Below are 57039 nucleotides of genomic sequence, written 5' to 3' on the forward strand. Positions count from 1 at the left end.
CGAGGCCACGACCAGCGCCGGCCCGCGCGCCCGGCGGACGCCCTCGAGCACCTCGAGGGTCCCCGTGGCGTTGGCGACGTGGGTCGCCAACGGGTCGTCGATGGACCGGGGCACCGAAGGGCGCGCCGCCAGGTGCACCACCGCGTCGGCACCGGCGAACGCGGCGTCGAGGACCGCCGGGTCGAGGATGGTGCCGGCGACCAGCTCCACCCGGGGGAGCCCGGCCAGGTTCGACGCGTCGCCGGTCGACAGGTCGTCGACGGCGACGACCTGGTCGACGTCGTCGCGGTCGCTCAGCACTCGGCAGAGGTTGGCGCCGATGAACCCGGCGCCGCCCGTCACCGCGACGCGCACGGGGCCGGCACGGCGGACCGGAGGGTGCCCACCACGGGCGGCGCCGGAGGGAAGGGGCGACCGGTCACGCCGGTCGCCGGGGCCGGACGCCGGCGCGTTTAGCGACGCTCACCGCCTCGAGGGTGGAGTGGACGCCCAGCTTCTCCCGCACCCGGCGGGCGTGGGTACGGACGGTGCTGGTCGAGAGGACGAGCTGGCGGGCGATCGCTGCCGGCGCCTGCCCGGCGACCATCGCCTGGAGGATGTCCCGCTCGCGGGCGGTCAGGGCCCCGAGCCGGCGCTCGACGTCGGTGGGCTCGGGCATCGGGCCCAGCAGGTGGGCGACGGCGCCCGTCAGCAGTCGCGGCGACACGAAGGTCTCGTTCCGAAGGCTCCCCCGTACGGCCGCCATCAGCTCGGCGATCGTCGCCTCCTTGGCGAGGACCGCCGAGGCACCGATCCGGAGCGCAGCGACGACGACGGCGGGGTCCTCGACCGCGCTCAGCACCACGATGCGCAGGCGGGGGTGGGCCCGCCGCAGCCGGGCGAGAGACCCGAGGTCCGGTCCGTCGATCCTGAGGTCGGTCACCAGCACGTCGGCCGGCGAGGCGGCCAGCGACGAGTCCAGCTCCGCCGTCGAAGTGGCCACGCCGACGACCTCGACGTCGTGCTCGCTCCGCAGTCGCACCGTCAGCGCGTCGACAAAGGCGGCCCGGCTGTCGGCCACGACAACCCTCAACACCCCGAAATCCCCCACGGGCCATATGGGTAACGGACGCCCGGGAACGCCGCGGGCGACGGCGTGTTCGCCGAGCAGGGGTCAGGGGAATGCCGCGTTGCGGAATGGTGCGGCGGCGCGGCACAATTGACCATCTCATGATCGCGGCGGGTGATGTCGTGAGCTTCCCACGAAACGGCGGGGGGTCGGAACGGCGGCTCGGGACGGCGGGTGGGCCCGCATGCGCGGCGGGCGAGGGACAGGGCTGGGCGACCGACGCCGATGTGCCGACCGGTTCGGGGGGCCCGTGCTCCGGGTGGTGATCTGCGACCAGCACAGGATCTTCGGCGAGGCCATGGCCAGTGTCCTCGCCGGAGAGGGGTACGACGTCGTGGAGTGCACGGACGAGCCGGCGTCCGGCTCGGCCGCCGTTGCCCGTCACCGCCCCGAGCTGTACGTCGTGGATCTCCACTTCGGCGCCGTCGAGGAGGCGAACGGGCTCGGCGATCTCCGCGCCGCCTCGCCCGCGACGCGCGTGGTCGTGGTGACCGGGTCGAGCGACCCGTCGGCGTCGTCCAGGGCCAAGGACGCCGGTGCCGACGGTTTCGTCGCCAAGGACCGCCGCCTCGACGACATCCTCGATGCCATCGCGCGCGTGGCCGCCGGCGAGGAGGTCTTCCACGAGCCGGCTGCCAACGCAGCACCCCGCCAGTCTGCGTCGCCGCCGAACGAGCCGTGGAGCAGGGCGCTGACGGCCAGGGAGCGGGAGATCTTCGACCACCTGGTCGAGGGCCAGGAGACAGCTGCCCTCGCCCGGGAGCTCGGCATGTCGTACGCGACCGCCCGCACACACATCCAGCGTCTCCTGGCCAAGCTCGGCGTCCATTCGAAGCTCGAGGCGGTTGCCCTGGCCGACTGGGCGCGGGACGATCTCGACGCGGGCACCCGAGCAAACCTCCGCGAACGCGCCTAGCGCTGAACCCCGTCGCTGCCGCCGTCGTCGTCGGCGGCGACGCGGATGCGGCGGGTGACGACCGCGCCGGCGTCGGTCACCCAGCGCGCCCCGGGCAGCGAGCCGAACCGCACCACCGCCGCCAGGCGGGGAACGGCGATCGCCGGGTAGCCGGGGATCGACCCCATCCGGATGGCGCGCTCCACGGCCCGCGCCACGGACGACGCCGGGACGCCCGGCATGAGGCGGTGCCCCATCTCGTCGGTGCGCCGGGCCACGCGGGCCCGTTCGCCGAACAGGGTGGCGACGGGGCCGGGGTTGACGGTCGTCACCGCCACCCCTCGCCGGGACACCTCGCGCCGCAGCCCGTCGCTGAAGCCCTGCACGGCGAACTTGGTGGCCGAGTAGACGGTGAGGGGCGGCACGGACACGTACGACGCGAGGGACGCCACGTTGACGACGTTGCCCCCGCCCCGCTCGAGCATCTGGGGCAGCACGCGCTGGGTGAGGTCGATGAGGGCGAGGACGTTGAGCTCGAACAGGGCGCGCACGCGCTCGGCCGGCATGTCCTCGACTCGTCCCACCCACCCCATGCCCGCGTTGTTCACGAGCACGTCGACCCGGCCCACCCGCTCCAGCAGGGTGGCCCGATCGGCGTCGACCGTGACGTCGGCCACCAACGGGGTGATGCCGGGGACGGCGGCGGCCAACTCGGCCAGCGGCCCCTCGCTGCGAGCCACCGCCCACACGCGGGCGCCCTTGCGTGCCAGGCGCTCGGCGGTGGCCCGCCCGATCCCGGACGAGGCGCCGGTGACGACGACGGACAGGCCTGTGAGCCGTTGCATCCGACCAGTAGAGCCGCGGCGGGCCGCCCCGGGCGACCGCCCGGCCCACCGGATAGTTTGCGGGCGACAGCCGGCCCCCGAAGAGCGGAGTCCCGATTTGGCCACGCCCGCGCGCACCATCGCCGATCTCATGAGCACCCCCGTGCTGACGGCGGAGCCCACCGAGCTCATCTCCGAGGCCGCCGCCCGCATGCTCGAGCACCGGGTCGGCTCGGTGGTCGTGGTGGACGGCGGCCGGCCGGTGGGCATCCTCACCGAGCACGACCTCGTCCGCTTCTCGGCCAAGGGCGAGGACGGGCCCACCAAGGTCGTCGAGCTGATGTCCCCCGACCCCTTCACCCTCGGCCCCGACGTCGAGGTGGTGGACGCGTGGAACACCATCGCCGAGAAGGGGTACCGCCACATCCCCGTCGTCGACGGCGCCGAGCTGGTGGGCCTCATCAGCCTGACCGACCTCGTCGCGATGGCCCAGATCCGGTCCATGGGCCATCCCAGCCTGGTCGAGGCGCCCAAGGGCCTCGAGGGCGTGGTGGTGGCCGAGACGGCGGTGGGCGACGTGCGGGGCCAGGAGGGCTTCTACCACTACCGCCACTACAACGCCGTGGAGCTGGCCGGGAAGCGGTCGCTCGAGGACGTGTGGTACCTGCTCTTCAACGGCGAGCTGCCGGACGGCGCGCAGCGGGCCGGGTTCCTCGACGAGGTTCGCCCGCTGTCGGCCATCCCCGACGCCGTGAAGCCGCTGTTGCCCGACATCGCCCGGGCCGGCGGTGCCCCGGGCCCGCTCGACGCCCTGCGCACGGCCATGTCGGCGGTGTCCCAGGCCCTCGACATGCGCCCGAGCATGGACCTCACGGCCGACGAGCGGCGGGGCGACGCCCTGCGCATCTGCGCCGTCACGCCCACCCTGATCATGGCGCTGCACCGGCTCCGCAACGGTCTCGACCCGCTCGAGCCGAGGCCCGATCTGGGGTACTCGGCGAACTACCTGTACCTGCTCACCGGCGAGGTCCCCGACCCCGACCACGCCCGGGCCGTCGAGCAGTACCAGATCTCGACCATCGACCACGGGTTCAACGCGTCGACGTTCACCGCCCGCGTCGTCACGTCCACCGGTGCCGACCTCGGCTCGGCGACCGTGGCCGCCATCGGCGCCCTCTCGGGACCGCTGCACGGCGGCGCTCCCAGCCGGGCCCTCGACATGCTGGACGCCATCGGGACCCCCGACAAGGCGGAGGAGTGGATCCGGGGCGCCGTCAACCGTGGCGAGCGGATCATGGGCTTCGGCCACCGCGTCTACAAGACCGACGACCCGCGCTCGCTCATGCTCCGCGGCGTGGCGCAGCGCCTGGGCGGCGACAAGGCCGCCTTCGCCACCCAGGTGGAGCAGACGGTGGTGGACGTGCTGGCCGAGCTCAAGCCCGGTCGCCACCTCTACGCCAACGTGGAGTTCTACGCCGGCGTGGTGATGGACCGGTGCGGGCTGCCCCGGGAGCTGTTCACGCCGACGTTCGCGTCGAGCCGGGTCATCGGGTGGTGCGCCAACATGCTCGAGCAGGCCGCCGACAACCGCATCATCCGGCCCAGCGCCCGCTACGTCGGCCCGCCGCCGCCCCAGCCGGTCCCCGACCCGGCGTGATCCGCGTCGTCGAGGCGTCGGAGGTCGACGACGACCTCGTCGCCGCCTTCGGCCGGCTCGTGCCCCAGGTGTCCGGCTCGGCGCCGCCGCCCACGGCCGCCGAACTGGCGGAGATGGTCGAGGCGCCCGGCACGCGCCTGCTGCTGGCCGTGGACGACGCCGGAACCGTGGTGGGGACGCTCACCCTGGTGGTGTTCCGCATCCCCACCGGGGTGCGGGCCTGGATCGAGGACGTCGTCACCGACGCGGCGGCCCGTCGCCGGGGCGTGGCCGAGTCCCTCACCCGCCGGGCGTGCGACATCGCCGCCGAGGCGGGCGCCCGGACGGTCGACCTCACCTCGCGGCCCAGCCGGGAGGCGGCCAACCTCCTGTACGCCAAGCTCGGCTTCGAGCGCCGCGATACGAACGTGTACAGATTGACGCTATGACCTGTACGTCCCCGGCTACGCTGGTGACCGCGAAGGTGGTCATCAGTGACCTACGGGCGAACCTCAGGCCTACATCGAGCGCGCCGCAGCGGGCGAGCGCCTCGTCGTGACCGATCGTGGCGTCCCTGTCGCCCGACTCGTTGCTGCGAGTCAAGAAGAGCTGCTCGACCGCCTGGCCCGCGAGGGCGCCGTCACACGAGCGGCGCGGCCGAAGTCGCGTGCCTCGAAGAGCCGACGCGTCAAGGCGACCGGCCCGGTGGCGGAGCTCGTGAGCGAGATGCGCGCCGACCGGCGCTCGCGTTCTGGGATAGCAGCGCCTTCGTCAAGCTGCTGATCGACGAGGTCGGCAGCGACGACGCCGAAGCGCTGTGGAACGATCCTGGACCGGCCGCGGCCAGTCGCCTCGTCGTCCCCGAGGTCAGTGCCGCGCTCGCGACGGGGCGGCGTATCGGCCGACTCGACGAGAAGTCGCATCGCGTTGCACAGCGAGCGTGAGCTATCGAGCTGAGATCGACTTCGTCGAGCTCACGCCGACGATGGCCGACCGCGCCGCAGCGCTCGCGGTGAAGCACGATCTGAGCGGTCGGGACGCGGTGCACCTGGCGACGGCGCTCGGCCTTCGAGAGCCATCGATGATCGTCGCAACCTGGGACCAACGCCTCGCGACCGCTGCTGTCGCGGAGCGGATCGTGGTGGTGCCGGAGCAGACGTGACTGCACCGTTCCGCATCGCGCGGAATCCTGACCCCGACCCGGCGCTTCCGTACGTCCTGTCGATCCCGGTGGCGCCGTCGCCGGTGGTGGTCAAGGCCGAAGAGACGTGGCCAAGGACCGGAAAGGTCCACTGCGATCGCGGCGACCGGCCGGAGCACCCCGACATCGCAACCACTGGTCGCGGGGCACGGGTGCCGCCGTGTCGACGATCACCGGCTCCGGGCCTCGGATGACCATCGAGTTCACGGGGAGGAAGAGATCGCCGGCGGGCACGACGTTCGGGATGAGGAACGTGTCGGGTGCGACCACGATGGGATCGAGCGGCACCGTCACGAGCGCCCGTCGCCCGGTCGCGGGTGGCGAGCCCAAAACTCCTCGACGACGGCTGCAGCGTCGTCGACGCGTTCCCACGCGGGCGAGAGATGGGAGCCGGCGAACGCGATGACGTCGACGCCTGGCCGGGATTTCGCGAGATCGGCGAGGTCCTCGTCGATCGGCGGTGGCGCCCACTCCGTGCACCGGATGATCAGGGTCGGTGCGGTCGTGGCTCGGTAGTCGGCGAGCACGTCGACGTCTCGAGCGAACGCACCGGAGATGATCGCTCGATCGGGGCGACGCAGAGAGGTCCCGTCGCCGCGGGCGAGAAACTGGCGGTCGATGACCGCGTCGAGGTTCGGAAGGTCCATCCGTGATGCGGTCAGCCATCCCCGCATGCTGGCCGCCTGTCGCTGCCGCTCGGCGGCGTCCTGGACGACGGGCGCCTCCGTCATCTGCTCGAGCTCGCGTCGCGCGCCAACCAGCCATGCCTGGTGGACCGCCTGACCATCGGTGTCGGCCACGGTGAGATGACCGGGCGGAAACCCGTCGATGCTCACGAGGCGGCCTCCGCCGTTGGCTTCGCCATGTCGGGCCGCGTAGCGGGCCGCGACCATTCCTCCCAGGGAGTGCCCCAGCAGGTCGGGAGCGTCGAGGCCGAAGTGCAGGATCACCCCGTGGAGGGCGTCAGCCATGGTGCCGATCGGATCGGTGTCGAGGTCGCCGATGCGTCCGGACCAGCCACAACCGGGCAGATCGAAGGCGATGACCCGGTGGCCACCGAACCGCTCGGCGAGCGGGTCCATCGTCTCGAGGTTGCCGCCGACTCCGTGGAGAAGCACCAGACCTGGTCCGTCACCCCCGTGATCGCGCACGGCGACTCGAACGCCGCCCACCAGCACCCACCCGTCAGAAGCCGATCGTGCTCGGTCTCGGGCCACGCCACTTGACATCCTGTAAAGGTATTAGGTTCTTTACAGCATGTCAACTCGACGCGAGGGGACCCGGAGCCGGTTGCTCGGCGCAGCGCGAGCGCTGTTCGAGGAACGCGGCTACCACGACGTCGGCCTCGAGGAGATCGGCGCGGCGGCCGGGGTGAGCCGACAGGCCGTCTACCTCCACTTCGGGTCCAAGGCGCAGCTTCTCGTCGCGCTGTTCAGCTGGATCGAGGAACAAGAACACCTCGGCGAGCTGCTCGCGCCTGTTTTCGCCTCACCCGACGGGGTGGAGGCGCTCTCGCTGCTCGTCGACGCACACAGTCGCTTCGAGCCAGGCATCACCAAGATCGCCGACGTCGCCGAAGCCGCCAGACGGACGGCGCCCGAGATGGACGAGCTGGTCCGTGGCCGCATGGAGCTACGCCTACAGGGCATGCGTCAGATCGTGGCGCGCATCCATGCACAGGGCCGGCTCCGGAGCGACTGGACCGTCGATGACGCCGCCGGCTTCGTGTGGACCCTCCTGTCGCCCGAGTCGCATCGCCTGCTCGTCAGAGAACTGGGCTGGTCCAACCAACGATGGGCGACGGGCGCCAAGCGCCTGCTCCTCGACGCACTCGTAGACCCCGGCGACCGAGACCTTCCTCGGTGACTACGCCAACCCCACGGCGTCGGGCTACCCAGCCTCGAAAGGGCGGTCTCGGCGTCATCCTCGGTTCAATCTGATAATCTGATTTCATGCCCGAGGTCAGCGCGACCGAAGCAGCCCGGAACTTCGCCGACATCCTGGACGCGGTCGAGCACCGCGGCGAGCACTTCACCGTCGTCCGGCGGGGAAGGCCCGTCGCCCATCTCGGGCCGGCCAGACCCGGACGGGGAGCCGATGCGAAGGCGATGCTTCGGAGGCACCGGCGCGACGAGAGCTGGGGGACCGAGCTGGCGTCGCTCCGCCGGCTCGTCGAGATCGAGGATCGATCCTGACCCGCCTCCTGCTCGACACGACCTTCCTCATCGACGCCGACCGTTCCCGTAGCGGCCTGGATGATGTGATCGCCGACGAGGACGACGTCGCCATCGCCGCGGTCACCATCGCCGAGCTCCGCGTCGGTGCGCTGCTGGGCACCCGGAAGAAGGCTGCCGCGAGGACCGCGTTCGTGGAGGACGTGCTTGCCGCGATCCCCGTGATCGCCTACGACGTCGCTGTCGCCGAGGCTCATGCACGACTGCTCGTCGCGGTGCGCCGCCAGGGTACGCCGCGGGGAGCGCACGATCTGTTGATCGCCGCGACAGCGTCGGCGTCTCGCCGGGCGGTCGTCACCGCGGACGCCACGGCGTTCGCCGACGTGCCCGACCTCGAGGTCCGGCATCATCGCTGAAGTGGCGAGCGATCGACTTCCGGCGTCCTGCCGGCCGGACGAAGCCTCGGTGAGCATGGGACGCGCGCCACGCGGGTTGTCGATCCCGCAGCGCACAGAGGGGCTTCGAATGCAGAGGCCGGTCGGGTGGCCGATGCCACCCCACCGGCTGAAGGCGACGTCAGGTGGGCCGTGACGCCTCGTCGAGGTCGATCCCCACGACGTGGGCGACCCGGCTCAGGCCGGCGTCTCTCGCGAGGACCGTGGCGCGGTGCCGCCGGGCAACCGACGCGATCATGCAGTCGACCATGCCTCGGGGAGTGACACCGGCGCGCCGGCAGGCCCGGTAGATGCGGGCCGCGGCTTCGAAATCGGCGACCGGGTCGAACCGGAGCAGATGGGATCGCAGCAGGAGCCGGCGAAGGTCTGCCTCGCGATCGTCGCTGCGCGCGCCGGCCATGACCTCCATGACCACCGGTTCGGTCACGGCGACCTGGTCGCCAGCGGCGATGAGCTGCGACAGGCGCCGGTCGACGGGACTGCCGGTGGCGCGGTCGTACTCCACCCACGCCGATGTGTCGACGAGGATCACGAGACGGCGGCCGGTGGGACATCCTCCGGGACCTCGTCGATCGCCTCGGCGCCCCGCATCGCCACCGCCTCGTCACGGCTCATCGGTTGACCGGCGAGGTGGCGAAGCGCAAGGTCGACGGCCTCGGTCTTGGTGTGCACGCCGAAGCGGTCCATGATCGCCCTGACGTAGGTGTCCTCGATCTCGATGTTGGTACGAGTGCGTGCCATACACCAAAGGTACACGCCGGTTTTCGTCACCCCGCCGGCGGCTCGCACGTGTGCACCACCACGCCGTCGATGGACACCTCGCCGGGGGTGTCGGTCACCTCGGTGCCGGGGGACGCCGTCCCGACCGTCTCCCCGCACGACGGGCAGCGCACCGGCTCCACGTCGTCCTCCCGGATCCGCTTCCCGTCGGGCCCGAAAGAGGGCCAGCCCCCACGCGGCGCGCTCCAGTCGTAGCGGTGCATGTGCTCAGGCATCGCCGTCGCCCCCGGTCACCGGCACAGCGTATGTATCAGTCCCTCCGCATCGCTGCTCTCGTCGGCGGTGGACGGGCTCTTCCGTCCCCGGGACCCGGGGGGACTCCGATGGACGACCAGACGCACGCCAAGGACGAGCTCGAGCAGGTGGCGCTGCCGCGGCGGCGCTTCCGCTCGCTGATCGCCGCCAACCCCAACTACTTCGGGTCGTTCCCCGACCTCGGGTTCGAGGCGGTGGAGCCGAAGGACGGGGACAAGACGTACGAGGAGCTGGACTGCCTCTCGTACAGCCCCGAGCGCGACCGGATCGAGGCGACGGTGCTGGTGAAGCGGTCGTCCGGCTACTCGGGCGGGCCCTGCACGGCCGGCTCGTTCGAGCACGTGCGGTTCTACGTGGACTACGGCAGCGGCTGGGAGGACGCCGGCACGGCAGCGGTCAACGTTCACGACATCCCCGCCGGCCGGGACTGCTCGGGCGGCGCCACCCACCCGCTCAGCTACGTGTGCGGGGTCGCCCTCCGGCCCCGGCGGAAGTGGTGCTCCAAGCCGGTCCTCCCGATGGTGCGGGCGATCCTGTCGTGGAACCTGGAGCCGCCCGCCGGCCAGCCCGACTGGACGCCGCCGTGGGGCGACGTCACCGACTGCCGCGTGCAGATCCGTCCCCGCCGCTTCTTCCTCTCCGACATCGTCGCCGAGCTGCCCAAGTCGGTCCTGGAGATCGTGCCCAAGGCCGTCGTCGATGAGCCGCCGTCGCCCGATCCCGACCCCGGCCCGCTCCAGGCGTTGAGCCTTCAGGAGCTGAGCCGGCGCTACCGGGGCAAGAAGGTCCCCGCCCACCGGTTCGCGCTGGAGGCGCTGACGTCGATGGCGGGCACGCCCGCCGCCGGCCCGTCCGAGCTGGCGTCCGTCGCCCTGTCGGCCAAGGAGGCCGGCATCGACCTCGTCGACGTGCTGAAGGCGGTCGAGGACACCTCGGGGAACACCACGTACGAGGAGCTCGAGTGCCTGGGCCTCGATGCCGCCCTCCAGGGCGGGTCCCTGGTGGCGTCGTTCGAGGTGAAGCAGTCGAGCGGCTACTCGGGACCGCCGTGCAGCGCCGGCAGCACCGAGTACGTCGCCTTCTGGGCCGACTGGGAGGACGACTGCTCGCTCGGCTACCTGGGCACCGTGGAGGTAAAGGTCCACGACTACGACGACATCGGCGACGGCCTCTGCTACGCCGCCGTCCTGCCCGTCGACGTGGGCGCTTTCCGCCGCGGCTGCCAGGAGCCGGTGCTGCGGCGGGTGCGGGCGGTCCTCTCCTGGAACACGCCGCCGTCCACCACCGACCCCGACGCCGTCCCCGTGTGGGGCAACCGCATCGACCGGAGCGTAAAGATCGAGCCCGGCCCCGTCTACGACGGCACCGCCCGGTTCACCATCGTGGGGGGCGTCGCCGCCGCCGACGTCGACCTGGTCACCGGCCTCACCGTGCCGGGCGCCGTCCTCGGCGTCGCCACGCCGCTGCCCGACCACTGCCCGTTCACCGGCGACGTCGTGCTGCACGGACCGCTGGACCCGGCCCTCGCCGGCCACCAGTACCGCATCCGGGCCACCGACGTGGACTCCGGCGCCACCCAGCTCCTCACCGATCCGTTCCACGTCGTGACGTCGGGAGGCACGTCGGTGCTCGTGACGCCGGCGGCCGACGGGTGGGTGCCGTGGCCCACGTGGACGGGCAACACCACCGGCGTGCTCGGCCACCTGGCGCCCGGCGGGAACGACCGGTGGGACTTCACCCTCGAGCTCGACGTCCCCCTCAACGTGGTGGACACCGCCCGGGTCCGGATGGACAGCATCGTGCGCGGCGTGGCCGAGCCCACCGACACGGTCAACGCCGGTGACCTCGAGCTCCAGACGGCGGGCCAGTGCAAGGTGCCCCACGGCCCCGTGAACGGCACGTTCGTCGCCCGCGACCGCCACTTCCGGAACTGGTCGATCTCGGTCATCGGGGGCCCGGGCGGCCCCATTCCCCCCATCCCCCTCACGGTGGGCATCGGCACCGGCACGCAGACGCCGTTCGCCGGGACGCCCTTCACCCTGGACTTCGGGGACCCGATGATCGCCCCGTGCGGGTACGTCGTGCGCCTCACCATCCAGGACCGGGCGATCGTGGACAGCGTCACCCTCGGGCATCACACCACCGTCGACCGGGGCCTCTGCCTGGAGTGACCTCGGGCGGGCGGGGCGGGCGCCGGCACGACGGCCGGCGCCCGCCCGCGGGGCCGGACCGCCGGGGAGCCGCCCGGCGGGCGGTAGCGTTTCCTCTCGTGACCGAGTCGCTCACCATCACCGACAACCGCACCGGCGAGTCCTTCGAAGCCCCGATCGTGAACGGGGGCGTCTCGTCCGACGTGTGGCGCAAGGCGCTGCCCGACGTGTTGTTCTACGACCCCGCCTTCATGGCGACGGCCGCCTGCGAGAGCGCCGTCACCTACCTCGACGGCGACGCCGGCATCCTCCGCTACCGGGGCTACCCCATCGAGCAGCTGGCCGAGCGGTCCACCTATCTCGAGGTGTCGTACCTGCTCCTGCACGGGGAGCTGCCCACACCGGAGCAGTACGAGGCGTGGGTGAAGGACATCACGTACCACACCTTCATCCACGAGAACGTGCGGAAGCGGTTCCTCGAGGGCTTCCACTACGACGCCCACCCGATGGGGATGCTCGTCTCGGCCGTGGCCGCCCTGTCGACCTTCTACCTCGACGCCAAGAGGATCCACGACCCCGACTGCCGGCAGCGCCAGATCGTGCGGCTCATCGCCAAGATGCCCACGCTGGCCGCCGCCGCCCACCGCTTCAGCGTCGGGATGCCGTTCGTCTACCCCGACAACTCCCTGGGCTTCTCCGCCAACTTCCTGTCGATGATGTGGAAGGTCGCCGAACCCCGCTTCGAGGCCGACCCGGCCCTGTCGCGGGCGCTCGACGTGCTGTTCATCCTCCATGCCGACCACGAGCAGAACTGCTCGACGACGGCGATGCGCACCGTGGGGTCCGCCCATGCCGACCCGTACTCGGCGTGCGCGGCCGCCGCCGCCGCCCTCTACGGCCCCCGCCACGGCGGCGCCAACGAGGCGGTCATCCGCATGCTCACCGAGATCGGGTCCATCGAGAACGTCCCCGACTTCCTCAAGAGCGTGAAGTCGGGCAGCGGCGCCCGCCTCCAGGGCTTCGGCCACCGCGTCTACAAGAGCTACGACCCCCGCGCCCGGATCATCAAGCAGGTCGCCGACGAGGTGTTCGCGGTCACCGGCGCCAACCCCCTCCTCGACATCGCCCTCAAGCTGGAGGAGGCGGCGCTCTCCGACGACTACTTCATCTCCCGGAAGCTCTACCCGAACGTGGACTTCTACTCCGGGCTCATCTACCAGGCCATGGGCTTCCCGGTGGAGATGTTCCCGGTCCTCTTCGCCATCCCCCGCACGTCGGGGTGGCTGGCGCACTGGGTCGAGCTGCTGGAGCAGAACTCGAAGATCGCCCGCCCGCGCCAGCTCTACGTCGGCCCCGGCACCAGGGACTACGTGCCCATCGCCGAGCGCTGACGGTGGCGTCCTCGGCGGAAGACGTCTACCGGCGGCTGGCGCCGCCCGTGCTCGGTTACCTCCGCGCCCAGCGGGCGCCCGACCCCGAGGACCTGCTGGGCGAGGTGTTCCTCCAGGTCGCCCGCGACCTCCACAAGTTCGAGGGCGACGACGCCGCGCTCCGCCGGTGGGTGTTCGCCATCGCCCACAACCGCCTGCTGGACGCCCGCCGCCGGGCGTCCCGGCGACCCCGGCTGGTCGACCGGGACGTCCCCCACGCGCCGGCCCCGCCGCCCGCCGACCCGTTCGACCCCGAGCTGGTCGAGGCCCTCTCGCGGCTGACGCCCGACCAGCGCGAGGTCGTCGTCCTGCGCTTCGTGGCCGACCTCCCGCTGGCCGACGTGGCCCGCATCACCGGGCGCCGGGTGGGCGCCGTGAAGGCGATGCAGCACCGGGCGCTGGAGACGCTCTCGTCGCTCGTGGACCGGCCCGCACCACCACCGCCCGCACCACCACCGCCGGCGGCTGCGTCGCCGACCCTGGCCGTCCTGCCGTCGGCGGCCGAGGACAACCTCACCACCCCGCCCGTATCCTGAGCCTCCCGGCCGGCGCTCACCCGGGCATGGAACACGACGACCAGTCTCCCGCCGTCCGCCGGCTCCACGAGCTCGGCACCCAGCCCGTCGACCCCGACGTGGCCGCCCGCCACCAGGCCTACCTCTCCGCCGCCACCCCGGCGCCGGGCCGCAGCCGCATGCGCCCCCTCCTGGCCGGCACCATGCTGGCGGGCGCCCTCCTGGGCGGGACCGGGCTGGCCGCCGCCCTCCCCGGGTCGCTGCCCGAGCAGGCCGGCTCGGTCGCCCGTGAGGTGCTGGCCGCCGCCCAGCTGGTCGACGACGAGGACGGCGACAAGAAGGCCGAGCAGGCGGCGAAGAAGGCCGCCCGCGCCGCCGCCAGGGCCGAGGGCGGGCCCGGCACCGAGCGCTTCCTCGAGGGCTGCACCGTGGGCGACCCGCCCGAGCCCTTCAAGGGCAACCACGGCCAGTACGTCAAGGCCCACCCGGACGACCCGGCCACCCCCGACGTCAACGAGCGCCAGGTGGCGGCCGAGTCGGACTGTGGCAAGCCCCTGTCCTCGCTGAACGGCGACGACGAATCCGAGGCGAACGAGGCCGACGAGCCGAAGGACGAGACCAGGTCGACCGGCGCCGACAAGGCCGCCGAGGCCAAGGCCGCGGCCGAGGCCCGCAAGGATGCCGCCGAGGGCGGCGAGGCCGGCCGTCCGGAGAGCCCCGGCAACTCGGAGGGGCCCAAGCCGCCGGCCACGGCCGACAACGAGCAGGGCGCCGAGAACCGGGCCACCGAGCGAGGCAGCTCCGGCGACGCCGGCAAGGCGGCGGAGAACCGTCCGGAGGGCGTGGGCCCGCCCACCTCGACGTCCACCTCCACTCCGTAACCCGTCCGCACCCTCTCCCCGCGCCGCCCGGTGCCCCGGCACCGGGCGGCGGCGCGTACGGAGGCGGTGCCAGGATGAGCCCATGACCGCCCTCGGCGACCTGGTCGCGCTGCTCGACCTGGAGCCGATCGAGGTGAACGTGTTCCGCGGTCGCAGCCCGGACGACAAGCGTCAGCGGGTGTTCGGCGGCCAGGTGGCCGGGCAGGCGCTGGTGGCGGCCGGCCGCACCGTCGAGACGGGCCGGGCCGTCCACTCGCTGCACGCCTACTTCCTCCGCCCGGGCGATCCGTCGGTGCCGATCCTCTACGACGTGGACCGCATCCGCGACGGCCGCTCCTTCACCACCCGCCGCGTCGTCGCCATCCAGCACGGTCAGGCGATCTTCAACCTGGCGGCGTCGTTCCACGCCGACGAGGACGGCTTCGACCACCAGCTGCCCATGCCGGAGGCACCGCCGCCCGAGGGGCTGCCGACGTTCGCCGAGCGGCTGGCGCCCTACCGCGACCAGGTCGGCGAGTGGTACTCGCGGCCGCAGCCCATCGACCTGCGCCACGCGGACGAGCCGCCCCACGCCACCGGTGGTGGGCCGGGCCGGCCGCCGTGCCAGCAGGTGTGGTTCCGGGCCGACGGCTCGCTGCCCGACGACCCGCTGCTGCACGCCTGCGTCGTCACCTACGCCTCCGACCTTTCGCTGCTCGACTCCATCCTGCTGGCCCACGGGACCAGCTGGCTGGACCCGGCGCTGATGGGCGCCAGCCTCGATCACGCCATGTGGTTCCACCGCCCTTTCCGGGCCGACGAGTGGCTGCTGTACGACCAGGAGAGCGCCTCGGCGTCCGGCGCCCGGGGGCTCGGCCAGGGCCGCATCTACCGCCGGGACGGCGTCCACGCCGTGTCGGTGGTGCAGGAAGGGCTGTTCCGCCGCCGCCGCTGACCGCCCGTCCCCGGCCGGTAGCCTGCTGCGGATGCGCCGTGCCGCCGCCGTCCCCGTGCTCCTCGCCGTCCTGGCCGGCGTGGCCGGCTGCAACGCCGGCGAGGACGACCCGACGATCGGCACCGACGGCGACGCGTCGACCACCGTCGCCACGACGCCGCCGCCGTCGATGACCGTCGCCACGACGGCGGCCGCACCGGCCCCGACCACCACCACCACCACCACCACCGGGCGGCGGGGGGGCGGCCTCAGCGTGCTCGGCGAGGGCGACCCGGCGTCCATCGCGTCGGCCATCGCCACCAGCGAGGCGGCCATCCGCGACGCGGCCACGCCGGCCGCCGACCTGGAGCGGCACGGGACCGCCCAGCAGGCGGCCTACCGCCAGCTCACGGCCAGGCCCGATTGGCTGGACGACGTGCTCGCCCGCCTGCCCGCCGGGCTGCACGCCACCGTGCGGGCCAACGTGTCGGCGGGCGCCGACCTGCGGGCCCTCACCAAGCCGCGTGACGCCCTGCCGCCGTGGCGCATCGTCGCCCCCGCACCGCCCGAGGAGCTGCTCGGGTACTACAAGGCGGCGGAAGCCCAGCTCGGTGCCCCGTGGCAGTACCTGGCCGCCATCCACCTGGTCGAGACGCGAATGGGCCGGATCCGGGGGACCAGCACGGCCGGGGCCCAGGGCCCCATGCAGTTCCTCCCCGCCACCTGGGGCCAGTACGGCGCCGGCGGCGACATCAACTCGAACCGGGACTCGATCCTCGCCGCCGCCCGCTACCTCGTGCGCAACGGGGCCCCCGGCAACATGGCCAACGCGCTGTTCAACTACAACCGCAGCGACCGCTACGTGCGCGCCGTGACCGCCTACGCCGAGCAGATGGAGGCCGACGAGCGGGCGTACCTGGGCTACTACCACTGGCAGGTGTACTACCGGATGCCCGACGGCGACCGGCTCCTCCCGGTGGGCTACGGGGCGTAGGGCGACCCTCCGGTGGACACGAACTCGGCCTGCCGGGCGATCTCGACGGCGTGGTCGCCGATGCGCTCGTAGAACCGGCCCAGCAGCGACAGGTCGACGGCGGGCGCCGTCTCGGTGCCGCCGGCGAGGAGGGCGGCGAACAGCTCGGTCCGCAGCACGTCCAGGTCGCGGTCGGACGCCTCGACGCCCTGGCCGGCCTCGGCGTCGCCCGCCTGGTAGGCGGTGAGCGCGGCACCCAGCTCGGCCGCCGCCGCCGTCGACATCTCCACCACCAGGACCCGCAACCCGGGGCCGAAGTCCGAGGCGTCCCGCTCGAAGCAGGCGGACCGGGCGACGTGGGCCACCAGGTCGCCCGCCCGGGAGACCGCCTCGGTGAGGCGCACGAGGGCGACCAGGCGGCGGAGGTCGACGGCCATGGGCTGCTGGGTGGCGATGAGATCGTAGGCGGCCAGCTCGGCGTCGCGCGCCCGCGCCGACCAGCCCGCCGTGCGGGCGTCGACGCCCCGCCCCGCCTCGCAGTCCCGCCGCAACCAGGCGTCGGTCGCCTCGGCCACGGACCGCTGGACCTCGAAGCCGATGCCCACCACGGCGCGCTGGAGCGACGCGATCCGGGCGTGGAACCGCTGCCGGCCCGGCCCCAGCCATTCGCGCCCGTCCTCGGTCACCGCCGGTCGTCCCCGCCGATCGTCCTCACAGCTGCCCCGTCACGAGGTAGCGCACACGCCGGCCGACGATCACCGCATGGTCGGCCACCCGTTCCAGGTAGCGACCGACCAGGACCACGTCGAGGGTCGTGGCCAGGTCGGGCGGGGTGCGGAACACCTCGGCGAGGAAACGCCGGTGCAGCTCGTCGAGACGGTCGTCCCAGACGTCGAGGGCCTCGGCGGCGGCGACGTCTCGCCGGACGTACGCCTCCACCGAGCCCTGGAACAGCTGGTGGGCCTCGTCCGCCATGCGGCCCAGCAGGCCGCCCAGGCGGGGAGGGAGGGGGGCGTGCGGCCTGGCGGCGAAGGCGGCGACGTGGCGGACCAGCTTGCTCGAGCGCTCCAGCTCGTGGGTCAGCCGCACCACGGTCACCAGGAAGCGCAGGTCGCCGGCGGCGGGCTGCTGGCGGGCCAGCGACTCGAAGGCCCGGCCCTCGCAGCGGCGGATGGCGGCGTCGATGGCGGCATGCCCGTCGACGACCCCGGCCGCCAGGTCGTGGTCACCGGTCACGAGGGCCTCGGCGGCGGCGGCCAGGGCCTGGCCGACCCGGGCGGCGAGGCACGCCAAGTCGGCGTCCAGGTCGGCCAGCTCACGATCGAACACGGTCCTGGTCGGCTCGGGCATTGGCCTCGGCTCCCACCATACGGAGCGCGGGGGCCGGCCCGGCCACCCCCCGGCGACGGCGCGGTGAACGACCGGTGAACACTGGTCCCGGCGACGGCTCCGGGGGCTCACCGGGCGCCGCTCCTCGGTAACGTCGTCGTGTGCCGGTGCTGTTGGCCTGTGTGGTCGTCGCGGCGGGTGCCGTGGTGTCGCTGGTGATGGTGGCGCGGGCCCGGGCCGAGCGCCGGGCCGCCGCTCGCGTCGAGGCGGTCGTGGCGCGGCTGCGTCCCGGCGGAGCGACGCCGGGCGGCGCCCGTCTCGAGGCGGCGCTGTCCCGGCTGGACCGGGCGGCGGACGAGGTGGCCGACCGGGCGAGGGACCAGGCTGCCCTGGTCGCGTCCCTCCGGGGCGCGCTGGAGGCGGTGCCCCTGGGCGTCGTCGTCGCCGGCCCGGACGGCGGCGTGCGCTTCCGCAACGCCGCCGCCGAGGACGTGCTGGGCGGGGGGGCGTCGAACGCCCTGGTCTCCCGGGCTCTCGCCGAGCTGCTGGCCTCGGCGGCCGACGGCGAGGCCGCGTCCCGCCCCCTGGAGCTGTACGGGCCGCCCCGGCGCATGTTGTCGCTGGCCGCCGTGCCGCTCGGCGACCGGTCGTCGGCCGTGGTGGTGGAGGACGTCTCCGAGCGCCGGCGCCTCGACGCCGTGCGCCGTGACTTCGTGGCCAACGTCAGCCACGAGCTGAAGACGCCGGTGGCGGCCGTGGGTCTGCTGGCCGAGACCCTGGTGGGCGAGGACGACTCGACGACGGTGCACCGGCTGGCCGGCCGCATCCAGGACGAGGCGTTCCGGGTGGCGAAGATCATCGACGACCTGCTCGACCTCAGCCGCCTCGAGGCGGAGGAGTCGGCGCTCCACGAACCCGTCAGGGTGGGCGAGGTGGTGGCCGCGGCGGCGGCGCAGGTCGAGCCGGCGGCGTCGCTGCGCTCGGTCCGCCTCGAGGTGGTCGAGCCGCCCCGGACGTGGACGGTGGAGGGCGACCGTCGCCAGCTGGTGTCGGCGCTGGCCAACCTGCTGGAGAACGCCGTGAAGTACTCCGACGAGGGCTCGTACGTCGAGGTGCGGGCCCGGACCGACGGGTCGGTGATCGAGGTGTCGGTACGCGACACCGGCATCGGCATCCCGTCGAGGGACCTGGGCCGCATCTTCGAGCGCTTCTACCGCGTCGACCGCGGCCGGGGTCGCGACACCGGAGGGACGGGGCTGGGCCTCTCGATCGTCCGCCACATCGCCTCCAACCACGGCGGAGACGTGCTGGTCGAGTCCGTGGAGGGCGAGGGCTCCACGTTCACCCTGCGCCTGCCGGCGACGCCGGGACCGGTCGGCTTGATGGCCGACGCCGGATGAGGAGCGCCATGGCCGAGACCCTGCCCACCGTCCTGGTCGTGGAGGACGAGGACTCGTTCGTGGAGGCCCTGGTGGTGGGGCTGAAGAGGGAGGGCTTCCTCGTGCACGTGGCGAGGGACGGCATCACCGCCCTCGCCCTCTTCGACGCGGTGCGGCCCGACCTCGTCCTGCTGGACGTCATGCTGCCCAGCCTGTCCGGGGTGGACGTCTGCCGCGAGATCCGCCAGCGCTCGCGCACGCCGATCATCATGGTGACGGCCAAGGGATCGGAGATCGACACGGTCGTCGGCCTCGAGGTGGGAGCCGACGACTACGTGACCAAGCCGTACCGCCTCCGCGAGCTGGTGGCCAGGATGCGGGCCGTGCTGCGCCGGGCCCCGCGCGACGACGAGTCGGCCGGCTCGAGCGGTGCCGTGCTGGAGGTGGGCGACGTCCGGCTCGACCCCGAGCGCCACGAGGTCACCGTCCGGGGCGACCTGGTGGCCCTGCCCCTCAAGGAGTTCGACCTGCTGGAGGTGCTGCTCGACAACGCCGGGCGGGTCCTCACCCGGGACACGCTCATCGACCGGGTGTGGGGGACGGACTACGTCGGCGACACCAAGACCCTGGACGTCCACATCAAGCGGCTGCGGTCCAAGCTCGAGGTCGACCCGTCGAACCCCGAGCGGATCGTCACCATCCGCGGCCTGGGCTACCGCTACGAGAAGGTGGCTCCCTGACGGGGCAGGCGAGCCCGCCCGCCGCGCGTGCGACACTGGCGCCGATGGGTGACACCCGCAAGCGCTACCACGAGCAGCTCCAGCAGATGGTGGACGACACCGTGCGGCTGGGCGCCATGGCCATCGAGGAGATCACGGCGGGGACGCAGGCCCTGCTCGACGCCGACCTGGCCGCCGCCGAGCGGGTGGTGGCGTCGGACGCCGACATGGACGCCCTGACCCACGAGATCGAGGAGAGCGCCTACGTCGTCCTGGCCCGCCAGAACCCCATGGCGCGGGACCTGCGCACCGTCGTCGCCATCCTCCGGGTGATCCACGAGGTGGAGCGGTGCGGCGACCTGATGGTCAACGTCGCCAAGACGACGCGTCGCCTCTACCCGCACGGTCTCGACCCCAAGCTCCGCGGGCTCATCGAGCGCATGGGGGCCCAGGCGGCCGACCAGGCGCGGCTGGCCATCACCGCCTTCCGGGACGGGGACCCCCTGCAGGCGGCGGCGCTCGTCGACATGGACGACGTCATGGACGATCTCCAGAAGTCGTTGTTCCGGGCCATCTTCGCCGGCGGTGCCCCCGACGAGGCGTCGCTCCACCGGGCCGTCCAGGTGGCCCTGGTGGGCCGGTACTACGAGCGCATCGCCGACCACGCCGTGAACGTGAGCGGCCGGGTGCGGTTCATGGTCACCGGCGAGTGGTCGGAGGACGACGTCTCCGCCGACGACCACGAGGGTGCCGACGTCGTGCCCGGTCCGCCCGGTGCCGCGCCGGACGGCTCGCTGCGGCCGGGCTGACAGCGCAGCGGTCAGCCGAAGCGGCCGGTGATGTAGTCCTCGGTGCGGCGGTCGGAGGGGGCGGTGAAGATGCGCTCCGTGCGGTCGAACTCCACCAGCACGCCGGTGCGCTCCCGGCCCTCGTCGCTCACCTCGGCGGTGAAGAAGGCGGTCCGGTCGGACACCCGGGCCGCCTGCTGCATGTTGTGGGTGACGATCACGATCGTGTAGTCGCGCTTGAGCTCCATCATGAGCTCCTCGATGCGGTTGGTCGCCAGCGGGTCGAGGGCCGAGCACGGCTCGTCCATCAGGATGACGTCGGGGCGGACGGCGATGCAGCGGGCGATGCACAGGCGCTGCTGCTGGCCGCCGGACAGCGAGAAGGCGCTCTTCTTGACCTTGTCCTTCACCTCGTCCCACAGGGCCGCCTTGCGCAGGGACTCCTCGACGAGGTCGTCCATGCTGGACGGCTTCATCCCGTTCACCCGGGGCCCGAAGGCCACGTTGTCGTAGATGGACTTGGGGAACGGGTTGGGCTTCTGGAACACCATGCCGATGCGCCGCCGGACCTCGATGGGGTCGACGTCGTCGCCGTACAGGTCCTGGTCGTGGTAGGCGATGCGCCCCTCCACGCGCGTGCCGGGGATGAGCTCGTTCATCCGGTTGAGGCAGCGGATGAACGTGCTCTTGCCGCACCCGGACGGGCCGATCACGGCCGTGATCCGGTTCTCGGCGATGTCCATGGTGACGCCGCGGATGGCCCGGAAGGCCCCGTAGAAGAAGCTCAGGTCGTCGATGCGGAACACCGGCGCTCCGGCGGCCACCGTGGGGGGGTCGTCGGCGGCCGGCACCTCCGGTCGCCGGGTGGGGCCGGCGGTGCCGGGGGCGCCCGCTGACTGGCTCAACGTGGCATTCGGGTCGGGCACGTGGTCACCACCGGGTCGAGAATCGGTTGCGGACGAAGATGGCCACGGCGTTCATCGCCAGCAGCATGGCGAGCAGGACGATGCTCGCGGCCGCCGCCGCCTCGGCGAACGCCGGCTGCGGCCGGCTGGTCCAGTTGAAGATCAGCACGGGGAGCGCCGAGAACGGGTCGCGCACGTCGTCGGGGGTGTTGAAGATGGAGACGGCGGCACCGATGACGAGGAGGGGGGCCGTCTCCCCGATGGCACGGGACAGCGACAGGATGACCCCGGTCATCGTTCCCGGCATGGCCGCCGGGAGCACGTGGTGGCGCACCGCCTGCCACTTGGTGGCCCCCAGCGCGTAGGCGGCCAGCCGCACCGACTCGGGAACGGCGCGCAGCGACTCGCGCGCGGCGATGATGATGACCGGGAGGCTCATCACGCCGAGGGTCAGGCCGCCGGCGAGCAGGCTGGGGCCCATCCCCAGGAACCGCACGAACACGCCGAGGCCGAGGATCCCGTAGACCACCGAGGGGACCCCGGCCAGGTTGGCGATGTTGGCCTCGATGAGGTTGGTGAGGCGGTTCCTGGGAGCGAACTCCTCGAGGTAGACGGCGGCGCCGACGCCGACGGGGAAGCTGAACAGCGCGGTGAGCCCCATCAGCCACATCGTCCCGTACAGGGCCGCCTTGATCCCGGCCCGGGCGGGGAACCGGGACACGAAGTTGCCGAAGAAGGCGCCCGGGTCGGCCGCCAGCCGGTCCCAGCCCCGGTCGTAGATCGTCACCAGGAGCAGCCCCAGGGCGACGACGCCGAGGAACGTCCCCAGGAAAAGGCTGAAGGCGGCGACGCCGTCGAGCAGGAGGCTGAGTCGGGTCCGGCTGGCGCCCCGGCCGAGGCCGGCGGGTGCCCCGACGGCGACGGCCGTCACTGGTACGCCTGCCGGAACCGGCGCACGAGGCGGATGCTGAGGAGGTTCATGCCCAGGGTGATGAGGAACAGCGTGGCGCCCACGGCGAAGAGCGACTCGTAGCGGATGGACCCGGCGGCCGCCTCGCCGCTCACCGTCTGCGCGATGTAGGCGGTGAGGGTCTGGATGGAGTCGAAGAAGTCGGTGGTCAGCCGCGGCGTGTTGCCCGACGCGATGGTGACCGCCATCGTCTCGCCCACGGCCCGGGAGACGGCCAGGATCACCGAGGCGGCGATGCCCGACAGGGCGGCGGGCATCACCACCCGCAGGGCCACCACCCGCCTGCTCGCCCCCATGCCGAAGGCGGCCTCCCGCAGCGCCTGGGGGACGGCGCGCATGGCGTCCTCGCTGATCGAGGCGATGACGGGCAGGATCATCAGGCCCACGGCGACGGCGCCGGCGGCGGCGTTGAAGATGAACACGCGCTCGTCGCCGAAGATCGGTCGCAGGAGCGTCGGCGTCACGAAGTTCAGGGCGAAGAACCCCACCACCACGGTAGGGATGCCGGCGAGCACCTCGAGCACCGGCTTGACGACGGACCGCACCCGGGGCCGGGCGTACTCCGCCAGGTAGACGGCGGTGGCGAGCCCCAGCGGGAGCCCGACGAACAGCGAGCCGACGGCGATCATCAGCGACCCGTTGATCAGCGGGAGGACCCCGAAGTCACCGGCCTCGACCCGGCCACCGAGGGGCGCCCAGCGCGTCCCGGTCAGGAAGTCGAGGACCGGCACCTTGGCGAAGAAGCTGATCGTCTCGCCCGCCAGGACGGCGATGATCCCGAGCGTGACCAGCACGGAGACGACGGCGCAAACGGCGAGGAGCCCGACCACGGCCCGCTCACCCGGTCGTGACCGGTGGCGGGTGATGTTGCGGTCGGGGATGGGGATCGAGGTCGCCATGGCTGCGAACGGGCGGACGCTAGCTGCCGGCCGGTCCGCCAGCCAGCGTCCGCCAGCGGGACTAGCCCGCCGACTCGAGGGCTTCGAGGCCCTTCTCGTAGTCCTCGGCAGGAGCCGGGGTGTAGCCCACGTCGGTGATCAGCTCGGGCGTCGTCTCCAGGTAGAACCGGACGAACTCCTGCACCTCCGGACGGCTCAGCGCCGAGTTCTTGACGTAGATGAAGAGCGGCCTGCTCAGCGGGTAGTCGCCGGACTCGACGGTCTCGTCGCTGGGCTCCACGCAGGTGCCGTCCTCGCCCGCCACCTCGACGGCCTTGAGGACGCTCTCGTTCTCGGTGAAGTAGGCGAAACCGAAGTACCCCCACGAGTTCTTCTCACCCTTGATGCCCTGCACGAGGGTGTTGTCGTCCTCCGACGCCGTGTAGTCGGTGCGGGCCTTCAGGCTCCCCTCGTCGTCGGGGGCGCCCAGGACCTCCTCGACGAAGAAGTCGTAGGTCCCCGAGTCCGTCCCCGGGGCGAAGATGGCGATCTTCTCGGCCGGGAACTTCGGGTCGACCTGGTCCCAGGTGGAGGCCCCGCCCTCCTTGAAGATGGTGCCCAGCTGCTCGATGGTCAGGCACTCGAGGAAGGCGTTCTCGGCCGAGGTGACGATGGCCAGCCCGTCGAGGCCGACCCGGAACTCCGTGTAGTCGACGCCGGCCGCCTCGCACGCCGCCACCTCCTCGTCCTTGATCGGGCGGGACGCGTCGGCGATGTCGATCTCGTCGTTGCAGAACTTCTTGAAGCCGCCCCCGGTGCCGGAGGTGCCGACGGAGACGTCCACGCCGGGCTGCTCGGTGCGGAACTCCTCGGCGATGGCCTCGCTGACGGGCGCCACCGTCGAGGACCCGTCGATGGTGATCGCACCCGACAGCTCGGCTCCCGACCCCGAGCCGGCGGCGTCGCCTGCGGCGTCGTCGTCGCCTCCGCAGGCTCCCAGCACCAGCGCCGCCGCGGCCGCCGCCGCCAGCACCCGGACGAATCCCGCACTCGATCGCCTCATGGTCGGAAGAGCCCTCCTGTGGGTCGTCGCACGGCCGGTCCGTGTCGCGGTCCCTCGCCCCGTACCGTAGGGAACGGCCCTGACCGGGGGCACACCGGCGGATGGACGCCAGGTGAACGGCGGTTGAACATCGAAGGCGCCCGCGGACCGGACCGCGACCGCGAGGCCTGCACCGGCTGCCGTCCGGGGGGCGGCAGCCGGCCGGTGACGCCGGCTGCCGCCGGGACCTGGGCCGCCCTCCTGCCGGGTCGTGGGCCGGCGGGAGACGCGACCGTCCCGGCGACGCTACCGGCGGGTGGTGGCGCGGGTGTGGCCTCGGGTCGGCGGGGAAATGACGTCTGGATGAAACCGACGTGTCACGCCCGGGGAGTTCGGCGCCCGTTCCGATGACGTTCACGTCGGCACCCCCGGGCCCGTCGCCGCCTCCCGTACCGTTGGGTGTGCGCATCGCCGCCCTCGACCTGGGCAGCAACTCGTTCCACCTCCTCGTGGCCGAGTCGCGCCCCGACGGCACGTTCGTGCCGGTGCTGCGGGAGAAGGAGATGCTGCGCCTGGGCGAGGTGGTGGCCCGCACCGGCCGGCTGGGCGAGGGGGCGAGCGAGGGGGCGCTCGAGGCGGTGCGGCGCTTCCGGGCGCTGGCCGAGGCGGCGGGCGTCAGCGAGATCGTCGCCTGCGCCACCGCCGCCATCCGCGAGGCCGAGGACGGCGCCGCCCTCGTCGAGCGCTTCCGGGCGGAGGCGGGTGTGGACGTCAAGGTCATCAGCGGGCGGGAGGAGGCGGCGCTGATCTTCCGGGCCGTCCAGGCCAGCGTGCTGATCGAGCCCGGACCGGCGCTGTGCCTCGACCTGGGCGGAGGCAGCCTGGAGATCGTGGTGGGCGACGTCGCGGCGCTGCACTGGGCGACCAGCGTGAAGCTGGGCGTCGGGCGCCTGACGGCCGAGCTGGTCCGCAACGACCCGCCCAAGCCCGGTGACCTCAAGCGCCTGAGGAAGCGCATGGTGTCCGTGCTCGAGCCGTTCGCCGAGCAGGTCGGCGGGTTCGGCCCTACGCTGCTGGTGGGCACGAGCGGCACGTTCTGCGACCTGGCCAAGATGACGGCTGCCCGTGAGACGGGCGCCGTCCCCATCTCGGTCAACCAGCTGCACGTCGCCCGAGAGGCGCTGGAGTCGCTCCACGAGGACCTCGTCGCCCAGACCGCGTCGCAACGCCGGAAGATGGCGGGGCTGGACGCCCGCCGGGCCGAGCTGGTGCCGGCCGGCTCGCTGCTGGCCCTGGTCGCCCTGGAGCTGTTCGGGTTCGACGAGATGGTGGTGGGCGAGTGGGCGCTGCGCGAGGGCATGGTGCTGGACGCGCTCGATGCGGCGGGGGACGGTGACGCCGCCGGTGACCCGAGGGTCATGCGGACGGAGTCGGTGCTCGACCTGTGCCGTCGTTGCCGCTGGCGCGAGGACCACGCCCGCCAGGTCGCCCGGCTCGCCCTGCGCCTGTTCGACGAGACGGCCGAGCTGCACGGGCTGTCCGAGCACCACCGCGAGCTCCTGGAGCACGCCGCCCTTCTCCACGACATCGGCGAGCACGTCTCCGGGGAGGGGCACCACAAGCACACCGCGTACTTGATCCAGCACGGCCGCCTCCGGGGGTTCTCGCCCCAGGAGGTGCTCGTGCTGGCGACCCTCGGGCGCTACCACCGCCAGGGCGAACCGAAGCCCTCCTTCGAGCCGTACGCCAACATCGACCCCGACGAGAGACCGGCGGTGCGGTTCCTCACCGCCCTCCTCCAGGTGGCCGACGGGCTGGACCGGGCGCACGCCGGGGCGGTCGAGGCGATCGACGTCTCAATCGACGACGAACGCGTCGAGCTCCGGGTGCACGCCACCAGCGACGCCGACCTCGAGCTGTGGGGCGCGCGCCGCAAGCGCGCCCTGTTCGAGGACGTCACCGGCCGCCGTCTCCATGTGGACGCGGTGGAGCTGCCCCCTCGGTGGCGGGAGCGCCGCGGCGCCTGACGGCGTCGCCCGACTGTTCGGGGAATCGTCTCCCGCCGGCCACGGCCGGGCCATCTCGGAGCCAACTCCGGCCCCTAGCTTCGCCCGGGCCGACGAGACCGAGGAGGGCATGTGAGTCAGACGAAGGAGCAGGCCGCGGGTGTCGACCGGAGGGGCTTCCTCCGGGGAGCGCTGGCGGCCGGAGCGGCAGGGGCGGCGATCGGGCCGTTCGGCGCCCTCGCCCGGCGGGCGGCGGGCGCGACGCCGGGCCGTGCCGGCGTTGCCGGGGCGAAGGTCTCCGGGGACGCCGGTTACGGCCCGCTCCACCCGGCACGGGACCAGACCACGGGGCTGGAGCTGTTGATGCTGCCCCGGGGCTTCGAGTACCTGAGCTTCGGCTGGACCCACGACCCCATGTCCGACGGGACGCCCACGCCGGGCAGCCACGACGGCATGGCCGCGTTCCGGGTCGGGGACCGGGTCCACCTCGTCCGCAACCACGAGCGCGGGCGCGCCACGCCGTTCGCCGGGCCGTCGCTCACCTACGACCCGGCCGCCGGCGGCGGCACCACGACGCTGGTGTTCGACCCGGACAAGGGGGAGCTGGTGGACAGCTGGGCCAGCCTGACGGGCACCATCCGCAACTGTGCCGGCGGCCCCACGCCGGCGGGCACCTGGCTGACGTGCGAGGAGACCACCGACGTCGTGGGCGGCGTCCGTCACGGCTACGTCTTCGAGGTCCCGGCCGACGGCGTGGGCTCGCCGGTCCCGCTCAGGTCCATGGGCCGGTTCTCCCACGAGGCCACGGCGACGGACCCGGCCACGGGGTTCGTGTACCTGACCGAGGACGCCTCGTCGTCGGCGCTGTACCGCTTCCGGCCGGTGGTCCCGGCGGACCTGGCTCAGGGGGGCGACCTCGAGGCCATGCGCCTGGCTTCGACCACCGACACCAAGCCGTGGGCGACGGGCACGTCGGACACCGTCGCCGAGTGGGTCGCGGTCGACGTCGCCGACTGGGCACCGGGCCAGCCCTCGACGTGGCAGCAGGTCCAGCCCAAGGGTGCGGCCCGCATCAGCCGCGGGGAGGGCGCCTGGTACGGCAACGGCGTCGTCTACGTGGTCGCCACCAACGGGGGCCCGGTGAGCCAGGGCCAGGTGTTCGCCCTCGACCCGGCGGCGCAGACGTTCACCGCCGTCTACGCGTCGACCGACGCCAACGTGCTCAACGCACCGGACAACGTGTGCGTGAGCCCGCGCGGCGGCGTCGTGCTGTGCGAGGACGGGAGCGGGCTCGAGTTCGTGCACGGGCTCACGCCGGGCGGCGAGATCTTCAGGTTCGCCCAGAACGCCGTGGTGCTCCCCGAGGAGGTGCGGGCGGCCAGGGGGTACACGAGCACCGACTTCACCGGCTCCGAGTGGTGCGGCGCCACCTTCGAGCCGAAGAACGGCAACTGGTTGTTCCTCAACATCCAGAGCCCGGGGATCACCTTCGCCGTCACCGGCCCCTGGAGGCAGGGCGTCCTGTAGGGACGGGCCCGTCCTCATGGACCGGGTTCGGCACCCCCGCCGGCGCGCCAGGACCTCCACCGCCTGTTCCCGGCTCGTTCACCGGCCGGCGAACGGGCGGGCACCGGCGTCTCCTACGGTCACCGCCGGCGGCGGGCCACCACCTCGGAGGGCCGGGCGCACCCCACCGGCGCCCGGCTCTCCGGCGGCATCGAACGAACCGAGGGGATCGGAGACGGCGCCGCCGCACGGTGCGGCGTCGTTCCGGCCCGGGCCGGACGACGGCAGGGGCCGGCCGCGGGCACGCGCCTCCACAGGTCCCGACGCGGGATGACCTCGCGCGCCGCACGCGGCGGCGTCCACCCGCTGGCCCAGCCGGGCTGGCATGGTGACCCGATGGACCTCCGCGCCGTCGCGCCCGTGACCAAGACGGTGGTCGTCGACACCTCGGTGCTGGTCGCCGATCCGGGGGCCATCGGGGAGTTCGAGGGGTGCGCGGTCCGGATCCCCTTCACCGTGATCGAGGAGCTGGACGGGCTGAAGGGGCGTCCCGACGGCGTCGGTGCGGCGGCCCGGGACGCCCTCCGCCGCATCGAGGCCCTGCGGGTGGCGGCCGGGGGATCGCTCGTCGACCCCGTCACGCTCGACCACTCCGGCACCCTGGCCGTCGTCCTCAACGGCCTCGACCCGGGGCCGGCGCTCGGGCACCACCTCGACCTGGCGGTGCCCGACAACCGGATCATCGCCGCCGCCCTCGGCATCCAGCGCGAGGGCGGGCCCGTCGAGGTGGTGTCGAACGACGCCGCGCTGCGGATCAAGGCCGCCCATCTCGGCCTCGCCGCCCGCGAGTACGTCCCCGTCCCCGCCTACGGGCGTAACAGCGACTCCCCGGGTTGGCACACCATCGCCGGCCTGGACGGGCCCATGATCGACCGCCTGTTCGCCGAGCGCCACCTCGCCGTCGCCGACGTGCCGGGCGCCGACGGGCTGGGGGAGAACGAGTTCGCCGTGCTCCGGGCCGGGCAGCAGTCGGCCCTGGCCCGCCGCCGGGGTGACGCGCTCCACGTCCTGCGCCCCAACGTCGAGGCGTTCGACCTGAGGCCCCGCAACGTGGAACAGCGGCTCGCCCTCGACCTGCTGGTCGACCCCGAGGTCTCCGTGGTCGCCCTCGACGGGCCGGCGGGCACGGGCAAGACCCTCCTCGCCATCGCCGCCGGTCTCGACCAGGTGTGGAACCACCCGTCGTCCCGCCGCTACGAGCGCATGGCGATCTTCCGGCCCGTCGTGGCCGTCGGCCGCCAGGACCTCGGGTTCCTGCCGGGCACGCTCGACGAGAAGCTGGACCCGTGGATGGGCGCCATCCACGACGCGGTGGTGGCGGTCAGCGACGGGCGGCGCAAGGCGGCGGCCGACGAGATCCTGGCCCAGATCACCGCCGAGGGCCGCCTCACGATGGAGTCGGTGACCTACCTGCGGGGCCGCTCGCTGCACGCCACCTGGGTGCTCGTCGACGAGGCCCAGAACCTCGAGCCGAGCGTGGCCAAGACCGTCCTGACCCGGGCGGCCGAGGGCACCAAGGTGGTGTTCACCGGCGACACCAGCCAGATCGACGCCCCCTTCCTCTCGGCCGACAACAACGCCATGTCGGTGCTCACGGCCGCCTTCGGCAGCGGCCGGGGCGGCCCGCTGTTCGGCCACATCCGCCTGACCGAGGGCGAGCGCAGCCCGCTCGCCTCGCTGGCCGCCACCCTCCTTTAGAGCGCGGGGGGGATGGTCACGGCCAGAGTCGGGCCGCCATCTCCGCCCACAGCTGGCGGAAGGCGCGGGCGGCGGCGGACGCGGGGGCGAACGCGCCCACCGGCGCCCGTTCCACGCCCATGCGCTCCACCGTGCTGGCGTTCGGGATCACGGTGGTGAGGAAGGCGGGCCACGCCGCCGCCAGCGCCTCCAGCTGGTCGCGGTGGAGCTTCTTGCGGCGGTCGACCATGGCGAAGTGGGGCAGCAGCTGCGGAGCCCCGGGCTGGCCCTCCAGGAACCCGGCCAGCTGGGCCAGCGTGCGGGACGACAGGGTCGTCGGGACCACCGGGACGACGAGGCCGCCGGCGGCGCCGAACACCGCCTCGCTGGCCAGGGAGATGCTGGGCGGGCAGTCGAGGAGGACGACGTCGTACGCCGGGGCGAGGGGGGCGAGGAGGGCGGCCAACCGCTCCGTCGGCCGCCTGGTCCCGTCCAGGTGGAGGTCGAGGTGGCGGAGGGAGAAGTCGGCCGGGACCAGGTCGACGGCGGGGACGTCGGTGCCCCGGACGTGGCGGTCGAGCCCGCCCCTGGTCACCAGCCGCTCGGAGCCGCCCTTCACGCGGGGGCGCACGCGCAGGTAGAAGCTGGCGGCGCCCTGCGGGTCGAGGTCCCACACCAGCACCCGGGCGCCGGCCCGGGCCGCCTCGTAGGCGAGGTTCACCGCCGAGGTCGTCTTCCCGACGCCCCCCTTGATGCTGTAGGTGGCGAGGACCGCGGTCACGGCGACGAGTCGAGCAGCGCGTCGAGGGAGCGGGCCGTCGCCCTGGTGTCGTAGGAGCGGAAGCGCCCGGCGAACTCCTGGCGGGCGGACCGCCGGGCCCGGTCGATGCTCTCGCTCAGCCGGCCCAGGGCGACCAGCGTCGCCGGGCCGCGGCTGCCCTCGGGCAACCCGGCGGCGATCTCCTCCAGTTGGGCGACGTGCACCTCGGCGTCCTGGTGCTGCCCCAGGTTGTCCTGCAGGGCCTTCAGCCGCTGGACGAAGGCCTTGCGCGGCGCCGGCGCGTAGAGCCCGCCGAAGCACTCGAGCAGGTAGCGCAGCTTCTTGGCATCCTTGCGAAGCTGGTGCAGCTCCTCGGCCGGCGTCGCCGCCGAGATCCCCCGGCCCCGTTCGAGGACCTGGGCCTGGGCGTCCCGGATGCGCCCGGCGGCCACCTTGCCGATGGCCCGCCCGGCGTCCCTCCCCGCCCCGGCGACCGGCCCGGCGCCCGCCAGCCACGCCCGCCAGCCGTCGGTCACCTCCCGGTAGCGCTCGGAGCGGAGCACGTCGGAGAGCTCGGCGTGGGCCGACGACCGCAGGCTCTCGATGTGGCGGCGGACCGGCTCCAGGTCGGCGGCGACGTCGGGGCCGAGCGGCCCCACGTAGCGGTCCCACTCGATGCCGTACACGTCGAGGTCCCGGGACGGCCCGGTGACCCCGCCCAGCCAGCCGAAGGCCTCCCGGTACGTCGCCCGCACGTCGGCGGGCAGCACCCGCCGGCCCTGGGCCAGCACGGAGCGGGTGCGGCGGACGGCCACCCGCAGGTCGTGGAGGAACTCGGGGTCGACGTCGTCCACGGTCCCCTGCCAGTTGGCGTCCACGGCGAGCATCAGGTTGGCGAGCACGCGGCGGAAGGCGGGGAGGGCGGGCTCGTCGGCGGCCAGGGCGATGGTGGGCGAGCCGGTGAAGCCGCGGCGGGCGACGCCGGCGGCCGCCAGGGCCTGGTCGAGCACGTCGCCGGCGCCGGCCTTCAGCCCGAGGGACCGCAGCAGGGCGCGGGCCGAGGCGGCGTCCTTGGCGTACCCGGCGCCCGCCCGCAGCTCGGCCGCCCACGGCGGCCCCACCGGGGCCCCGTCCACCGCCAGGTCGTCGTGCACGTCCACCGTGACCCGCGCCGTTCCCTCGGCGTCGCGCCGCACCGCCGGGCGCACGGTGGCCGTGACCGTGGCCAGCGGCACCAGGGCCCGCACGTCGAGGACCGGGCCGAGGCGGGAGCGGAGCGGCCCGGCGGGGAGGTCGGCGGCTCGTCGCGGCGCGGTGGCCGCCGGGGCGCGGGCGGGCGACGACCGGCCGTCGTCCAGCACCACCTCCGCCCCGTTCCCGGCGCCCCGCACCTCGAGACGGAGGCCGGCGCGGTGGAGCCGGCCGTCGAACGTGTCGACCACCGTGCGGCGCAGCGCCCGTGGCGGACCGATCTCGAACCCGGCGGCGGCCAGCGCGTCGAGCACGCCCGACGGGCTCGACGACGAGGAGGTGAAGGCGGTGGGGTTCACTCGGGCACGGGATGTCCGGCGGTCGGGCGACTTCCGCCGCCGGCGGCGGATGGCGCATGCTTGGTGCCGTGACGACGGAGATCGAGCGGAAGTTCGTGGTGGACGAACCGCCCTCCGACGGGTTGGGCCCCGGCGTGCGCCTGCGGCAAGGGTATCTGGCCGAGGACGGCGACGTTCAGGTCCGGGTCCGCATCGCCGGGGCGGACGCGACGCTCACGGTGAAGGCCGGCCGCGGCCTGCGCCGCACCGAGGTCGAGGTGGTGATCGGCGTCGCCGCCGCGGAGGCCCTGTGGCCGTTCACGGAGGGGCGACGCGTCGAGAAGGTGCGCCACCGGGTCCGGGTCGGCGAGCGGGTGGCCGACGTCGACGTCTACGAGGGAGCGCTGTCCGGGCTGTGCACCGCCGAGGTCGAGTTCGCGTCCGAGGAGGAGGCCCGCCGCTTCACGCCCCCCGCGTGGTGCACCCGCGACGTGACGGGCACGCCGGGCTGGGACAACGCCGCCCTGGCCCGCCACGGCCGCCCTTCCTGAACCGGCCCGCCGGTTCAATCGTCGGCGTCGCGGCGTCGCCGGGCGCGGGCCCGGGCCCGTTCCTGGAGCACCGCCTGGCAGCACACGCCGGCGACCGTCTCCACCTTGCGCCACCGGCCGTCGCCGTCCAGCTCCCAGGCCAGGACGTCGTCGGCCAGGAGAACGTCGAGGATCTCGCCCAGGCGGTCCCGCAGCTCGGGGGCCTCGACGGGGACCAGCGCCTCGATGCGCCGGTCCATGTTCCGCCGCATGAGGTCCGCCGACCCGATGAGGTAGCGCACGGGCCCGGCGGCCTCGTCGCCGAAGGCGAAGATCCTCGAGTGCTCGAGGTAGCGCCCCACGATCGAACGGACGCGGATGTTGTCGGAGAGGCCGGGGACGCCGGGCCGCACGCAGCACATGCCCCGTACGACGAGGTCGATCCGCACGCCGGCCGCCGACGCCCGGTACAGGGCGTCGATCACCGGGCGGTCGACCAGGCTGTTCACCTTCATGCGGATGCGCCCGGGGCGCTCACCTCCGCACTCGCCGTCGATGAGGTCGATGATGCGCGCCCGCAGCTGCGTCGGGGCGAGCACGAGCTTGCGGTAGCGCTGCTGGCGGCTGTAGCCGGTGAGGAAGTTGAACAGGTCGCTGAGGTCGGCGCCGAGGTCGTCGTCGCTCGAGAGCAGCCCCAGGTCCTCGTAGGTGCGCGCCGTCTTGGGGTTGTAGTTGCCCGTGCCCACGTGGCAGTAGCGGCGGATGCCGTCCTCCTCCTGGCGGACGACCAGTGCGGTCTTGCTGTGCGTCTTGTAGCCGACCAGGCCGTAGACCACGTGGACGCCCGCCTCCTCCAGGGCGCGGGCCCAGGCGATGTTCGCCTCCTCGTCGAACCTCGCCTTCAGCTCGACGAGGACCGAGACCTGCTTCCCGCGCTCGGCCGCCCGGATGAGCGCCTCCACGATGGGGCTGTCGCCCGACGTGCGGTACAGCGTCTGCTTGATGGCGAGCACGGCCGGGTCGGCGGCGGCCTGGCGGATGAACGCCTCGACCGTGGTGGTGAACGACTCGTAGGGGTGGTGCACCAGGACGTCGCCCCGGCGCACGGCGGCGAACACGTCGGGCCGGTCGTCGGCCAAGGGGGGCGGGGTCAGCCCGGCCCACGGCTCGTCCTTGAGGTCGGGCCGGTCGAGGTCGTGCAGCGCCCAGAGCCCGCCCAGGCCCAGGGGGGCGGCGACCTCGTAGACGTCCTCGGGGCCGAGCTCCAGCTCCCGCTCCAGCAGCGACCGGGCCTCGCGCGAGATCGTGGCGTCGACCTCCAGGCGGACGGCCTGGCCGAACCGGCGTTGCCGGAGCTCCATCTCCACGGCGGCGAGGAGGTCGTCCGCCTCCTCGGCGTCGGCCTGGAGGGTGAGGTCGGTGTTGCGGGTGACGCGGAACGCGAAGTGGCACTCGATGACCATGCCGGGGAAGAGCGAGTCGAGGTGGGCCGAGATCGCCTGCTCCAGGGGGAGGAACCGCTCGCCGTCCGGCATGGCCAGGAACCGGGGGAGCACGGGCGGGACCTTGACGCGGGCGAAGCGGCGCTGGCCGCTGACCGGGTCCCGCACCATCACGGCCAGGTTCAGCGACAGGTTGGAGATGTACGGGAAGGGGTGGCCCGGGTCGACGGCCAGGGGCGTCAGGACCGGGTGGACGTCGTCGAACACCGCCCCGACGTGCTTCTTGTCGTCGTCGTCGAGCTGTTCCCAGTCCACCAGGCGGATGCCCGCCCCCGCCAGCGCCGGCACCACGCCGTCGAGGAACGCCCGGGAGTGGCGCGCCACCAGGCCGGTGAGCCGGTCGCGGATCGCCCGCAGCTGCTCGGCGGGCGTGAGCCCGTCGGGCGACGCCGTGTCGACGCCGGCCGCCAACTGGTCCTTCAGCCCGGCGACCCGCACCTGGAAGAGCTCGTCGACGTTGCCCGCCACGATGGCCAGGAACTTGGCCCGCTCGAGGGGCGGCTGCGAGCCGTCCTCGGCGAGGGCCAGCACCCGCTCCTGGAAGGCCAGCAGCGACAGCTCCCGGTTGAGGTAAGGGGGCTCCTCGATCGGGGGGGACGGGACGGGCGCCGGCGTCTCGATCAACGCTTCGAGATGGGGCGCGACGGTGTCCACGGCCGGCCACCCTGCCTCGCCGGTGGTCGCGCAACCACCACGGAACGGTGAACAGGAGCGGAACGTTCGGTGACGCCCGGGGGTGCCGCCGCCGGCGGCGGATCTCCACCCGAACTTGGGCCGGCGTTCACCGGCCGTCGAAGGCCCGGACACCTCGGCTGCATACCGTCCGGCGCAGCGACCGGAACCGACCCCGGCGCGGATCGGAGCCGCCGTGCCCGAGTCGAACGCCAGCCGCCGCGACCGCCGCCGCCGGACGAGGATGCGGCTCGACCGAGCCGAGGCGGTGGCCGAGGAGGCGTCGATCTGGGCGCTCGTGCGGTGGGCGCCCGGCGAAGCCGAGGTTCTCGCTCCCGGGCGCGCCCGGCGGGGCGCGGGGGAGGTTCTCGGGGCGGCCGGCGACGGCGCCGATCTCGTCTCCCCCCGGTCGCCGGGGGCGACGCGACCGGGACCGGGACCGGGACCGGGACCGGGACCGGAGCGAGTGAAACGCTAGCGTTTCGCAGCGATACGTGCTAGTCCTGAAGTGGCCGAGCCCGCCCTCGACCGAAAGGACGATCCGTGACCCGAGCTCGCACGACGGACGGCCCGCTCCACGAGGACCCCGTCATCCACCGCCGGCGGTGGTTCCTCCTCGGGATCATGTGCCTGTCGCTGGTGATGGTGGTCATGTCGGTGGCCGGGCTCAACGTGGCCCTCCCGAGCATGCAGCGCGACCTGGACGCGTCGGCCAGCGCCCTCCAGTGGATCATCGATTCCTACGCCCTCGTCTTCGCCGCCCTCCTGCTGCCGGCGGGGGCGCTGGGCGACCGCTTCGGCCGCAAGCAGGCGCTCATGTTCGGCCTGGTGGTGTTCGCCGCGGGCGCCGTCGTCGCCGGCATCGGGACCAGCTCCACCCAGGTCATCGCCGGCCGGGTCGTCACCGGCATGGGCGCCGCCTTCGTCATGCCGGCCACCCTGTCGCTGATCGCCACGATCTTCCCGCCCCAGGAGCGCCGCAAGGCGATCGCCATGTGGGCCGGCTTCGCCGGAGCGGGCGGTGCCCTCGGCCCGATCGTGTCGGGGGCGCTGCTCGAGCGCTTCTGGTGGGGCTCCGCCGTGCTGGCCAACGTGCCCGTCGTGCTCGCCGTGCTCGCCGCCGTGGCGTTCTTCTCGCCCACGTCACGCGACCCCGAGGTGACCCCGCTCGACCCCGTGGGCGCCCTCCTGTCCCTCGTCGGCCTCGGCGCGCTGGTGTTCGGCATCATCGAGGGCCCCGAGCGGGGGTGGACGAGCGCGTCGGTGGCCGGCGCCTTCGTGGTGGCCGTCGTCGGACTGGTGGGCTTCGTGGCCTGGGAGCGGCGGACGCGCCACCCGATGCTCCCACTCGACCTGTTCCGGGACCGTCGCATGAGCGTCGGGAGCGCGGTCGTCACCGCCGCCTTCTTCGTGATGTTCGGCCTGTTCTTCCTGCTGACCCTCTACCTCCAGTTCGTGCGCGGCTACTCGCCCCTCAGCGCCGGCCTCTCCACCCTCCCGCTGGCGCTCATGCTGGTGGCGGTGGCACCCCGCAGCGCCGCTCTGGCCGAGAAGGTGGGGACGGGGCCGGTGATGTCCGCCGGCTTCCTGCTGGTGGCCGCCGGGTTCGCCGTGCTCGCCCTCGTGGGGACCGACACCTCGTACCTCCTGCTCGCCGTGGCCCTCGTGCTGCTCGGCGCCGGGATGAGCCTCACCGCGGCCCCGGCCACCGGGAGCATCATGAGTGCCGTGCCGTCGGCCAAGGCGGGAGTCGGCTCGGCGGTCAACGACACCACCCGGGAGGTCGGGGGCGCGCTCGGCATCGCCCTGCTGGGCAGCATCAGCAGCGCCGTGTACCGGTCGTCGATCGACCTCGGCGCCCTGCCGCTGCCGCCGCCCGTCGCCGAGGCGGCCCAGGAGTCGGTCGGCGCCGCCACGGTGATCGCCGACGACCTGATGGCGCGAGGAGTCCCCGGCGGTGCCGAGCTGGCGGCCCGGGCGGGGGCGGCGTTTACCGACGCCTTCAACTCGGTGAGCTGGATCGCGGCACTGTTCGCCCTGGCCGCCGCCGTCGGTGTCGCCCTGGTGTTCGGCCGCCGGGCCGAGGAGGCGGCCGTGGCTACGGCCGGGACTCCCGTCGCTCCCGAGGCCGCCTGGGACGTCGCCTGAGCCGTGGCTACGCCGCTGCCTCGCGAGCCCGACCCCCGCATCGAGCGCTCGCGGCGCGTCGTCCTCACCGCCGCCCTGGAGCTGCTGGGCGAGGTGGGCTACGGCGGGCTCACCATCGAGGCGGTGGCGGCGCGCGCCGGCGTGGGGAAGAGCACGATCTACCGTCACTGGACGGGGAAGCTCGCCGTGGTGGAGGACGCCGTGCGCGTTCTCAGGTCGGAGCTCGCCCTGCCGACCGGCGGCCCCGTCCGCGATCGGGTGGTGGCGCTGCTCCAGCAGGTGGCCACCAACCTGGCCGATTCCACGTGGTCCCGGTGCCTCCCGGCGATCATCGACGCCGCCGAGCGCGACCCCGCGGTGCTCGACATCCATCGCCGGCTGACCTGCGAGCGGCGTGAGGTCATGATCGGCCTGCTGGCCGAGGGCGTCGCCACCGGCGAGGTCCGGGCGGGCACCGACGTCGGGCTGCTGGCGGAGGCGCTGGTCGGCCCCATCATCGTCCGGCGCCTGTTGTTCCACGAGCCCTTCGAGCCCGAGGCGGTGCCCCGCCTGGTCGACCAGCTGCTGCCGCGCCCTCAGCCCTCGTGACGGGCGGCGAACGCCTCCAGCACGGGCACGTCGCGCTCGTAGGAGACGAGCCGGACGGCGTCGGGGACGCTCACCCAGCGCACCTCGTCGACCTCGCGATGAGGGCGGAACGCCCCGTCCAGCGGGCGCATCTCCCAGTAGCGCACGATCTTGCGCCGGCCCTCGCGGTCCTCGTACTCCACATCGCCGGCGTGCGCGCCCAGCTCGCAGCGCAGGCCGGTCTCCTCCTCCACCTCGCGCAGGGCGCACGCCGAGTCGGCCTCCCCCCGCTCCGCCTTGCCCTTCGGGATCGTCCAGTCGTCGTACTTGGGGCGGTGCACGAGGAGCACCTCGGGAGCTCCGCCGTCGCCGACCCGCCACACGATGCCGCCGGCGGCGCGCACCTCGTAGGGCGCCGTCACGCCGGCGGCGGCAGGTAGAGGCCCCGCACGCCACCGTCGTCGCCGGCGTCGAGGACCCACGTCGAGCCCTTCTGGCAGCGGCCGCCCGAGCCGACCCCGAGGGCGTCCAGCACCTCGGGGACGACGTCGCCGTGCGTGCACAGCACGGCCGTCCCCGGCGCCGCCAGGAGCGAGCGGACCAGGTCGGCGGCGGCCCCGCCGTTCCCCTCGGCCAGCGCCTCGGCGGGACGCACCGCCAGGCCGGCGGCCGCAGCCAGCGGGGCCACGGTGTCCACGCAGCGCAGGGACGGGCTCGATGCCACGTCGGTGGGCGCCAGCGCCCGGAGCTGCCCGACCAGCGCCTCCGCCTGGGCGCGGCCCCGGCCGGTGAGGGGCCGGCCGTCGTCGTCGCCCGCCCACCGGTGGCGGTCCTCGGCGACGGCGTGGCGGACGAGGAGGACGGCCACCGGTGCTTCAGCGGTCGGCGTCGGCGCCGTGGCGCCGGCGGGCCCGCTCGAGCGCCTTGCGCTGGAGCACGGCCTGGCAGTCCACCCCGTCGGTGGTGGCGACCTTGGCCCACCGGCCGTCCGGGCCGAGCTCCCACGCCAGGGCGTCGTCGGACGAGGCGATGTCGAGGACCTCCCGGAGCCGGTCCCGGAGCGCCGGGTCCTCCACCGGGACCAGCACCTCGATGCGCTTGTCGAGGTTCCGGGGCATCAGGTCGGCGGAGCCGATCAGGTAGCGCACGGGGCGGGAGTCGCCGTCGCCGAAGGCGAAGATCCGCGAGTGCTCCAGGTAGCGGCCGACGATGGACCGCACGCGGATGTTCTCGGAGAGCCCGGGGACGCCCGGCTTCAGGCAGCACATGCCGCGCACGATGAGGTCGACGTGGACCCCGGCCGCCGACGCCCGGTACAGAGCGTCGATGACGGTGGGGTCGACGAGGCTGTTGACCTTGATCCGGATGCGCCCCGGCGGGCGCCCGCCGCCGCCGCCGTCGCCGCCGTGCTGGCCGTCGATCATCGACACGATGCGGGCGCGCAGCTGGGTCGGCGCCAGCAGCAGCCTGCGGTACTCGTGCTGGCGGCTGTAACCGGTGAGGAAGTTGAACAGGTCGGTGAGGTCGGAGCCCAGCTCGTCGTCGCACGACAGCAGGCCCAGGTCCTCGTACATGCGCGCCGTCCTGGGGTTGTAGTTGCCCGTCCCGACGTGGCAGTAGCGGCGTATCCCGTCCTCCTCCTGGCGGACCACCAGCAGCGCCTTGCTGTGGGTCTTGAACCCCACCAGGCCGTAGACGACGTGGACGCCCGCCTCCTCCAGGGCGCGGGCCCAGGCGATGTTTGCCTGCTCGTCGAAGCGGGCCTTCAGCTCGACCAGGGCCGCCACCTGCTTGCCCCGCTCGGCGGCGCGGATGAGCGACTTCACGATGGGGCTGTCGCCCGATGTCCGGTAGAGGGTCTGCTTGATCGCCAGGACCCTGGGGTCGGCGGCGGCCTGGCGGACGAACGCCTCCACGGTGGTGGTGAACGAGTCGTAGGGATGGTGGACGAGGATGTCGCCGGTGCGCAGGGCCCCGAACACGTCGGGCTTGTCGTCGTCGCCGGGGTCGAGCTCGGGAGGGGTCACGGCGTGCCACGGCTCGTCCTTCAGGTCGGGGCGGTCCAGGTCGTACAGGGCCCACAGCCCGTCGAGGCCGAGGGGCCCCTCCACGGCGTAGACGTCGTCCGGCTCCAGCTCCAGCTCGCGCTGGAGGAGCCGGCGGATCTCGTCGGGCATCCGGGCCTCGACCTCCAGCCGCACCGCCTGCCCGAAGCGGCGTTGGCGCAGCTCCATCTCCACGGCGGCGAGGAGGTCGTCGGCCTCCTCGGCGTCGTCCGCCGGCACGGCGAGATCGCTGTTCCTGGTGACGCGGAAGGCGTCGTGCGACTCGATCTCCATGCCCGGGAACAGCGAGCCGAGGTGGGCGGCGATGACCTGCTCCAGCGGCACGAACTGCTCGCCGTCGGGCATCACCACGAAGCGGGGGAGGAGGGGCGGCACCTTGACCCGGGCGAAGCGGCGCTCGCCGGTCACCGGGTCCCGCACCATCACGGCCAGGTTCAGCGACAGGTTGGAGATGTACGGGAACGGGTGGCCGGGGTCGACGGCCAGCGGCGTGAGGACGGGGAACACGTCGTCGAACACCTCGTCGACGTGCTTCTTGTCGTCGTCGTCCAGCGACCCGAGGTCGGAGAGGCGGATGCCGGCGTCGGCCAGGGCGGGCGCCACGCTGTCCACGAAGGCCTTGGCGTGCCGCTCCACCAGGCCGGTGAGGCGCTCACGGATGGCGGCCAGCTGCTGCACGGGCGTCATCCCGTCCGGCGACGGCGTGGAGATGTCGGCGGCGACCTGGTCCTTCAGGCCGGCGACGCGCACCTGGAGGAACTCGTCCACGTTGCTGGCGAAGATGGCGAGGAACTTGGCCCGCTCCAGCAGGGGCAGCTTCGTGTCCTCGGCCAGGGCGAGCACCCGCTCCTGGAAGTCGAGCAGCGACAGCTCCCGGTTCAGGTAGGGGGCCTCGCCCACGTCGGGCGGCGGCGCCACCTCGGGTGTCTCGATCAGTTCCTCGAGCTGCCTCGCCATCCCCTCACGGTAGGCGCGGGACGAACGGGCCCCGGCACGAGGTTCACGCCGGTGAAGGCGTGCCCGGCGTCACCCGGGAACCTCGGCCGGGGCGCTACCCGCCGGCGGCGAAGGTGAACAGGATGCGGGCGTCGCACACGGCCCTGCCGTCCACCGTGGCCCGGGCGTCGCCCCACCCGCCCCGCATGCTCAGGCGCTCGATGAGGATCTCCAGCACCAGCTCGTCCCCGGGGCGCACCATGCGGCGGAAGCGGGCCTTGTCGAGGCCGCCGAACAGCGGGAGGCGGTCGGCGTGGTCGGGGTGGGCGCGCAGGGCCACGGCCCCGACCTGGGCCAGCGCCTCCAGCTGGATCACCGCCGGCAGCACGGGGTTGCCGGGGAAGTGGCCGGCCAGGAACGCCTCGTCGCCCGTCACCCGGTAGCGCCCGCGGCACGACCGCCCCGGCTCGCACGACTCCACCGAGTCGAGGAACCGGAACGGCGGGCGGTGCGGCAGCAGCGCCACGTACGGGTCGGGCGCCGCCCCCGTCACGGGACGGCCCGGGCCGGCACCTCGCCGGGGTCGACCCGGGCGCCGGCGCCGGCCCGGTGGCCGGCCACCTCCCGCAGCAGCGCCTCGCGCTCCTCGCCCGTCCCGAGCGACTCGATGCGGGCCTCCACCAGGTTCAGCATCATCCGTTCGACGCTGTACGACACCAGGCCGTTGGCGGCCTGGAGCATGGCCTTGAGGGCGCTGACCAGGCGCGCCGCCTCCTCCTCGGCCGGCAGGTCGGCGTCGAGGAGCGGCTGGCGGACGTAGCGCAGGAACAGCTCGACGGCCCCCTCGGCCACCGCCGCCGCCGCGTCGATCTGGGTGCGGGCCACCCGCATGAAGTCCTCCAGGGGGACGCCGCCGCCGACGAGGGTGAGGACCATGCGCACGGCCCGCACGTCGGCCGGCGTGTAGTAGCAGTCCCCGTCCGCCCGCAGGGGCCGCAGCAGGCCCGACGCCTCCAGGGACCGCAGCAGCGACGGCGGGACGCGGGCGCGATCGGCCACCTGGTTGACGGTGAGCCGCTCGTCGTCGGCGGCGGCGGTGACCTCGCGCCCGGCGGGCCCGGCGCGCCCGCCCGACGGGTCGGACAGCATGACGGCGATGGCCTTCAGCGAGTGCCCCCGCTCCATGAGCTCGCGGATCGTCCGGAGCCGCTCGAGGTGGCGAGGGCCGTACAGGGCGACGCGCCCGGAGTGGCGCGGCGCGGGCAGGAGGCCCTTGGACTGGTACGACCGCACGACGTCGACCGTGACCCCCGCCGCCGCCGCCAGCTCGTCGACCCGCAGTTCGGGCACGGGCGCACGTTAATACCCCGTTCTCGAATGATTCGAACGAAACGTGTAACGATCCGCGAACGGCGGGGGTCGTACGGGGAACCAGCCGTTCAACGGAGAGGGTCGAACCGCGTGCCTGTAGGCGTCATGTTCCCCGGCCAGGGGGCCCAGAGGGCAGAGTTGGGCGCACCGTGGCGGGACGACCACGCGTGGTCGATCGTGGAGCGGGCCGAGGGCGTGCTCGACCGCTCGCTGTCGCCGTTGCTCCTCGACCCGGCGGCCTCGCTGGACCGCACCGAGGACGCCCAGCTGGCCGTCCTGCTGGCCTCGCTGATGGCGTGGGAGCGGGCCCGCCACGACCTCGGGGACTCGGTCGCCCTGGCCGGCCACTCGCTCGGCCAGGTCACCGCCCTCATCGCGGCGGGCGTCCTGCCCTTCGACGACGGCATCCGCCTGGCCGCCCGCCGGGCCCGGCACACCCAACGGGCCGCCGATCGCCGGGAAGGCCGGATGGTCGCCCTCCTCGGCGCCCGGCCGGAGCAGGCCGAGCAGGTGTGCGCCGCCGCGCCCGACGCCTGCTGGGTCGCCAACGACAACGCCCCCGGGCAGATCGTGGTCGCCGGCACGCCCGATGGCATCGACGCCGCCGTGGTCGCCGCCCCCGCCGCCGGCGTCCGCCGCACCACCCGCCTTCAGGTGGGCGGGGCGTTCCACACGCCCCTGATGGACGAGGCCCGGGCCGCGTTCGCTGAGGACCTGGCCACGGCGCCGCTGCGCCCGTCCGGCCCTCCGGTCGTCTCCAACGGCGACGCCCGGGCGTACAGCGACGGCGACGGATGGCGCACCCGGCTGGCCGACCACCTCGTGCGCCCCGTGCGCTGGCGGGAGTCGGTCGAGACGCTGGTGCGCCTGGGCGCCACCGAGCTGGTCGAGGTGGGACCGGGGAGCACGCTGGCCGGCCTGGCCAGGCGGATCGCTCCCGATGTGCACGTTCGCGGCACCGACGATCTCGTGGAGGCCCGGGCATGACGATCCTGTCGCACGGTGAACAGCTGGGCGTGCCCGAGCGGGTGATCGTGGCGCCCGCCCTGGGCGTCTTCCGCCCCGTCGACGACGCCCCGCCCCCCGAGGGCAAGGTCGTCCGGAAGGGCGACGTGGTGGGCGTGGTCGAGGTCGGCGGCCGCACCGTGCCCGTCCGCAGCGCCTTCACCGGCCGGCTCCTCGGGATGATGGCGCACGCCGGCGAGCGCGTGCGCGAGAACCAGCCGGTGGCCTGGCTGCGGGTGCACTGACTTGGCCGTCGCCATCCTCGGCCTCGGCATGGCCGTGCCCGAGACCCGGCTCACCAACGCCGATCTCGAGCAGATGCTCGACACCAGCGACTCGTGGATCGTCGAGCGCACCGGCATCCGCGAGCGGCGCGTCGCCGGGCCGGACGAGACCTCGGCGACCCTCGGCGCCGCCGCCGGCGCCGCCGCCATCAAGGACGCCGGCCTCACGCCGGGCGACATCGGCCTGGTGATGGTCGCCACCTGCACACCGGTGCAGGTCCTGCCGTCCACCGCCGCCCTCGTCCAGGAGGCCCTGGGGCTGCGCTGCGGGGCGCTGGACGTGGGCGCCGCCTGCGCCGGCTTCGTGTACGGGCTGGTGGCGTCGGCCGGCATGGGCGCCGGCCAGCCGACCCTGCTCATCGGCACCGAGACCCTCACCCGCATCACCGACCCCGACGACCGCGCCACGCGCATCCTGTTCGGCGACGGCGCGGGGGCGGCCGTGGTCGGCCCGCCGGCCGACCCCGACGCCGGCCTGCTGGCCTGGGACCTGGGCTGCGACGGCTCCGCCGCCCCGCTGCTCGAGGTGCCCGTGGGCGACCGCTACATGCGCATGGAGGGCAGCGAGGTGTTCCGCCGGGCGGTGCGGATCGTGGTCGACTCGGCCGCCGTCACCCTGGAGCGGGCCGGCCTCGGCTCCGACGACGTCACCCTCTTCGTGCCCCACCAGGCCAACGTGCGGATCATCGACGCCAGCTGCTCGCGCCTCGGCATCCCCGTCGAGCGCACGGCGGTCAACCTGGACCGGTACGGCAACACGTCGGCCGCGTCCATCCCCATGGCGCTGGCCGAGGCGTCCGAGGCGGGCCGCCTGAGGCGGGGCGACGTGGTCCTGCTGTCGGGCTTCGGCGCCGGCATGACGTGGGCCAGCGCCCTGCTGCGCTGGGACGGCGAGCCGGCGTGACGCCGCCCGGGGCGAGCGCCGAGGGCGCCCGCCGGGTCGCACTGGTCACCGGCGGCTCGGGCGGGATCGGCCGGGCGACGGCGGCGGCGCTGGCCGCCGACGGGCACCGGGTCGCCGTCGGCTACGGCGGGAACCGCGAGTCGGCCGAGAAGACGGCCGCCGAGCTGGGCGGGGTCGCCGTGCACGTCGACGTCACCGACCCGGCGTCGGTGGACGCGGCGTTCGGCGAGGTCGAGCAGGCGCTGGGCCCCGTCGAGATCGTCGTGAACAACGCCGGCATCAACGCCGACGGGCTGCTCCTGCGCATGGGCGAGGAGCAGTGGCGCTCGGTGGTGGCGACCAACCTGGACGGCGCCTACCGGGTGAGCAAGCGGGCCGCCTCGGGGATGGTGCGGCGCCGGTGGGGCCGGATCGTCAACATGGGCTCGGTGGTCGGCTCCACCGGCGCACCCGGCCAGGCCAACTACGCGGCGACCAAGGCCGGGCTCATCGGGCTGACCCGCTCGCTCGCCCGGGAGCTGGGCTCGCGGGGCATCACCGTGAACCTGGTCGCTCCCGGGCCCATCGCCACCGCCATGATCGACGCGGTGGGCGAGGACCGCCGTGCGGAAATGACGGCAGCCGTGCCGCTGGGGAGAATGGGCGCCCCCGAGGAGGTGGGCGCGGTGGTCGCCTTCTTGTGCTCCGAGGGGGCCGCCTACGTCACGGGAGCCGTCGTGCCCGTCGACGGCGGCCTGGGTATGGGTCATTGACGTTCTTCATGCAGGACCGAGATCGAGACTGAAGGGAAATCGACGATGGAACGAGCCGATGTGCTGACCGCGGTGCAGGAGTCCGCCAAGGAGGTGCTGGGCGTCGACGCCGGCGCCGTGGTGGAGGACGCCCGCTTCAAGGACGACCTGGACGCCGACAGCCTCGACCTGGTGGAGATGGTGATGGCGCTCGAGGAGCGCTTCGAGGTGACGATCCCCGAGGAGGAGCTGGGCGGGATCGAGACGGTCGGCCAGGCCGTCGACGTGGTCCTCGGCAAGCTCCAAGTGGGCACGTGAGCAAGGGAACCACGGACCACCGCGGCCGCCCGCGGGTGGCGGTCACCGGCCTGGGCGTCAAGACCCCGGCGGGCAACGACCTGGCCTCGTTCTGGGCGACCGTCCTGGAGGGCCGGCCCACCGCCGGGCCGATCACCCGGTACGACGCCTCCGACCAGCCGGTGGCGTTCGCCTGCGAGGTGGCCGGGTTCGACCCCGCCGACTACTTCGGCCACAAGGAGGCCCGCCGCGCCGACCGCGTCACCCAGCTGGGCTTCGCGGCGGCCACCGACGCGCTGGCCGACGCCGGCGAGCTCGGCATCGACCCCAACCGGTGCGGCGTGGTGGCCGGGACCGGGGTCGGAGGACTGTGGACGCAGGAGGAGGAGGAGAAGGTCCTCTTCGAGCGGGGGCCCACCCGGGTCAGCCCGTTCCTCGTCCCCATGATGATGGCGAACGCCACCGCCGGCACCATCGCCATGCGCCACGGCTGGAAGGGCCCGAACATCTGCATCGCCACCGCCTGCGCGGCGGGCACCCACGCCGTGGGCGAGGCGCTCCGGTTCATCCGCGACGGCTCGGCCGACGTCGTGCTGGCCGGTGGCGCCGAGGCCGCCATCACGCCCGTCGCCATGGCCGCCTTCGCCCGCATGGGGGCGCTCAGCGGCCGGGCCGACGACCCGCGGCGCGCCTCGCGCCCGTTCGACCCCGAGCGGGACGGCTTCGTCATGGGCGAGGGCGCCGGCTTCCTGGTCCTCGAGCGCTGGGACCTGGCCGTGGCCCGCGGCGCCCGGATCCACGGCGAGATCCTCGGCTACGGGCGCAACTCCGACGCCCACCACATCACCGCGCCCACCCCCGACGGCAGCGGGGCGGTGGCCTGCATGGAGCTGGCCCTGGAGGACGCCGGCCTGGGCGCCGCCGACATCGGCCACGTCAACGCCCACGGCACGTCCACGCCCCTCAACGACGCCGCCGAGGCCGAGGCCCTGGTCAAGGTCTTCGCCGGCGACCCGCCGCCGGTGACCTCGATGAAGGGCGTCACCGGCCACCTCATCGGCGCCGCCGGCGCCGTCGAGGCCGTCGGCAGCCTGCTCTCCGCCCGCGACGGCAAGGTGCCGCCCACCGCCAACCACGAGCGCACCGACCCCGGCATCAGCATCGACGTGGTGCACGGCTCGGCTCGCGACGTCACCGGGCCGGTCGTGTCGAACTCGTTCGGCTTCGGCGGCCACAACGCCACCCTCGTCATCGCCCCTGTGACCGGGTGACGAGCAGCCGGTGACCCAGGCGTTCGAGCTCGACGCCCCGGCGGTGCCGCCGGGGGGTCGGGTGGTGGACGGCCTGGCCGGCGTGGCGCTGGCCCGCCGGAGGGCGTCGGCCGCCCGGGCCGAGATCGCCGAGGTCGACGGCCGCTCGTACGGGCTGTTCCGCCTCGGTGGCGGCGAGCACCGGGGGGCCATCGGGCCGGCCGAGGGCGACACCGTCAGCCGCCTGGTCACCACCGCCACCGACCTCGGCGTGCCCGTGATCGGCGTGGTCGCCACGTCCGGCGCCGACGTCGGCCACGGCGTCGACTCCCTCCACGCCTGGGGCCGGATCGCCCGCGCCGTCACCGCCGCCTCGGGCGTCGTCCCCGTCGCCCTGGTGGTGAGCGGCCCGTGCCTGTCGGGGCCCGCCCTGCTGCTCGGCCTGGCCGACGTGGTGGTCGTCACCGACCGGTCGTACGCCTACGTGAGCGGCCCGGCCGGGGTCCGAGGCTTCACCGGCCAGGAGGTCACCCACGAGGCGCTGGGTGGCGCCGCCGTGCACGTCACCCGCACCGGCGTGGCGTGGGCCACGGCCCGCGACGAGGACGAGGCGCTGGCCCTGGCGCTGGACGTGCTCGCCTACCTGCCGCCCAACAACGGCGAGGAGCCGCCCGCCCGCCGGGTCGACGACCCCGTGGACCGGGACACGGCCGCCGCGGCGGCCGCCGTGCCCGCCCGCGCCACCGCGTCCTACGACGTGCGGGTGGTCGTGGAGGACGTGGTCGACGCCGGGACCTTCGTCGAGGTGAGGGCGCCCCACGCCCCGAGCATGGTGACCGGCCTCGCCACCATCGGCGGCATGCCCGTCGGCGTCCTGGCCAACCAGCCGCGGGTGATGGCGGGCACCATCGACATCGACGCCTCCCGCAAGGCCGCCCGGTTCGTGCAGCTGTGCGACGCGTTCAACGTCCCGCTGCTCACCTTCGTGGACACGCCCGGGTTCCAGCCCGGCAAGGACATCGAGTGGCGGGGGATGATCCGCCACTGCGCCGAGCTGGTGCACGCCTACGCCGCCGCCACCGTGCCCCGGGTGTCGGTGGTCCTGCGCAAGGCGTACGGCGGGGCCTACATCGTGATGGACTCGCGCGGCCTGGGCGGCGACGTGAGCCTGGCGTGGCCGGGTGCCGAGGTCGCCGTCATGGGGCCGGCAGGCGCCGTGAGCATCCTGCACGGCCGGACGCTGGCCGCCGTCGACGACCCCGAGGAGCGGGAGAAGCAGCGCCGGCTCCTGGAGGAGGACTACGCGGCCCGCTACTGCTCGTCGCTGGTGGCGGCCGAGCGGGGCTTCGTGGACGACGTCATCGACCCCGCCGACACCCGCCGCGCCGTCGCCGCCGCGTTCACCGCCCTGCGCACCAAACGCGAACGCCACCCCCGCCGCCGCCACTCGAACACGCCGCTGTGATCGCCGTCGCAAGCGGAGCTTGCTCGGCGAGTTGGGGGTGCTCCGGCCCGCCGCCGGAGGCGGCGGGCCTCCGCCCGATCCTCTTGCGCCGGCTTTGCCGGCGCCTGGTGAGCCCAGCCGGGGAGGGCCGCCTGCGGCGGCCGTCCACGGCCGGGCGCCTGACGTGCTTGGAGGGCCCTCGTGCTGCTTGAAGGCAAGAAGCTCCTGGTCACGGGTGTGCTCACGGAGACCTCGATCGCCTACTCCGTCGCCCGGTTGGCGCAGGAGCAGGGGGCGGAGATCGTCCTGACGTCGTTCGGGCGGCCGATGAGCCTCACCCGGCGGGCGGCGCGACGGCTGCCGGCCGAGCCCGACGTGCTCGAGCTGGACGTGACCCTCCCGGAGCACCTGGCCCGACTGACCGGCGACCTCGAGCAGCGGTGGGGCAGGCTGGACGGGGTCGTCCACGCCATCGGCTTCGCCCCCGAGGCGTGCCTGGGCGGCGACTTCCTCAAGGCCGGCTGGGCCGACGTGTCGACCGCCCTGCACGTGTCCGCCTACTCCCTCAAGGCGCTGGCCGAGGCGGCCCTGCCGTTGATGAAGGGGGCCGGCGGCTCGATCGTGGCGCTCGACTTCGACGCCACCCGGGCGTGGCCCGGGTACGACTGGATGGGCGTGGCCAAGGCGGCCCTGGAGTCCACCGCCCGCTACCTCGCCCGCGACCTCGGCCCCGCCGGCATCCGGGTGAACCTGGTGTGCGCCGGCCCGATCCGCACGGTCGCCGCCCGCTCCATCCCCGGGTTCTCGACCTTCGAGGAGGCGTGGGCCGGGCGGGCGCCCCTGGGCTGGGACACCGGCGACGCCGAGCCGGTGTCCAAGGCGGTCGTGGCCCTGCTCTCCGACTGGTTCCCGGCCACCACGGGGGCGATGGTCCACGTCGACGGCGGCTACCACGCCATGGGGGCGTGACGGTCGCGCTCTCGGGCCGACCGGCCGGCTCGGGCCGACCGCTACCATCGACCGGTGCGCGCCCTGCTGAACGACGTCCGTGAGCGCACGCGTACGCCCGGCGGGCAGAAGGCCTTCCGCTACGCGGTGGTCTCCGCCGTGTCGGTCGCCGTCAGCCAGGTGGCGCTGTTCGGGGCGTTCGCCGGGCTGCACTGGACGGCCCGGTCGTCGAACCTCCTCGCCTTCTTCATGGGCGGCATCCCGTCCTACTGGCTGAACCGGCGCTGGACGTGGGGCAAGACGGGGCGGTCGCACCTGCTCAAGGAAGTCCTGCCCTTCTGGGCGCTGGCCGTCGTCGGCCTGGTGTTCTCCACGTGGGCGGCCGGCGCCGCCGAGTCGTGGGCGCTGGACAACGTCGACTCCCGGCTGGCGCAGGCCCTGGTCGTGAACGGCTCGGTGATCGCCGCCTTCGGCGTCCTCTGGATCGTGAAGTTCTTCCTGTTCAACAAGGTCCTGTTCGTCACCAGGGACGAGGACCTGCGGGCCGCCCTGGCCGACGAGATCGTCGCCTGAGCGCTCCACTCTTCCGGGCGGCGGCCGTTCTCGGCTGCGTCCTGGCCGTCGCCGCCTGCCGCGACGGCGGAGGGGCGCCGTCCACCGCCCCCGCTCCTTCGACCGCCGGCCCGCCTTCGACGGCCGCCGCCCGACCGGTGCGGTTCGCGGTTTGGGGCGACGCCCCGTACACGGTCGCCGAGCGCGCCCTCGTCGCCCGCCTGGTGGACGAGGTGAACGCGGCGGAGGTGGCGTTCACCGTCAACGTGGGAGACCTCAAGGGCGGCGGCGAGTGCGACGACGCCGTCTTCGCCCGGGCCCGGGAGACGTTTGCCCGCTTCACCGCTCCCCTCGTGTACGTGCCCGGCGACAACGAGTGGACGGACTGCTGGGGCAGCGGCCAGGACCCCCTCGAGCGCCTCGCCTTCCTGCGCCGGACGATGTACCCCGACGGCCGCAGCTTCGGGCAGCGCCCCCTCGACCTCGTGCAGCAACGGCCGGCGTACCCGGAGCACAGCCGCTGGCGGGAGGGCGCCCTCACGGCCATCGGCGTCCACGTCGTCGGCAGCAACAACAACGCGGCGGCGGCCGTGCCGGGGCCGGCCGACGGCGGCCCGCCCCGCAGCGCCGCCTCCCGGGCGGCGGCGCGCGCCGAGTTCGAGGCCCGGGACGCCGCCGTGGCCGACTGGCTGCGGGCCGGCTTCGACGCCGCCCTGGCCGACAAGTCGGCGGCCGTCGCCGTGTTCTTCCAGGCCGACCCCCGCCTGCACGTGGTGGCCGCCGAGCGCGCCGAGCGGGGCGTGGACGGCTACGACCGGTTCCTCGCCGTGCTGGTCGACCAGGCCGCCCGCTTCCCGGGGCCGGTGGTGCTGGTGCACGGCGACACCCATTTCTTCCGCCGGGACCGCCCGCTGGCCGACCGCCCCAACGTCGTCCGGGTCGAGACGTACGGCAGCCCGCTGGTGGGGTGGGTCGAGGTGACGGTAAACCCCGGCTCGGCGGAGCAGGTGCGCGCCGTCCCCCACCTCGTCGCCGACGCCGGGGACTGATCCCCGGGGCCCGAGAGGTGAGGTACAGGAGCGAGCTCCGTCAGCCGATCTCCCCGGTAGGGCCGGCCGGGCCGGTCGTCGAGGAGGGCAGCCCGGCGGCCGGCCCGTCGGCCCGTGCCGGCGTCGCCGCTCGGAGGTCACCGGGTCGCCCGCCGCCCCCGCCCGGGCCGCCGGCGGGCCGGGGCCCACGCCCCCGCCACGGCGGCCAGCGCCGCCGCCACGACCGGCGCGTCCCCGGCGCGGACGTAGAGGGTGCGCCCGTCGCGGAGCGTCACCGTCGTGTGGAGCACGGCCCGCTCGCCCAGTGCCGATCGGTCCCGGAGGCGGCCCCGGTGGTCGATGACGGCCGAGTAGCCGGTGGGTGCCGCCTGCACGAGGTCCCGCCCCGTCTCGATGGCGCGGAGGCGGGCGGTGGCCACCTGCTGGGTGGGCACCTGGCTGGTCGAGTACGACGCCGCGTTGGTGGGGACGAGCAGCAGCCGCCCGCCGGCCCGCACGCCGCCCCTCGCCCGGTCGGCGAAGAACACCTCGTAGGACACGAGGACGCCGACGTCGGCCGCCGGCGTGCGCAGCATGCCCGGCCCGGTGCCCGGGATGGCGTCCCGGGGGACGGCCGACAGGTCGGCCACGGCGTCGAACACGGCCCGGCCCGGGACGTACTCGCCGAACGGCACCCGGTGCACCTTCTCGAAGCGGTCGACGATCCGGCCGTCGGGGCCCCACGCCACCGCCGCGTTCCGGAACCGGTCCCGCCCGGCGCCCTCGATGACGCCCACGACCAGGGTGGCGCCCGTGGCGGTGGCCACGCGGGCCAGGGCCTCGCCCTCGTCCGTGCCGCCCACCGGCCCCTCGACGTCCACCACGTCCTCGGGCCACACCACCAGGTCCACGCCCGGTTCGACGCCCTGGCTGGCGGCCAGGTGGGCGTCGAACACGTCCGACGGGTCGGTGTCCACCGCCCGGAACCCCCGCTGCCCGCCGCCCTGCACGGCCGCCACCCGCCGCCGGTCGCCCCCACCCCCGTCGGGCGCCACCGCCGACGCCAGCACCACGGCGGCGACCACCCCGGCACCGGCGACGGCCGCGGGCCACCGGCGGCGCACCGCCTCGGCCAGGGCGACGCCGCCCAGGACCACGAGCCCGGCCACCGCCAGGTGGCCTCCCACCCGGGCGCCGGCGGCCAGCGGGGCGTCGGCCTGCCCGAGGGCCAGGCCGGCCATGGGCAGCCCGCCGAAGGGAACGGCGCCCCGGACCGCCTCGGCCAGCACGAGGGCGCCGGGCAGGGCGAGCAGGCGGGCACGGCCGGGCGGCGCGGCGGCCACCGCGAGGGCGACGAACAGCGTCTCCAGCACGACCACGGCGGCCGCCCCGGCGACGTGGAACTCGCCCATCCACCAAAGGCCGACGGTGAAGAACCCGGCGCCGAAGGCGGCGCCGACCAGGGCCCGGCGCCGGGCCGGACGGCCGGCGACGAGCAGGTCGAGCCCGGCCACGCCGGCGAAGCCCAGCGGCCACCAGCCGAAAGGGGGGAGCGACAGGGCGGCCACCACGCCGGCGACGGCGGCCAGCCCGGCGCTCGCCGTCGCCGGCCGGCGCCACGGCCCTCCCCCCGAGGGCACGGGTTCGGTCAACCGAGGCGGGGCAGGGCCTGCTCGAGCTGGTTGAGGGGGGCGAACAGGTCGCCCATCTCGGTGACGCGGGCCACCACGTCACCCGCCTCGAACACCAGCGTGGCCGGGTCGCCCGACTCGGCGCATCCCTCGACCTCGTCCCACGTCACGGGAGTGGAGACGGTGGGCCGCGGCCGGGCCCGCAGCGAGTACACGCACACCGTGGTCTTGTGCTCGTCGTTCTGGCTCCAGTCGATGAGCACCTTGCCGGGACGCAGCTCCTTCTTCATGCTCGACACGACCTCGCCCGGGAACCGCTTCTCCATCAGCTGGGCGACGGTCAGGGCGAAGTCCTTGGTGCCGCCGTCGTAGCGCACGTCGGTGTTGAGCGGCACGTAGAGCTGGAGCCCCTTGGAGCCCGACGTCTTGACCACGGACACCAGGCCCATCTGGTCGAACAGGTCGCGCAGGCGCAGCCCGATCCGGCAGCACTCCACCACGGTCGCCGGCGGGCCGGGGTCGAGGTCGAAGACCAGCATCGTCGGCCGGTCGATCCGGTCCGCCCGCGACAGCGAGGTGTGCAGCTCGAGCGACGCCAGGTTCGCCACCCAGACCAGGGTGGGGAGGTCGCCGGCCACGCAGAACGGGATCTCGGCGTTGTTGCGCCCGCTCCACACGGGGGCGACCTCCACCCAGTCGGGGCGGTGGCGGGGGCAGTGCTTCTCGTAGAAGAAGTGCTTCTCCACGCCGTCGGGGTAGCGCTTCAGCGTGAGTGGCCGGCCGGCCAGGTGGGGCAGGAGGGCGGGTGCGACCTGCCGGTAGTACCGGATCACCTCGCCCTTGGTGAAGCCCGCCTCCGGGTACAGGACCTTGTCGAGGTTGGAGAGGCTGAGCTGCCTCCCCTCGACCTCGACGGTGAGGGTGGAGCCGGCGGCCACCCGTCAGCCCCGGGCGCCGGCGGCCGCCCGGCTCACGAGGCCTTCTTCGCCTTCTCCCCGGACTTCGACCCGGCCTCCGCCCCGTCGCCGTCGTCGGCCTTGGCCTTGGCCTTGGCGGCGGCCTTCCCGTCGCCCTTGGCGGCGGCGAGCGACGCCTCCAGGGCGGCCATGAGGTCGACCACCGGGGTGGCGGCCTTGGCCGCCGGCGGCGCCACGATTTCCTTGCCCTCGGCCTTCTGCTCGATCAGCTCGAGGACCTTCTCCCGGTAGGTGTCCTCGTACTTCTCGGGCTGGAAGTCCCCCGACAGCGACTCGATCAGCTGGCGCGCCATCTTCAGCTCGCGGTCGCTCACGTTGGACGCCTTGGTCGGCAGTCCCTCCAGCTCGTCCTGGGGCACGACCTCGTCGGCGAAGTTCATGGTGGACATGACGAGGGCCTCGTCCACCGGGCGGATGGCGACCAGGTACTGCTTGGTGCGCATGACGACCCGGGCGATGCCGACCTTGCCCGACTCGCGCATGGCCTCCAGCAGCAGGCGGTAGGCCTTCTCGCCGCGGCTGTCGGGCAGGACGTAGTACGAGGCGTCGAAGAACAGCGGGTCGATCTGATCGAGGTCCACGAAGTCCTCGATGTCGATCGTGTGGGTGCTCTCGGGGTCGAGGGCCTCCAGCTCCTCGGGCTCGATCACCACGTACTGCCCCTTGGCGATCTCGTAGCCCTTGACGATGTCCTCGTACGCCACCTCCTCGCCGTCGGCCGAGCACACCCGCTTCTGGTTGATGCGGGCGCCGTCGGGGGCGTGCAGCTGGTGGAAGCGCACGTCCTTCTTGCGCACGGCGGTGAACAGCTTCACGGGGACGTTCACCAGCCCGAAGCTGATGGCGCCACCCCAGATCGACCTGGCCATGCCCCCATTGTTCCCCCGAACGGGGGCGATCACCACGTCTGGGCGACGTACGGCCCGGCGCGGACCCGTATGCGGAGGTCCGCGGGCCTGGTGTCGAGGGCGTCCTGGAGGGCCTCGTCGGCCACCAGGGACGCCGCCTCGACGTCGGTGCGGAACCCCTGGAGCGACGGCTGGCGCAGGGTCCCTCCCTCGGTCACCTCGTTGTAGGCGACCTCGGCCACCAGGACGGGCTGTACGAACCGGACGTTGAGGAGGCGCTCGGCGAACGGGTTCTCGTCGGTGGCGAGGCGGTCGAACACGGCCGTCAGCTGGCGGATCCAGTCCTCGGTGAGGCCCGAGCCCACCTGGCCGACGTAGTGGAGGCGGCCGGTGCCGGCGCCCGTCTCCCGGTCGAGCCCGTGGATGCCGACGGCGAGCGACCCGATCGAGCCGGTGCGCCCCTTCTGCCCGCCCGTCCACCCGCCCACCACCAGCTCGCGGCGGTTGACGCACTTGAGCTTCACCCAGGCGCTGGACCGCCGGCCGGGCGAGTACGGCGCGTCGCCCCGCTTGATGACGTAGCCCTCCATGCCGATCTCGCCGCACGCCCGCAGCAGCTCGTCGAGGGGGGCGGGCGGCACCAGCGGGGTGGTGTGCCAGGACGGCCCCTCCGCCCCGAGCCCCTCCAGCCGCCTCCGGCGCTCCCGCTGGGGGAGCCCGGTGAGCAGCTCGCCGTCCAGCCACAGCAGGTCGAAGAACATGGCGACGACGGGCACGTCGGCCACCAGGTCGGCGGTGGGCGCCCGCACGTGCATGCGCCGCTGGAGGACCTGGAAGCTCGGGCGCCCGGCCCCGTCGAACGCCACCACCTCGCCGTCGAGCACGGCGTCGTGGCCCGCGCCCCCCAGGGCCGGGCCCAGGGCGGCCAGCTCGGGGTAGTGCGACGTGACGTCGCGCCCGTTGCGGCTGGCGATCCGCGCCCGCCCCCCGTCGACCGTGACGATGACCCGCACCCCGTCCCACTTGGGCTCGACGAGGTGACCGGCCAGGTCGCGCGGCGGCGTCGTCGAGGCGGCCAGCATGGGTGCCAGCGCGGGCGGTCCCTCCACTACGACGGTGGACCGTCCACGAGGGCGGGGGCGGTGGGGGCGTCGCCGGGAGGGGCGGGGCGGCCGCTGACCGCCGCGGGCGTGGTGGCGTCGGTCAACCGATCAGCTGTCCGAGGTCGAGCCCCAGGTCGAGACCGCGGGCGGGCGCCGGAGCGGGCGCGCCGGCCGGTCGATCGCCGGGGCCAGGGCCGAGGCCATGCCCTTCATGCCCAGGGCGTTGGGGTGGACGGGCGCGGCGGGCGTCGTCGGCACCATCGGCTCCACCCAGCGCACGCCCACGAGCTGGCAGGCGTCGTGGCCGACGCTCGGGGTGTACACGTCGACGTAGGTGGCGCCGGCGGCCGCCGCCGACGCCGCGATCATGGCGTTCAGCTCCTTGTGCCTGGCCCGCAGGTACGGCACGTCGCCGGGGGCCACGGGCATCACGGGCCAGCAGCCCGGGCCGGCGTCGGGGAGGATGGCGGGATAGCCGAGGGCGAAGACCCGGGCCGACGGCGCCCGCCGCTTCGCCTCGGCCAGGACGGCCGTGACCTCGGGAGCGGTGGCGGCGATCCGGCGGCTGATCTCGTCGCCGGCCGGGGTGACGTAGCGGTCCTGGCACGGGGTGCCGAACGGCGCCGGGGCGGCGCACGCCTGGACGATGCCGGCGAAGCCGATGTCGTTGCCGCCGATGCCGACGGTGACGACGGCGGCCGACGCCGTGACGGCGTCCAGCTGCGGCGGGTTCACCCCCCCGGGGACGGTCTGGGGGCCGAGGAGGTGGTCGGTCCGGGCGCCGCTGCAGCTCACGTCGGTGAGCGCCAGCCCGAGGGCGGCGGCGGCCACGTGCGGGTAGTTGGAGGTGGACCGGCCGCACCCGGGCGGGTTGCCGGTCGGGAGGGGGATGAGCGGCCCCGCCGTGTAGGAGTCGCCCAGGGCGACGAGGACGGGCGGCGCCCCGGCCTGGGCACGTGCGCCGACGGCGCCCGGGCCGGTGAGCAGCAGGGCGAGCGCCGCCACTCCCGCGGCCAGCAGCCGGGCCCGGTTCGACGTCGGCATGGTGCCACCTCCTCGGCGTGGGACAGGGAAGTCTCGCCCACGCGCGGGGGCCGGTCGGACGCGCGAACATCGCCGCGATGGCCCAGCGCGCCGGGGCGCTCGAGCAGGAGGCCGAGGCCCGGTACCGGGCCGTCGACTACCCGGGCGCCATCGACCGCTACGAGGAGGCGTTCCGGGCCTACCGGGAGGCCGGCGACCGGCTCGGAGCGGGGCGGGCGGCCAGGATCGTGGCGTGGCTGCACGGCAACGTCCACGGCGACTGGGCCGTGGCCGGTGGGTGGTTCGGCCGGGCGCGGGCCCTCCTGGAGGACGCCGGCCCCGACTCGGCGGAGCACGGGTGGGTCCTTCTCATGCAGGTGGCGCCCGACGGCGACCCGACCGTGCAGGAGGCGCGGTGCCGCCAGGCGCTGGAGCTCGGCCGCCGGCACGGCGACCCCGACCTCGAGTTCGAGGCGCAGGGCTGGGTCGCGCTGACGCTCATCCAGTCCGGACGCGTCGAGGAGGGCCTCCTCCTGTTCGACGAGGTGCTGGCGGCGTTGTGCGCCGGGGAGATCCGCGACGTCTTCGTGGTCGAGGGCACGATCTGCGGGATGTTCCTGGCCTGCGAGCGGGCCAACGACGTCGTGCGTGCCGAGCAGTGGCTGAGGGTGACCGAGGACGTCGTCGGCCGGCCCTACATGGCCGGGGTCTCGGCGTTCTGCCGGGCGCACTACGGCGGCATCCTCACGGCCGCCGGCCGGTGGTCGGAGGCCGAGGTCGAGCTCACCGAGGCGGCCCGCCTGCTGGACCGGACCTACGTCGGGATGCGGGGAACCGCCCTCGTGCGCCTCGCCGACCTCCGGGCGCGCCAGGGCCGGCTGGAGGAGGCCGAGGAGCTCCTCGCCGGCTTCGACCAACGGCCCGACGCCTTCCGCCCGTTGGCCGCCGTCCACTTCGCCCGCGGCAACACCGCCCTCGCGCGCGATCTGCTGGAGCGCGCCCTCGCCCAGGACGACATGGTCGCCGTCGCCGGGCCCGTGCTGGCGCTGCTCGTCGACGTCGAGCTGGCCGACGGGGCGGTCGCCGACGCCCGCCGGGCGGCGCAGAGCCTGGCCGACCTGGCCGTTCGTCAGGGCGGCCACTACCTGCGGGCGGCCGCTGCCCTGGCCCGGGGCAAGGTGTGCGTGGCCGAGGGCACTTCCGACGCCCGTGCCTGTCTCCGGGAGGCGCTGTCATCGTTCGCCGAGGCGCGCATGCCCGTGCACCTCGCGCAGGCGCGCCTCGAGCTCGCCCGGGCGCTCGCCGCCGAGCGCCCCGAGGTGGCGCTGGCGGAGGCGAGCGCGGCCCTCGAGGCCTTCGAGCGCCTCCAGGCCGCTCGCGACGCCGACGCGGCCGCCGCCGTCGTGCGTTCCCTCGGCGGGCCGGCGCGCACGGGGCCGAAGCGCCGCCAGCCGCTCACCCGCCGGGAGGAGGAGGTGCTGGAC

General features: G+C 74.0%; 59 protein-coding genes (1 of these 59 only partly in view). 33 read left to right on the forward strand and 26 right to left on the reverse strand.

Annotated elements, in window-relative coordinates; translation table 11 throughout:
- Positions 1–354 (reverse strand): NAD-dependent epimerase/dehydratase family protein (locus VM242_09410; protein HVM05378.1); only part of this gene is annotated, 354 nt, incomplete at its 3' end.
- Positions 355–418: 64 nt separating this feature from the next.
- Positions 419–1060, reverse strand: a complete 642-nt coding sequence (locus VM242_09415) for a response regulator transcription factor (GenBank protein HVM05379.1) — start codon at positions 1058–1060, stop codon at positions 419–421.
- Positions 1061–1358: 298 nt separating this feature from the next.
- Here VM242_09415 and VM242_09420 point away from each other — a divergent pair, with 298 nt between their 5' ends.
- Entirely contained in the window at positions 1359–2024 is a 666-nt protein-coding gene (locus tag VM242_09420) for a response regulator transcription factor (GenBank protein HVM05380.1), read from the forward strand.
- On the opposite strand, the gene VM242_09425 is transcribed toward VM242_09420, so the two are convergent.
- Positions 2021–2848 carry an SDR family NAD(P)-dependent oxidoreductase gene (locus VM242_09425; protein HVM05381.1) on the reverse strand — a complete coding sequence of 276 codons (828 nt, stop codon included), beginning with the start codon at positions 2846–2848 and terminating at the stop codon, positions 2021–2023. The genes VM242_09420 and VM242_09425 overlap by 4 nt on opposite strands.
- Before the next feature lie 130 nt (positions 2849–2978).
- On the opposite strand from VM242_09425, the gene VM242_09430 reads away from it, so the two are divergent.
- The 3 genes from VM242_09430 (at position 2979) to VM242_09440 (ending at position 5625) form a co-directional block, all read left to right on the forward strand.
- Entirely contained in the window at positions 2979–4484 is a 1506-nt protein-coding gene (locus VM242_09430) for a citrate/2-methylcitrate synthase (GenBank protein ID HVM05382.1), read from the forward strand.
- Positions 4481–4912 carry a GNAT family N-acetyltransferase gene (locus VM242_09435; protein ID HVM05383.1) on the forward strand — a complete coding sequence of 144 codons (432 nt, stop codon included), beginning with the start codon at positions 4481–4483 and terminating at the stop codon, positions 4910–4912. The genes VM242_09430 and VM242_09435 overlap by 4 nt, the downstream gene beginning before the upstream one ends.
- 491 nt (positions 4913–5403) lie before the next feature.
- A complete protein-coding gene (locus VM242_09440; GenBank protein HVM05384.1) occupies positions 5404–5625 on the forward strand; it encodes a PIN domain-containing protein in 222 nt (73 codons plus the stop codon).
- A gap of 329 nt (positions 5626–5954) precedes the next feature.
- On the opposite strand, the gene VM242_09445 is transcribed toward VM242_09440, so the two are convergent.
- Positions 5955–6893, reverse strand: coding sequence for an alpha/beta hydrolase (locus tag VM242_09445; GenBank protein HVM05385.1), 939 nt, complete (start codon positions 6891–6893; stop codon positions 5955–5957).
- A gap of 61 nt (positions 6894–6954) precedes the next feature.
- On the opposite strand from VM242_09445, the gene VM242_09450 reads away from it, so the two are divergent.
- From VM242_09450 to VM242_09460, 3 genes are all read left to right on the forward strand, one after another.
- Positions 6955–7530, forward strand: coding sequence for a helix-turn-helix domain-containing protein (locus VM242_09450; protein HVM05386.1), 576 nt, complete (start codon positions 6955–6957; stop codon positions 7528–7530).
- Positions 7531–7616: 86 nt separating this feature from the next.
- Positions 7617–7859 (forward strand): type II toxin-antitoxin system prevent-host-death family antitoxin, encoded by a 243-nt coding sequence (locus VM242_09455; protein ID HVM05387.1) that lies wholly within the window; start codon positions 7617–7619, stop codon positions 7857–7859.
- An 8-nt stretch (positions 7860–7867) separates the two neighbouring features.
- Positions 7868–8254: a PIN domain-containing protein gene (locus tag VM242_09460; GenBank protein HVM05388.1), complete on the forward strand. Its 387-nt coding sequence runs from the start codon at positions 7868–7870 to the stop codon at positions 8252–8254.
- 160 nt (positions 8255–8414) lie between these two features.
- On the opposite strand, the gene VM242_09465 is transcribed toward VM242_09460, so the two are convergent.
- The 3 genes from VM242_09465 to VM242_09475 are packed head-to-tail and all read right to left on the reverse strand — an operon-like array spanning position 8415 to position 9288.
- Entirely contained in the window at positions 8415–8825 is a 411-nt protein-coding gene (locus VM242_09465) for a PIN domain nuclease (GenBank protein HVM05389.1), read from the reverse strand.
- On the reverse strand, positions 8822–9034 hold the full coding sequence (locus VM242_09470) for a type II toxin-antitoxin system VapB family antitoxin (protein ID HVM05390.1): 213 nt from the start codon (positions 9032–9034) through the stop codon (positions 8822–8824). The genes VM242_09465 and VM242_09470 overlap by 4 nt, the downstream gene beginning before the upstream one ends.
- 26 nt (positions 9035–9060) lie before the next feature.
- The gene (locus VM242_09475; GenBank protein ID HVM05391.1) at positions 9061–9288 is read right to left on the reverse strand and encodes a hypothetical protein; all 228 of its coding nucleotides are present in this window, start codon (positions 9286–9288) and stop codon (positions 9061–9063) included.
- Positions 9289–9396: 108 nt separating this feature from the next.
- Between VM242_09475 and VM242_09480 the strand changes: the two genes are divergently transcribed.
- From VM242_09480 to VM242_09505, 6 genes are all read left to right on the forward strand, one after another.
- Positions 9397–11499, forward strand: a complete 2103-nt coding sequence (locus tag VM242_09480) for a hypothetical protein (protein ID HVM05392.1) — start codon at positions 9397–9399, stop codon at positions 11497–11499.
- Positions 11500–11597: 98 nt separating this feature from the next.
- Entirely contained in the window at positions 11598–12869 is a 1272-nt protein-coding gene (locus VM242_09485; GenBank protein ID HVM05393.1) for a citrate synthase, read from the forward strand.
- A 2-nt stretch (positions 12870–12871) separates the two neighbouring features.
- Positions 12872–13444 (forward strand): sigma-70 family RNA polymerase sigma factor, encoded by a 573-nt coding sequence (locus VM242_09490; GenBank protein ID HVM05394.1) that lies wholly within the window; start codon positions 12872–12874, stop codon positions 13442–13444.
- Between the two features lie 26 nt (positions 13445–13470).
- On the forward strand, positions 13471–14304 hold the full coding sequence (locus VM242_09495) for a hypothetical protein (protein HVM05395.1): 834 nt from the start codon (positions 13471–13473) through the stop codon (positions 14302–14304).
- Between the two features lie 82 nt (positions 14305–14386).
- Positions 14387–15238: an acyl-CoA thioesterase II gene (tesB, locus tag VM242_09500; protein HVM05396.1), complete on the forward strand. Its 852-nt coding sequence runs from the start codon at positions 14387–14389 to the stop codon at positions 15236–15238.
- Between the two features lie 31 nt (positions 15239–15269).
- Positions 15270–16211 (forward strand): lytic transglycosylase domain-containing protein, encoded by a 942-nt coding sequence (locus VM242_09505; protein ID HVM05397.1) that lies wholly within the window; start codon positions 15270–15272, stop codon positions 16209–16211.
- Here the strand turns inward: VM242_09505 and VM242_09510 are convergent.
- Entirely contained in the window at positions 16199–16876 is a 678-nt protein-coding gene (locus VM242_09510; protein ID HVM05398.1) for a PhoU domain-containing protein, read from the reverse strand. The two genes, VM242_09505 and VM242_09510, sit on opposite strands and share 13 nt — an antisense overlap.
- A gap of 25 nt (positions 16877–16901) precedes the next feature.
- Positions 16902–17540 (reverse strand): PhoU domain-containing protein, encoded by a 639-nt coding sequence (locus VM242_09515; protein ID HVM05399.1) that lies wholly within the window; start codon positions 17538–17540, stop codon positions 16902–16904.
- Positions 17541–17680: 140 nt separating this feature from the next.
- Here VM242_09515 and VM242_09520 point away from each other — a divergent pair, with 140 nt between their 5' ends.
- Genes VM242_09520 through phoU form a run of 3 tightly spaced genes read left to right on the forward strand, consistent with a single transcriptional unit; the run spans position 17681 to position 20426 of the window.
- The gene (locus VM242_09520; GenBank protein ID HVM05400.1) at positions 17681–18919 is read left to right on the forward strand and encodes an ATP-binding protein; all 1239 of its coding nucleotides are present in this window, start codon (positions 17681–17683) and stop codon (positions 18917–18919) included.
- 8 nt (positions 18920–18927) lie between these two features.
- Complete coding sequence (locus tag VM242_09525; protein HVM05401.1) at positions 18928–19638, forward strand: response regulator transcription factor; 711 nt, start codon at positions 18928–18930, stop codon at positions 19636–19638.
- A 44-nt stretch (positions 19639–19682) separates the two neighbouring features.
- A complete protein-coding gene (phoU, locus tag VM242_09530; protein HVM05402.1) occupies positions 19683–20426 on the forward strand; it encodes a phosphate signaling complex protein PhoU in 744 nt (247 codons plus the stop codon).
- Between the two features lie 11 nt (positions 20427–20437).
- Here phoU and pstB read toward each other — a convergent pair whose 3' ends face one another.
- From pstB to VM242_09550, 4 genes are all read right to left on the reverse strand, one after another.
- On the reverse strand, positions 20438–21310 hold the full coding sequence (gene pstB / locus VM242_09535) for a phosphate ABC transporter ATP-binding protein PstB (protein ID HVM05403.1): 873 nt from the start codon (positions 21308–21310) through the stop codon (positions 20438–20440).
- A 25-nt stretch (positions 21311–21335) separates the two neighbouring features.
- On the reverse strand, positions 21336–22241 hold the full coding sequence (pstA, locus tag VM242_09540) for a phosphate ABC transporter permease PstA (protein ID HVM05404.1): 906 nt from the start codon (positions 22239–22241) through the stop codon (positions 21336–21338).
- Positions 22238–23179 (reverse strand): phosphate ABC transporter permease subunit PstC, encoded by a 942-nt coding sequence (gene pstC / locus VM242_09545; protein ID HVM05405.1) that lies wholly within the window; start codon positions 23177–23179, stop codon positions 22238–22240. The genes pstA and pstC overlap by 4 nt, the downstream gene beginning before the upstream one ends.
- A 61-nt stretch (positions 23180–23240) precedes the next feature.
- Positions 23241–24221, reverse strand: a complete 981-nt coding sequence (locus tag VM242_09550) for a PstS family phosphate ABC transporter substrate-binding protein (GenBank protein HVM05406.1) — start codon at positions 24219–24221, stop codon at positions 23241–23243.
- A 440-nt stretch (positions 24222–24661) separates the two neighbouring features.
- On the opposite strand from VM242_09550, the gene VM242_09555 reads away from it, so the two are divergent.
- The 3 genes from VM242_09555 (at position 24662) to VM242_09565 (ending at position 29470) form a co-directional block, all read left to right on the forward strand.
- Positions 24662–26227 carry a Ppx/GppA phosphatase family protein gene (locus VM242_09555; protein HVM05407.1) on the forward strand — a complete coding sequence of 522 codons (1566 nt, stop codon included), beginning with the start codon at positions 24662–24664 and terminating at the stop codon, positions 26225–26227.
- Positions 26228–26338: 111 nt separating this feature from the next.
- Positions 26339–27733 carry an alkaline phosphatase PhoX gene (locus VM242_09560; protein HVM05408.1) on the forward strand — a complete coding sequence of 465 codons (1395 nt, stop codon included), beginning with the start codon at positions 26339–26341 and terminating at the stop codon, positions 27731–27733.
- A 375-nt stretch (positions 27734–28108) separates the two neighbouring features.
- Entirely contained in the window at positions 28109–29470 is a 1362-nt protein-coding gene (locus VM242_09565; GenBank protein ID HVM05409.1) for a PhoH family protein, read from the forward strand.
- 16 nt (positions 29471–29486) lie between these two features.
- On the opposite strand, the gene VM242_09570 is transcribed toward VM242_09565, so the two are convergent.
- Together VM242_09570 and VM242_09575 are read right to left on the reverse strand one after the other, a co-directional pair.
- Positions 29487–30230, reverse strand: a complete 744-nt coding sequence (locus tag VM242_09570) for a ParA family protein (GenBank protein ID HVM05410.1) — start codon at positions 30228–30230, stop codon at positions 29487–29489.
- Complete coding sequence (locus VM242_09575) at positions 30227–31759, reverse strand: CHAD domain-containing protein (GenBank protein ID HVM05411.1); 1533 nt, start codon at positions 31757–31759, stop codon at positions 30227–30229. Before VM242_09575 ends, VM242_09570 begins: the two co-directional genes overlap by 4 nt.
- 68 nt (positions 31760–31827) lie before the next feature.
- Between VM242_09575 and VM242_09580 the strand changes: the two genes are divergently transcribed.
- A complete protein-coding gene (locus VM242_09580; GenBank protein HVM05412.1) occupies positions 31828–32289 on the forward strand; it encodes a CYTH domain-containing protein in 462 nt (153 codons plus the stop codon).
- Between the two features lie 14 nt (positions 32290–32303).
- Here the strand turns inward: VM242_09580 and ppk1 are convergent, their stop codons facing one another.
- Positions 32304–34424 carry a polyphosphate kinase 1 gene (gene ppk1, locus VM242_09585; GenBank protein HVM05413.1) on the reverse strand — a complete coding sequence of 707 codons (2121 nt, stop codon included), beginning with the start codon at positions 34422–34424 and terminating at the stop codon, positions 32304–32306.
- A 561-nt stretch (positions 34425–34985) separates the two neighbouring features.
- Here ppk1 and VM242_09590 point away from each other — a divergent pair.
- Both VM242_09590 and VM242_09595 read left to right on the forward strand, forming a co-directional pair.
- Positions 34986–36590 (forward strand): MFS transporter, encoded by a 1605-nt coding sequence (locus VM242_09590; GenBank protein ID HVM05414.1) that lies wholly within the window; start codon positions 34986–34988, stop codon positions 36588–36590.
- A 3-nt stretch (positions 36591–36593) separates the two neighbouring features.
- The gene (locus tag VM242_09595; GenBank protein HVM05415.1) at positions 36594–37178 is read left to right on the forward strand and encodes a TetR/AcrR family transcriptional regulator; all 585 of its coding nucleotides are present in this window, start codon (positions 36594–36596) and stop codon (positions 37176–37178) included.
- On the opposite strand, the gene VM242_09600 is transcribed toward VM242_09595, so the two are convergent.
- The 5 genes from VM242_09600 to VM242_09620 all read right to left on the reverse strand — a co-directional run bounded on the left by VM242_09600 (position 37166) and on the right by VM242_09620 (position 41509).
- Positions 37166–37579 carry an NUDIX hydrolase gene (locus tag VM242_09600; GenBank protein HVM05416.1) on the reverse strand — a complete coding sequence of 138 codons (414 nt, stop codon included), beginning with the start codon at positions 37577–37579 and terminating at the stop codon, positions 37166–37168. The two genes, VM242_09595 and VM242_09600, sit on opposite strands and share 13 nt — an antisense overlap.
- Complete coding sequence (locus tag VM242_09605) at positions 37576–38025, reverse strand: histidine phosphatase family protein (protein HVM05417.1); 450 nt, start codon at positions 38023–38025, stop codon at positions 37576–37578. Before VM242_09605 ends, VM242_09600 begins: the two co-directional genes overlap by 4 nt.
- A gap of 7 nt (positions 38026–38032) precedes the next feature.
- Entirely contained in the window at positions 38033–40180 is a 2148-nt protein-coding gene (locus tag VM242_09610; GenBank protein HVM05418.1) for an RNA degradosome polyphosphate kinase, read from the reverse strand.
- Positions 40181–40274: 94 nt separating this feature from the next.
- Positions 40275–40712 (reverse strand): 3-hydroxyacyl-ACP dehydratase FabZ, encoded by a 438-nt coding sequence (gene fabZ / locus VM242_09615; GenBank protein HVM05419.1) that lies wholly within the window; start codon positions 40710–40712, stop codon positions 40275–40277.
- Positions 40709–41509 carry a MerR family transcriptional regulator gene (locus VM242_09620; GenBank protein HVM05420.1) on the reverse strand — a complete coding sequence of 267 codons (801 nt, stop codon included), beginning with the start codon at positions 41507–41509 and terminating at the stop codon, positions 40709–40711. The genes fabZ and VM242_09620 overlap by 4 nt, the downstream gene beginning before the upstream one ends.
- Positions 41510–41620: 111 nt before the next feature.
- On the opposite strand from VM242_09620, the gene VM242_09625 reads away from it, so the two are divergent.
- From VM242_09625 to VM242_09670, 10 genes are all read left to right on the forward strand, one after another.
- Entirely contained in the window at positions 41621–42517 is an 897-nt protein-coding gene (locus VM242_09625; protein HVM05421.1) for an ACP S-malonyltransferase, read from the forward strand.
- The gene (locus VM242_09630) at positions 42514–42780 is read left to right on the forward strand and encodes a hypothetical protein (GenBank protein HVM05422.1); all 267 of its coding nucleotides are present in this window, start codon (positions 42514–42516) and stop codon (positions 42778–42780) included. Before VM242_09625 ends, VM242_09630 begins: the two co-directional genes overlap by 4 nt.
- 1 nt (position 42781) lies before the next feature.
- Complete coding sequence (locus VM242_09635; GenBank protein ID HVM05423.1) at positions 42782–43723, forward strand: beta-ketoacyl-ACP synthase III; 942 nt, start codon at positions 42782–42784, stop codon at positions 43721–43723.
- Entirely contained in the window at positions 43720–44475 is a 756-nt protein-coding gene (fabG, locus tag VM242_09640) for a 3-oxoacyl-ACP reductase FabG (GenBank protein ID HVM05424.1), read from the forward strand. Before VM242_09635 ends, fabG begins: the two co-directional genes overlap by 4 nt.
- A 45-nt stretch (positions 44476–44520) precedes the next feature.
- On the forward strand, positions 44521–44772 hold the full coding sequence (acpP, locus tag VM242_09645) for an acyl carrier protein (GenBank protein ID HVM05425.1): 252 nt from the start codon (positions 44521–44523) through the stop codon (positions 44770–44772).
- Entirely contained in the window at positions 44769–46022 is a 1254-nt protein-coding gene (gene fabF, locus VM242_09650; GenBank protein HVM05426.1) for a beta-ketoacyl-ACP synthase II, read from the forward strand. The genes acpP and fabF overlap by 4 nt, the downstream gene beginning before the upstream one ends.
- Before the next feature lie 10 nt (positions 46023–46032).
- Positions 46033–47466 (forward strand): carboxyl transferase domain-containing protein, encoded by a 1434-nt coding sequence (locus VM242_09655; protein HVM05427.1) that lies wholly within the window; start codon positions 46033–46035, stop codon positions 47464–47466.
- Positions 47467–47646: 180 nt separating this feature from the next.
- The gene (gene fabI, locus VM242_09660; protein HVM05428.1) at positions 47647–48414 is read left to right on the forward strand and encodes an enoyl-ACP reductase FabI; all 768 of its coding nucleotides are present in this window, start codon (positions 47647–47649) and stop codon (positions 48412–48414) included.
- A 54-nt stretch (positions 48415–48468) separates the two neighbouring features.
- Positions 48469–48966 carry a GtrA family protein gene (locus tag VM242_09665; protein ID HVM05429.1) on the forward strand — a complete coding sequence of 166 codons (498 nt, stop codon included), beginning with the start codon at positions 48469–48471 and terminating at the stop codon, positions 48964–48966.
- Positions 48967–49103: 137 nt separating this feature from the next.
- Positions 49104–49994: a hypothetical protein gene (locus VM242_09670; GenBank protein ID HVM05430.1), complete on the forward strand. Its 891-nt coding sequence runs from the start codon at positions 49104–49106 to the stop codon at positions 49992–49994.
- Positions 49995–50131: 137 nt separating this feature from the next.
- On the opposite strand, the gene lnt is transcribed toward VM242_09670, so the two are convergent.
- From lnt to VM242_09695, 5 genes are all read right to left on the reverse strand, one after another.
- Complete coding sequence (gene lnt, locus VM242_09675; protein HVM05431.1) at positions 50132–51613, reverse strand: apolipoprotein N-acyltransferase; 1482 nt, start codon at positions 51611–51613, stop codon at positions 50132–50134.
- Between the two features lie 8 nt (positions 51614–51621).
- Positions 51622–52542 (reverse strand): non-homologous end-joining DNA ligase, encoded by a 921-nt coding sequence (ligD, locus tag VM242_09680; GenBank protein HVM05432.1) that lies wholly within the window; start codon positions 52540–52542, stop codon positions 51622–51624.
- A 32-nt stretch (positions 52543–52574) separates the two neighbouring features.
- Positions 52575–53450, reverse strand: a complete 876-nt coding sequence (locus VM242_09685) for a Ku protein (GenBank protein ID HVM05433.1) — start codon at positions 53448–53450, stop codon at positions 52575–52577.
- A 29-nt stretch (positions 53451–53479) separates the two neighbouring features.
- Positions 53480–54538, reverse strand: a complete 1059-nt coding sequence (locus VM242_09690) for a hypothetical protein (GenBank protein ID HVM05434.1) — start codon at positions 54536–54538, stop codon at positions 53480–53482.
- Positions 54539–54640: 102 nt separating this feature from the next.
- Positions 54641–55576, reverse strand: coding sequence for an SGNH/GDSL hydrolase family protein (locus tag VM242_09695; protein HVM05435.1), 936 nt, complete (start codon positions 55574–55576; stop codon positions 54641–54643).
- 77 nt (positions 55577–55653) lie between these two features.
- Between VM242_09695 and VM242_09700 the strand changes: the two genes are divergently transcribed.
- Positions 55654–57039, forward strand: partial view of a LuxR C-terminal-related transcriptional regulator gene (locus VM242_09700; protein ID HVM05436.1) — the 5' portion only. The gene runs 168 nt beyond the window's last position; only the first 1386 of its 1554 coding nucleotides appear in the window; it begins with the start codon at positions 55654–55656; its stop codon lies beyond the right edge, outside the window.

The sequence above is a fragment of the Acidimicrobiales bacterium genome (genome assembly GCA_035540975.1).
GTDB lineage: Bacteria > Actinomycetota > Acidimicrobiia > Acidimicrobiales.

Bases quoted from the DNA above. Each gene is read 5' to 3' on its own strand.
- VM242_09425 (HVM05381.1), bottom strand. From the start codon at position 2,848: ATGCAACGGCTCACAGGCCTGTCCGTCGTCGTCACCGGCGCCTCGTCC.
- VM242_09430 (HVM05382.1), top strand. From the start codon at position 2,979: ATGAGCACCCCCGTGCTGACGGCGGAGCCCACCGAGCTCATCTCCGAG.
- VM242_09445 (HVM05385.1), bottom strand. From the start codon at position 6,893: ATGTCAAGTGGCGTGGCCCGAGACCGAGCACGATCGGCTTCTGACGGG.
- VM242_09455 (HVM05387.1), top strand. From the start codon at position 7,617: ATGCCCGAGGTCAGCGCGACCGAAGCAGCCCGGAACTTCGCCGACATC.
- VM242_09470 (HVM05390.1), bottom strand. From the start codon at position 9,034: ATGGCACGCACTCGTACCAACATCGAGATCGAGGACACCTACGTCAGG.
- VM242_09475 (HVM05391.1), bottom strand. From the start codon at position 9,288: ATGCCTGAGCACATGCACCGCTACGACTGGAGCGCGCCGCGTGGGGGC.
- VM242_09480 (HVM05392.1), top strand. From the start codon at position 9,397: ATGGACGACCAGACGCACGCCAAGGACGAGCTCGAGCAGGTGGCGCTG.
- VM242_09495 (HVM05395.1), top strand. From the start codon at position 13,471: ATGGAACACGACGACCAGTCTCCCGCCGTCCGCCGGCTCCACGAGCTC.
- tesB (HVM05396.1), top strand. From the start codon at position 14,387: ATGACCGCCCTCGGCGACCTGGTCGCGCTGCTCGACCTGGAGCCGATC.
- VM242_09505 (HVM05397.1), top strand. From the start codon at position 15,270: ATGCGCCGTGCCGCCGCCGTCCCCGTGCTCCTCGCCGTCCTGGCCGGC.
- VM242_09515 (HVM05399.1), bottom strand. From the start codon at position 17,540: ATGCCCGAGCCGACCAGGACCGTGTTCGATCGTGAGCTGGCCGACCTG.
- VM242_09525 (HVM05401.1), top strand. From the start codon at position 18,928: ATGGCCGAGACCCTGCCCACCGTCCTGGTCGTGGAGGACGAGGACTCG.
- phoU (HVM05402.1), top strand. From the start codon at position 19,683: ATGGGTGACACCCGCAAGCGCTACCACGAGCAGCTCCAGCAGATGGTG.
- pstC (HVM05405.1), bottom strand. From the start codon at position 23,179: ATGGCGACCTCGATCCCCATCCCCGACCGCAACATCACCCGCCACCGG.
- VM242_09550 (HVM05406.1), bottom strand. From the start codon at position 24,221: ATGAGGCGATCGAGTGCGGGATTCGTCCGGGTGCTGGCGGCGGCGGCC.
- VM242_09565 (HVM05409.1), top strand. From the start codon at position 28,109: ATGGACCTCCGCGCCGTCGCGCCCGTGACCAAGACGGTGGTCGTCGAC.
- VM242_09610 (HVM05418.1), bottom strand. From the start codon at position 40,180: ATGGCGAGGCAGCTCGAGGAACTGATCGAGACACCCGAGGTGGCGCCG.
- VM242_09630 (HVM05422.1), top strand. From the start codon at position 42,514: ATGACGATCCTGTCGCACGGTGAACAGCTGGGCGTGCCCGAGCGGGTG.
- acpP (HVM05425.1), top strand. From the start codon at position 44,521: ATGGAACGAGCCGATGTGCTGACCGCGGTGCAGGAGTCCGCCAAGGAG.
- VM242_09685 (HVM05433.1), bottom strand. From the start codon at position 53,450: ATGGCCAGGTCGATCTGGGGTGGCGCCATCAGCTTCGGGCTGGTGAAC.
- VM242_09695 (HVM05435.1), bottom strand. From the start codon at position 55,576: ATGCCGACGTCGAACCGGGCCCGGCTGCTGGCCGCGGGAGTGGCGGCG.